Origin of the sequence: Streptomyces noursei ATCC 11455, assembly GCF_001704275.1 — a bacterium.
GTDB lineage: Bacteria > Actinomycetota > Actinomycetes > Streptomycetales > Streptomycetaceae > Streptomyces > Streptomyces noursei.
In genome coordinates this window covers 401,580-457,765 of sequence record NZ_CP011533.1, presented here as the reverse complement: position 1 = coordinate 457,765, position 56,186 = coordinate 401,580, and the positions used below count along the sequence as shown (strand labels likewise).

The 56,186-nt window shown below is 69.3% G+C and carries 52 protein-coding genes and 2 pseudogenes (2 of these 54 cut by a window edge); 30 read left to right on the top strand and 24 right to left on the bottom strand.

Annotated elements, in window-relative coordinates; all coding sequences use genetic code 11:
* Positions 1-417, bottom strand: partial view of a SpoIIAA family protein gene (locus SNOUR_RS01955; RefSeq protein ID WP_067343286.1) — the 5' portion only. Its footprint begins 351 nt before the window's first position; the window shows 417 of its 768 coding nt (coding positions 1-417); it begins with the start codon at positions 415-417; the stop codon falls past the left edge of the window.
* Between the two features lie 366 nt (positions 418-783).
* On the opposite strand from SNOUR_RS01955, the gene SNOUR_RS01950 reads away from it, so the two are divergent.
* The 3 genes from SNOUR_RS01950 to SNOUR_RS01940 all read left to right on the top strand — a co-directional run bounded on the left by SNOUR_RS01950 (position 784) and on the right by SNOUR_RS01940 (position 4,095).
* Complete coding sequence (locus tag SNOUR_RS01950; protein WP_067343284.1) at positions 784-1,575, top strand: slipin family protein; 792 nt, start codon at positions 784-786, stop codon at positions 1,573-1,575.
* A 166-nt stretch (positions 1,576-1,741) separates the two neighbouring features.
* On the top strand, positions 1,742-2,602 hold the full coding sequence (locus SNOUR_RS01945; RefSeq protein WP_067343282.1) for a universal stress protein: 861 nt from the start codon (positions 1,742-1,744) through the stop codon (positions 2,600-2,602).
* A 56-nt stretch (positions 2,603-2,658) separates the two neighbouring features.
* Complete coding sequence (locus SNOUR_RS01940; RefSeq protein WP_067343280.1) at positions 2,659-4,095, top strand: MBL fold metallo-hydrolase RNA specificity domain-containing protein; 1,437 nt, start codon at positions 2,659-2,661, stop codon at positions 4,093-4,095.
* 386 nt (positions 4,096-4,481) lie between these two features.
* Here the strand turns inward: SNOUR_RS01940 and SNOUR_RS01935 are convergent, their stop codons facing one another.
* Both SNOUR_RS01935 and SNOUR_RS01930 read right to left on the bottom strand, forming a co-directional pair.
* The gene (locus SNOUR_RS01935) at positions 4,482-6,053 is read right to left on the bottom strand and encodes a Na+/H+ antiporter (RefSeq protein WP_067343277.1); all 1,572 of its coding nucleotides are present in this window, start codon (positions 6,051-6,053) and stop codon (positions 4,482-4,484) included.
* Positions 6,054-6,634: 581 nt separating this feature from the next.
* Positions 6,635-6,910 (bottom strand): annotated as a pseudogene (locus tag SNOUR_RS01930) (NUDIX hydrolase); the annotation flags it as partial.
* 742 nt (positions 6,911-7,652) lie between these two features.
* Here SNOUR_RS01930 and SNOUR_RS01925 point away from each other — a divergent pair.
* The gene (locus tag SNOUR_RS01925) at positions 7,653-8,321 is read left to right on the top strand and encodes a protein kinase family protein (protein WP_312631696.1); all 669 of its coding nucleotides are present in this window, start codon (positions 7,653-7,655) and stop codon (positions 8,319-8,321) included.
* A gap of 77 nt (positions 8,322-8,398) precedes the next feature.
* Here SNOUR_RS01925 and SNOUR_RS49110 read toward each other — a convergent pair whose 3' ends face one another.
* A complete protein-coding gene (locus SNOUR_RS49110; RefSeq protein ID WP_067343275.1) occupies positions 8,399-9,148 on the bottom strand; it encodes a GbsR/MarR family transcriptional regulator in 750 nt (249 codons plus the stop codon).
* Positions 9,149-9,393: 245 nt separating this feature from the next.
* Between SNOUR_RS49110 and SNOUR_RS01915 the strand changes: the two genes are divergently transcribed.
* Positions 9,394-10,062 carry a DUF4097 family beta strand repeat-containing protein gene (locus tag SNOUR_RS01915; protein ID WP_067343273.1) on the top strand — a complete coding sequence of 223 codons (669 nt, stop codon included), beginning with the start codon at positions 9,394-9,396 and terminating at the stop codon, positions 10,060-10,062.
* 110 nt (positions 10,063-10,172) lie between these two features.
* Positions 10,173-10,976, top strand: coding sequence for an alpha/beta fold hydrolase (locus tag SNOUR_RS01910; protein WP_067343271.1), 804 nt, complete (start codon positions 10,173-10,175; stop codon positions 10,974-10,976).
* Between the two features lie 112 nt (positions 10,977-11,088).
* Here SNOUR_RS01910 and SNOUR_RS01905 read toward each other — a convergent pair whose 3' ends face one another.
* The 3 genes from SNOUR_RS01905 to SNOUR_RS47820 are packed head-to-tail and all read right to left on the bottom strand — an operon-like array spanning position 11,089 to position 13,137.
* Positions 11,089-12,495: a serine/threonine-protein kinase gene (locus tag SNOUR_RS01905; RefSeq protein ID WP_067343269.1), complete on the bottom strand. Its 1,407-nt coding sequence runs from the start codon at positions 12,493-12,495 to the stop codon at positions 11,089-11,091.
* 10 nt (positions 12,496-12,505) lie between these two features.
* Positions 12,506-12,991 carry a DUF7848 domain-containing protein gene (locus SNOUR_RS49555; RefSeq protein ID WP_446677939.1) on the bottom strand — a complete coding sequence of 162 codons (486 nt, stop codon included), beginning with the start codon at positions 12,989-12,991 and terminating at the stop codon, positions 12,506-12,508.
* Positions 12,988-13,137, bottom strand: coding sequence for a hypothetical protein (locus SNOUR_RS47820; protein WP_312631686.1), 150 nt, complete (start codon positions 13,135-13,137; stop codon positions 12,988-12,990). The genes SNOUR_RS49555 and SNOUR_RS47820 overlap by 4 nt, the downstream gene beginning before the upstream one ends.
* 756 nt (positions 13,138-13,893) lie before the next feature.
* Here SNOUR_RS47820 and SNOUR_RS42330 point away from each other — a divergent pair.
* The 3 genes from SNOUR_RS42330 (at position 13,894) to SNOUR_RS01890 (ending at position 16,497) form a co-directional block, all read left to right on the top strand.
* Complete coding sequence (locus SNOUR_RS42330; protein WP_099055640.1) at positions 13,894-14,220, top strand: helix-turn-helix domain-containing protein; 327 nt, start codon at positions 13,894-13,896, stop codon at positions 14,218-14,220.
* A gap of 107 nt (positions 14,221-14,327) precedes the next feature.
* The gene (locus tag SNOUR_RS01895) at positions 14,328-15,299 is read left to right on the top strand and encodes an NsdA family TPR-like regulatory protein (protein WP_512700978.1); all 972 of its coding nucleotides are present in this window, start codon (positions 14,328-14,330) and stop codon (positions 15,297-15,299) included.
* A 319-nt stretch (positions 15,300-15,618) separates the two neighbouring features.
* Positions 15,619-16,497 carry a universal stress protein gene (locus tag SNOUR_RS01890; RefSeq protein ID WP_067343265.1) on the top strand — a complete coding sequence of 293 codons (879 nt, stop codon included), beginning with the start codon at positions 15,619-15,621 and terminating at the stop codon, positions 16,495-16,497.
* Positions 16,498-16,704: 207 nt separating this feature from the next.
* On the opposite strand, the gene SNOUR_RS01885 is transcribed toward SNOUR_RS01890, so the two are convergent.
* Positions 16,705-17,433: a helix-turn-helix domain-containing protein gene (locus SNOUR_RS01885; protein ID WP_067357549.1), complete on the bottom strand. Its 729-nt coding sequence runs from the start codon at positions 17,431-17,433 to the stop codon at positions 16,705-16,707.
* A gap of 161 nt (positions 17,434-17,594) precedes the next feature.
* Between SNOUR_RS01885 and SNOUR_RS01880 the strand changes: the two genes are divergently transcribed.
* Entirely contained in the window at positions 17,595-18,791 is a 1,197-nt protein-coding gene (locus SNOUR_RS01880; RefSeq protein ID WP_312631679.1) for a cytochrome P450, read from the top strand.
* Between the two features lie 433 nt (positions 18,792-19,224).
* Positions 19,225-20,289 (top strand): NAD(+)/NADH kinase, encoded by a 1,065-nt coding sequence (locus tag SNOUR_RS01875; protein WP_067343262.1) that lies wholly within the window; start codon positions 19,225-19,227, stop codon positions 20,287-20,289.
* 83 nt (positions 20,290-20,372) lie between these two features.
* On the opposite strand, the gene SNOUR_RS45935 is transcribed toward SNOUR_RS01875, so the two are convergent.
* The 3 genes and pseudogenes from SNOUR_RS45935 to SNOUR_RS01865 all read right to left on the bottom strand — a co-directional run bounded on the left by SNOUR_RS45935 (position 20,373) and on the right by SNOUR_RS01865 (position 21,646).
* Positions 20,373-20,675, bottom strand: coding sequence for a hypothetical protein (locus SNOUR_RS45935; RefSeq protein ID WP_159425772.1), 303 nt, complete (start codon positions 20,673-20,675; stop codon positions 20,373-20,375).
* Positions 20,676-20,946: 271 nt separating this feature from the next.
* Positions 20,947-21,246, bottom strand: a pseudogene (locus SNOUR_RS47815) (hypothetical protein); the annotation flags it as partial.
* Positions 21,247-21,262: 16 nt separating this feature from the next.
* A complete protein-coding gene (locus SNOUR_RS01865; RefSeq protein WP_067343258.1) occupies positions 21,263-21,646 on the bottom strand; it encodes a hypothetical protein in 384 nt (127 codons plus the stop codon).
* A 158-nt stretch (positions 21,647-21,804) separates the two neighbouring features.
* Here SNOUR_RS01865 and SNOUR_RS01860 point away from each other — a divergent pair, with 158 nt between their 5' ends.
* Positions 21,805-22,215, top strand: a complete 411-nt coding sequence (locus tag SNOUR_RS01860; RefSeq protein WP_067343257.1) for a RidA family protein — start codon at positions 21,805-21,807, stop codon at positions 22,213-22,215.
* 262 nt (positions 22,216-22,477) lie between these two features.
* Here SNOUR_RS01860 and SNOUR_RS01855 read toward each other — a convergent pair whose 3' ends face one another.
* Together SNOUR_RS01855 and SNOUR_RS01850 are read right to left on the bottom strand one after the other, a co-directional pair.
* The gene (locus SNOUR_RS01855; protein WP_067343255.1) at positions 22,478-23,452 is read right to left on the bottom strand and encodes a hypothetical protein; all 975 of its coding nucleotides are present in this window, start codon (positions 23,450-23,452) and stop codon (positions 22,478-22,480) included.
* 163 nt (positions 23,453-23,615) lie between these two features.
* Entirely contained in the window at positions 23,616-24,485 is an 870-nt protein-coding gene (locus tag SNOUR_RS01850) for a helix-turn-helix transcriptional regulator (protein WP_067343253.1), read from the bottom strand.
* A gap of 131 nt (positions 24,486-24,616) precedes the next feature.
* Here SNOUR_RS01850 and SNOUR_RS01845 point away from each other — a divergent pair, with 131 nt between their 5' ends.
* Positions 24,617-25,645 (top strand): aldo/keto reductase, encoded by a 1,029-nt coding sequence (locus tag SNOUR_RS01845; RefSeq protein ID WP_067343252.1) that lies wholly within the window; start codon positions 24,617-24,619, stop codon positions 25,643-25,645.
* Between the two features lie 39 nt (positions 25,646-25,684).
* Here SNOUR_RS01845 and SNOUR_RS42320 read toward each other — a convergent pair whose 3' ends face one another.
* Positions 25,685-26,143 carry a TetR/AcrR family transcriptional regulator C-terminal domain-containing protein gene (locus tag SNOUR_RS42320; protein WP_079142064.1) on the bottom strand — a complete coding sequence of 153 codons (459 nt, stop codon included), beginning with the start codon at positions 26,141-26,143 and terminating at the stop codon, positions 25,685-25,687.
* Positions 26,144-26,523: 380 nt separating this feature from the next.
* Between SNOUR_RS42320 and SNOUR_RS42315 the strand changes: the two genes are divergently transcribed.
* A protein-coding gene (locus SNOUR_RS42315; RefSeq protein ID WP_162494992.1) for an IS5 family transposase occupies positions 26,524-27,341 on the top strand; the annotation gives its coding sequence in 2 pieces (ribosomal slippage) (positions 26,524-26,875 and positions 26,875-27,341; 819 coding nt in all).
* Positions 27,342-28,167: 826 nt separating this feature from the next.
* Here the strand turns inward: SNOUR_RS42315 and SNOUR_RS01825 are convergent.
* Together SNOUR_RS01825 and SNOUR_RS01820 are read right to left on the bottom strand one after the other, a co-directional pair.
* On the bottom strand, positions 28,168-28,518 hold the full coding sequence (locus SNOUR_RS01825; protein WP_067343247.1) for an antibiotic biosynthesis monooxygenase family protein: 351 nt from the start codon (positions 28,516-28,518) through the stop codon (positions 28,168-28,170).
* A gap of 623 nt (positions 28,519-29,141) precedes the next feature.
* Positions 29,142-29,873, bottom strand: a complete 732-nt coding sequence (locus SNOUR_RS01820) for an SDR family oxidoreductase (RefSeq protein WP_067343245.1) — start codon at positions 29,871-29,873, stop codon at positions 29,142-29,144.
* 299 nt (positions 29,874-30,172) lie between these two features.
* Between SNOUR_RS01820 and SNOUR_RS01815 the strand changes: the two genes are divergently transcribed.
* The 5 genes from SNOUR_RS01815 to SNOUR_RS47805 all read left to right on the top strand — a co-directional run bounded on the left by SNOUR_RS01815 (position 30,173) and on the right by SNOUR_RS47805 (position 35,522).
* The gene (locus SNOUR_RS01815) at positions 30,173-31,849 is read left to right on the top strand and encodes an NAD(P)/FAD-dependent oxidoreductase (protein ID WP_067343243.1); all 1,677 of its coding nucleotides are present in this window, start codon (positions 30,173-30,175) and stop codon (positions 31,847-31,849) included.
* A complete protein-coding gene (locus tag SNOUR_RS01810) occupies positions 31,846-33,321 on the top strand; it encodes an ATP-binding protein (RefSeq protein ID WP_067343241.1) in 1,476 nt (491 codons plus the stop codon). The genes SNOUR_RS01815 and SNOUR_RS01810 overlap by 4 nt, the downstream gene beginning before the upstream one ends.
* The gene (locus tag SNOUR_RS01805; RefSeq protein ID WP_067343239.1) at positions 33,318-33,671 is read left to right on the top strand and encodes a UBP-type zinc finger domain-containing protein; all 354 of its coding nucleotides are present in this window, start codon (positions 33,318-33,320) and stop codon (positions 33,669-33,671) included. Before SNOUR_RS01810 ends, SNOUR_RS01805 begins: the two co-directional genes overlap by 4 nt.
* A 162-nt stretch (positions 33,672-33,833) precedes the next feature.
* The gene (locus tag SNOUR_RS01800) at positions 33,834-34,802 is read left to right on the top strand and encodes an alpha/beta hydrolase (protein WP_067343237.1); all 969 of its coding nucleotides are present in this window, start codon (positions 33,834-33,836) and stop codon (positions 34,800-34,802) included.
* 591 nt (positions 34,803-35,393) lie between these two features.
* Positions 35,394-35,522: a hypothetical protein gene (locus SNOUR_RS47805; protein WP_312631657.1), complete on the top strand. Its 129-nt coding sequence runs from the start codon at positions 35,394-35,396 to the stop codon at positions 35,520-35,522.
* A 127-nt stretch (positions 35,523-35,649) separates the two neighbouring features.
* On the opposite strand, the gene SNOUR_RS01795 is transcribed toward SNOUR_RS47805, so the two are convergent.
* Entirely contained in the window at positions 35,650-36,192 is a 543-nt protein-coding gene (locus tag SNOUR_RS01795; protein ID WP_079142062.1) for a GNAT family N-acetyltransferase, read from the bottom strand.
* Positions 36,193-36,265: 73 nt separating this feature from the next.
* Here SNOUR_RS01795 and SNOUR_RS01790 point away from each other — a divergent pair, with 73 nt between their 5' ends.
* The 9 genes from SNOUR_RS01790 (at position 36,266) to SNOUR_RS01750 (ending at position 45,881) form a co-directional block, all read left to right on the top strand.
* Positions 36,266-36,400 (top strand): hypothetical protein, encoded by a 135-nt coding sequence (locus tag SNOUR_RS01790; protein WP_312631654.1) that lies wholly within the window; start codon positions 36,266-36,268, stop codon positions 36,398-36,400.
* 549 nt (positions 36,401-36,949) lie between these two features.
* Positions 36,950-38,326, top strand: coding sequence for a S53 family peptidase (locus SNOUR_RS01785; protein WP_067343231.1), 1,377 nt, complete (start codon positions 36,950-36,952; stop codon positions 38,324-38,326).
* A gap of 798 nt (positions 38,327-39,124) precedes the next feature.
* Positions 39,125-39,391 carry an acyl carrier protein gene (locus SNOUR_RS45930; protein WP_067343229.1) on the top strand — a complete coding sequence of 89 codons (267 nt, stop codon included), beginning with the start codon at positions 39,125-39,127 and terminating at the stop codon, positions 39,389-39,391.
* Between the two features lie 310 nt (positions 39,392-39,701).
* A complete protein-coding gene (locus SNOUR_RS01775) occupies positions 39,702-40,448 on the top strand; it encodes a transposase family protein (RefSeq protein ID WP_067342830.1) in 747 nt (248 codons plus the stop codon).
* Between the two features lie 57 nt (positions 40,449-40,505).
* Positions 40,506-41,912, top strand: coding sequence for an aldehyde dehydrogenase family protein (locus SNOUR_RS01770; RefSeq protein ID WP_079142058.1), 1,407 nt, complete (start codon positions 40,506-40,508; stop codon positions 41,910-41,912).
* A gap of 208 nt (positions 41,913-42,120) precedes the next feature.
* Positions 42,121-42,552 carry a helix-turn-helix domain-containing protein gene (locus tag SNOUR_RS01765; protein ID WP_067343224.1) on the top strand — a complete coding sequence of 144 codons (432 nt, stop codon included), beginning with the start codon at positions 42,121-42,123 and terminating at the stop codon, positions 42,550-42,552.
* A 77-nt stretch (positions 42,553-42,629) separates the two neighbouring features.
* Positions 42,630-43,604 (top strand): GlxA family transcriptional regulator, encoded by a 975-nt coding sequence (locus tag SNOUR_RS01760; protein ID WP_067357546.1) that lies wholly within the window; start codon positions 42,630-42,632, stop codon positions 43,602-43,604.
* Between the two features lie 31 nt (positions 43,605-43,635).
* Positions 43,636-44,685: an aspartate-semialdehyde dehydrogenase gene (locus tag SNOUR_RS01755; RefSeq protein WP_067343222.1), complete on the top strand. Its 1,050-nt coding sequence runs from the start codon at positions 43,636-43,638 to the stop codon at positions 44,683-44,685.
* Positions 44,682-45,881 carry an amino acid kinase family protein gene (locus SNOUR_RS01750; RefSeq protein ID WP_067343220.1) on the top strand — a complete coding sequence of 400 codons (1,200 nt, stop codon included), beginning with the start codon at positions 44,682-44,684 and terminating at the stop codon, positions 45,879-45,881. The genes SNOUR_RS01755 and SNOUR_RS01750 overlap by 4 nt, the downstream gene beginning before the upstream one ends.
* Before the next feature lie 102 nt (positions 45,882-45,983).
* Here the strand turns inward: SNOUR_RS01750 and SNOUR_RS01745 are convergent, their stop codons facing one another.
* The 4 genes from SNOUR_RS01745 to SNOUR_RS01730 form a co-directional block, all read right to left on the bottom strand.
* The gene (locus SNOUR_RS01745) at positions 45,984-46,670 is read right to left on the bottom strand and encodes a response regulator transcription factor (protein WP_067343218.1); all 687 of its coding nucleotides are present in this window, start codon (positions 46,668-46,670) and stop codon (positions 45,984-45,986) included.
* Positions 46,667-47,941, bottom strand: a complete 1,275-nt coding sequence (locus tag SNOUR_RS44430; protein ID WP_312631646.1) for a sensor histidine kinase — start codon at positions 47,939-47,941, stop codon at positions 46,667-46,669. Before SNOUR_RS44430 ends, SNOUR_RS01745 begins: the two co-directional genes overlap by 4 nt.
* Positions 47,938-48,933 carry a hypothetical protein gene (locus SNOUR_RS44425; protein ID WP_312631645.1) on the bottom strand — a complete coding sequence of 332 codons (996 nt, stop codon included), beginning with the start codon at positions 48,931-48,933 and terminating at the stop codon, positions 47,938-47,940. The genes SNOUR_RS44430 and SNOUR_RS44425 overlap by 4 nt, the downstream gene beginning before the upstream one ends.
* Positions 48,934-49,346: 413 nt before the next feature.
* Entirely contained in the window at positions 49,347-50,612 is a 1,266-nt protein-coding gene (locus SNOUR_RS01730) for an MFS transporter (protein WP_174717829.1), read from the bottom strand.
* Positions 50,613-50,708: 96 nt separating this feature from the next.
* Between SNOUR_RS01730 and SNOUR_RS01725 the strand changes: the two genes are divergently transcribed.
* Positions 50,709-51,161 carry a winged helix-turn-helix transcriptional regulator gene (locus SNOUR_RS01725; protein WP_067343213.1) on the top strand — a complete coding sequence of 151 codons (453 nt, stop codon included), beginning with the start codon at positions 50,709-50,711 and terminating at the stop codon, positions 51,159-51,161.
* Between the two features lie 249 nt (positions 51,162-51,410).
* Positions 51,411-51,824 (top strand): hypothetical protein, encoded by a 414-nt coding sequence (locus SNOUR_RS01720; RefSeq protein ID WP_067343211.1) that lies wholly within the window; start codon positions 51,411-51,413, stop codon positions 51,822-51,824.
* Positions 51,825-52,029: 205 nt separating this feature from the next.
* Here the strand turns inward: SNOUR_RS01720 and SNOUR_RS01715 are convergent, their stop codons facing one another.
* The 3 genes from SNOUR_RS01715 to SNOUR_RS01705 form a co-directional block, all read right to left on the bottom strand.
* Complete coding sequence (locus SNOUR_RS01715; RefSeq protein ID WP_067343209.1) at positions 52,030-54,141, bottom strand: alpha/beta hydrolase; 2,112 nt, start codon at positions 54,139-54,141, stop codon at positions 52,030-52,032.
* Positions 54,142-54,800: 659 nt separating this feature from the next.
* Positions 54,801-55,361 carry a cysteine hydrolase family protein gene (locus SNOUR_RS01710; protein ID WP_067343207.1) on the bottom strand — a complete coding sequence of 187 codons (561 nt, stop codon included), beginning with the start codon at positions 55,359-55,361 and terminating at the stop codon, positions 54,801-54,803.
* Positions 55,362-55,666: 305 nt separating this feature from the next.
* Positions 55,667-56,186, bottom strand: partial view of a hypothetical protein gene (locus tag SNOUR_RS01705; protein ID WP_067357541.1) — the 3' portion only. The gene runs 8 nt beyond the window's last position; only the last 520 of its 528 coding nucleotides appear in the window; its start codon lies beyond the right edge, outside the window; it ends in the stop codon at positions 55,667-55,669.

The window sequence follows — 56,186 nt, the reverse complement described above, 5'->3', positions numbered from 1 at the left end:
GACGAGTACGCGGGAGTCGGTCAGGAGCCGGTGGGAGATGCCGGGGCCTTCGGGCAGTGACGTCAGCCACTGCAGCGCCTCTTCGCGTTCCTGGGCGCCGAAGACGTGCACGGGGCAGGGCACCAGGAAGCGCAGCAAACGGGTCGTCTCGCGGATCCATCCGGCATCGGTGACAACGGCGCAGCCGTCGCACAGCCGCATGGCTCCGGGACCGACCTTGAGGTCCTCCCAGGCCGCAGCCGGGGTGAACGACCGGAACTCCGGCCCGATCTCACACAGGACGCGCAGGCGCCGTCCTGCCTGGCGGGCGTCCTCGACGAGTGGCACGACCACGCGCTCGTAGTCGCCCTTCGACACGGTGCCGACGGCCTTCACCACATCGACGCCTGCGGGTGTTTCCTTGGTTGCCTTCAGCATGAGGTCGCTCCCTCCACGTGAGGGGGACGGGCTTACGCGGACGCCGAGAGCGGTACCGTGCCGCCCGTTCGCGGACTCGCCCCTTCCAGTATTCCGCCTTCGCCCAAGGCCCTGTGCGCGAAACGGTCTGGGCGGGCGATCGGTCACCCGTCGTAGCCAGGCGTGCGGAGGCGCGGGTCGGCTGGGGCCTCTGGTCGGCAGGCATTGGCAAGCGGTGACGAATCGCGGACTCTCCCGCAGCACCGGGGCAGTCGGGTAGGGCTGGAATGTGGTCGGATCGACCCAGAGCGCAGGGCCGGAGGGCCCAAGCGCCGACGAACCGACATCGGCCACTGTGGAACAAACGCCTTCGAGGAGGTGGGTGGCATGGCGAATCTCGGTGTCGCGATCGTGCGTCAGTACCAACGTGGAGTGGTGTTCCGCTTCGGGAAACTACGCAACGTCCGGAATCCGGGTATTCGCTTCATGATCCCTTTGGCGGATCGGATGTGGAAGGTCACCCTGCGGACGGTGACCATGCCGATCCCCTCCCAACAGGTCATCACCCGCGACAATGTCTCCATCGGCGTCGCGGCCGTCGCATACTTCCGTCGTGTCGACCCCGTGAAGTCCATCGTGGAGATCGAGGACGTGTCGGCCGCCACCGATCAGATAGCCCAGACCACCGTGCGCAACGTCGTGGGCCGGTCCCTCCTCGACCAGGTCCTCACCGACACCGAAACGTTGAACACCCAGATCAAGGACATCCTCGACGGGCTGACCCAACGCTGGGGCATCTACGTCCTGCTGGTGGAGCTCAAGGACATCGAACTGCCGCCCACCATGCAGCGCGCGATGGCACGCCAGGCCGAGGCCGAGCGGGAGAAGCGCGCCAAGATCATCGCAGCCGAGGGAGAGGCACTGAGCGCGGACCGCCTCGCCGAGGCCGCCGACGTCATCAGCGCCCACCCCGTCGCCCTGCAGCTGCGGAACCTGCAGGTCCTCTCCGAGATCGCCGCAGAGAAGAACTCCACCATCGTCTTCCCCGCCCAGTTCCTGGAAAGCGCCCGCGCCCTGGCCCGATTCGTCGAGGACGAAACACAGCACATCACTGCCCCACCGCCGACCCGAAGTCCGCACCCAGAGCCGGTGCCCGTCGAGCAAGCCACTGTGGCATGAGCGCGCACGAGCGGCAGATGCATTCGCTCGCCGACGGCAGCGGGGCACGGCGGACACGGACCGGCCCGGCCGGACAGAAGCTCCTCCCGCCCCCGCGGCGGAACGGGCTGTGCTCGGGCATACCGGGCGCCGGTCCGGCGCCGACGTTTCGCACAAGGGAGTGGCCATGACTGGATCGATCGTCGTCGGGGTCGACGGTTCCGGACGCAGCTTGCGGGCCCTGATCTGGGCGGCCCACGAGGCCGCATCGCGAGGTCGTGCTCTGCGCATCGTGCACGTCCTGCCCCCGGCACACGCATACGCCACCACCCCGGAGGGACGTGCCTGGGAGGCAGGGCAACACGACAGGGGAGTGGTCGACGAGGCCATCACGGTCGTCAAGGACGCGCATCCGGGCCTGGAAGTCACTTCCGCGCTGCCCTCGGGTGCTCCACCTGCTGCGCTGCTGTCCGAGGCGGAGCACGCGCACACGCTTGTGCTCGGTGCCAAGGGCATGGGTGGGTTCGGGAGCCTGCTGCTGGGCTCGGTCGCGCTTCAGGTCGTCGGACATGCGGTGTGCCCCGTGGTCGTCGTCAACTACCTCACCACCGGTCACAACCGCATCGTGGTGGGCACGGACGGCTCGACCCACTCGGACGCCGCCCTGGCGTACGCCTTCGAGCAGGCATCCCTGCGTGGTATCCCCCTGCAGGCCGTGCACGCCTGGACCCGCCCGGGACTGCACGGTCTCACGACCGCCGGAGCACTGGACGAGGCGGCCCGAGCGCACCGGAAGGACCTGGAGGATTGGCTGGCCCCACTGACTCGCCAGCACCCCGAGGTGGAGGTGGTGAAGCATCTCCCCGAGGAAGACCCCATGCTCGCTCTGGCCCGCGCGTCCGACCGGGCGGACCTCCTGGTCGTCGGCTCCCGCGGCCGCGGCGGCTTCCGCGGACTGGCCATGGGGTCGGTCAGCCACCAACTCCTGCAGTTCTCCCAGTGCCCTGTGGCGGTCGTCCGACCACACCGCACACCCCATGCCGGCTGAAGCCTTCACAGGGCATGGAAAGTACGCGCCGATGCACGACCGGGAGGCGGAACTCCATGTCCACCGAACCTCAGCCGTCCACGGGCCCCGCGGCGCCCCGGCGGAGGCCGGCACTGCTGACCTTCATGGGCGGCGTCGGGACCGTGACCGGCAGCAAGTTCCTCGTCGAGAGCGACCACACGCGGATCCTCGTCGACTGCGGGCTCTTCCAAGGTCTCGGCGAGCTGCGCCGCCGCAACTGGCGGAGTCTTCCTCGCGACGCATCCGACATCGAGGCCGTCGTCGTCACCCACGCGCACCTGGACCACTGCGGCTATCTGCCCCGCCTCGTCCGCCAGGGCTTCCGGGGGCCGATCCTCGCCAGCACGTACACCGCGCGACTGGCCGGGATCGTGCTGCGTGACAGCGCCCACCTGCAGATGGAGGCGGCAGCGCACGCCAACGCGCACGGCTGGTCCAAACACCGGGTCGCCGAACCGCTCTACGACGACGCCGACGTCGACCGCACCCTGCAATATTTCGATCCGGTACCCGTGGACACCGCCATCGACGTCACCACCGGGACCACGCTGACCCTGCGACGCGCCGGACACATCCTCGGCTCGACGTGGGCCCACCTCACCCTGGAAGACGGACACACCCTCGCGGTGAGCGGCGACCTCGGACGCCCCGGGCATCCCCTGCTGCGCCCGGCCGAGCCGTTCTCGGGGGCGGACGTGTTGCTGGTGGAGTCGACGTACGGCAATCGCCGGCACGACGACGAGGCCGGTCGGGCACGATTCGGCCACGTGCTGGCCCGCACGCTGCGACGCGGAGGAATCGTGGTCGTTCCCGCCTTCGCCCTGGACCGCACGGAGGTCGTGTTGAACGAGCTGGCCGCCCTGCGAGCCCAGGGCGCACTGCCCAAGAAGGTCCCGGTGTACGTCGACAGCCCCATGGCCCTGAGGGCCCTGGACGTGTATCGGGACGCCATCCACTCCCGCGCCGCCGAACTGCTGCCCGAGATCACCTCCGCAGGGACGGCCGCGCTGAGCCCCGACCCGTTCACCGCCGCCCGCTCCGTTCAGGAGTCGATCGACATCAACCACACGCAGGGCCCGGCGGTCATCGTCTCGTCGGCGGGCATGGCGACCGGCGGACGCGTTCTGCATCACCTGCGGCGGCGCCTGCCCGACCCGCGCAACGCCGTGGTCATCGTGGGCTTCGCGGCGGTGGGCACCCGCGCCCGCGACCTGGTGGACGGGGCCGGCGCACTCAAGATGTTCGGCGAGTACGTCCCCGTGCGCGCCGAGGTGGCGAACGTTCCGCACTTCTCGGCCCACGCGGACGCGGCGCAGATCGTGGACTGGCTGCGTGCCGCCCCGCCTCCGCACACCACGTATCTGGTGCACGGTGAGCCGGACGCCTCCACGGCCCTACGGGACCGGATCGCGCGGGAACTGGGCTGGCACGCGGTCCTGCCACGCTCGGGAGAGAACGTCCTGGTGCGCTGAGCGCCGGACGGGCCTATGCGTCCCCCACACCCGGCCGGAGCCGTCAGCGGGCACCACGGCTCCAACCTCTGTCCCGGATGGGGCACGCGACCCGACCGCGGGTGGGTAGGCGGCAGCGCCGGACGCGATGTTCGACCTCGGGCACGGACGCGCTGCGCCCCTTGCATCGCCGACGTCGTGATCGGAAGGGTTCGGTCTGCGTCCTGTGGGTGCCACAGGCCAGTGCGGTACCGCGACGCCGGTCCCGGTCGGGGCGTCCGACCCCAGCCTCGCCAGTCTGCTCGAAGCTCTATCAGGCGGTGGGTGTCCGTGGCTCGTTTGGCCTCAGAAGCGGTGGCCGGGCGCGGGAGATTCCGATTGCGCTGTGACCGTGACGCGGTGCGTCGTCAGCCCGTGAGGCCGGCTTCTTCGAGGTCGAGTGCGCGTTGGAGTCGGCGTCGGGTCGTGTTGCTGATCTTGTTCTCCTCGTAGAGGCGTTGCAACTCGGCGGTTTCCACTGCGATCAGTGCCCGGCGTATCTCGCCGTAGGCATCGGCGGGGCGGGCTGCGAGGTCGTCGGTAGGTGCGTCGTTGCCCGCGTCGGCGTTCGCCTGACGAAGGTGGGCTTCGAGGTGGCGGCGGACCTGCTTCAGAACGGTCTCGGAGGCTGCGTCGGCTTCTTCGTACCGGTCCAGCTCGGTCAGGGCGGCGGTGGCCAGGTGACGGCGGGCCTGGGCTTCCTCGCGGGCGGTGTGTTGTGGTTCCAGTGCGATGCCGGAACGGCGGACGACGGGGGCGAGGGTGAAGCCCTGGACGACGAGAGTCAGTGCGATGGTGCCCGTGGTGAGGGTGAGGATCAGCGCCCGGTGTGGCAGTGGGGCGCCGGCGTGAGTGGTCAGGGGGATGGACAGGGCGGCGGCCAGGGGCATGACCCCGCGTGTGCCGGCCCAGGACAGGACGGCCGGCACACGCCAGGAGAGCCGTTCGGCGCCCCGCCGGTACTGCATCAGCGCGGAGAGCGGAAAGACCCACAGGAGTCGGATGGCCAGGACCGTGACGGCGACGACCGGGACCCACAGGGGCCAGCCGCGCTCGTCGGCGGCCAACTCGTGGACCAGGGTCGGTAGCTGGAGGCCGATGATGGCGAAGACGACGCTTTCCAAGAGAAAGACGACCGTGCCGTAGACGGCGTGGATCTGGAGGCGGATATGGGCGTTGGTGAGTTTGTGGCCGGTTGAGCCGAGGATGACCCCCGCGACCACGACGGCGGTCACGCCGGAGGTGTGCAGCTCCTCGGCCAGGACGTAGGACGCGTAGGGGGTGACCAGTGCGATGACGGTCTCCAACACGGGGTCCTCGGTACGTCTGCGGATGAGCGTCACCACTCCGGCGACTCCGGCGCCGATGAGGGCTCCGCCTCCGCCGAGCAGGACGAACTGCCCTGCGGCCGAGGGAATGGACACCGCCCCGGCGGCCACCGCGGTCCCCACGGCGACCTTGAAAAGCACCAGTGAGGTGGCGTCGTTGAACAGGCTCTCGGCCTGCACCATGGACTGAACCCTCGGCGGCAGCGCCAGGCGGCGTCCGAGCGCGGTGACTGCCACCGGGTCGGTGCTGGCCAGGACCGCACCCAGTACGAACGCCGTCGCCGTGGTGAGCGGGGTCAGGGCCGAGGCGATCATTCCCACGGCAACGGCCGAGGCCAGGACGAGCCCGAAGACGAGGATGGTCACCGGGCGCCACACTGCGCGCAACTCGCGCCCGGATATTTCCTCGGCCGAGGCGTACAGCAGCGGCGGCAGCACCAGGACACTGATCACTTGCGGTGCGACATGGATGTCCGGCACCCATGGCAACAGTCCGACGACCAGGCCGGCGATTACCAGGAGAGACGGGGCGGGCAGGCTCCAGTGGCGGGCGCCTGTGGCAACAGCGGTGGCCAGGACCACGAGGAGTAGCACGATGGTCAGGCCGGTCATGGAGGTCCCCTGTCGAAAGCGGCTTGTGATCTTTCTCCGCCGACCAGACTTCCCGGCACTCCTGCCAGGCACTTTATCGGACTTTAATGGCTCGCATGCGGGATTTTGTCATGCGCACACTATCCGGTCGGGTAAACGGTGCCCCGCTGGGCGGTGCCTTCGTCCTGGTCATCGCCCTCGCTCACGGAGAGCCCGGCTGCGTACCCAAGCCCTCCTCGGCACCGTGCTCCGGCCAATCGCTGATGCGCCGGGGACGTACGGGCCCAGCCCAGCGGGTGCCGGAAGCACGACGGCGGATCGGGTCGGTGGCCAGCCGTACTCCGGCCCGTTGCAGAGGATCAGGGGGCTGGTCATCCGGCAACAGTCTGGTCGCCGTGCGCAGTGACGAACCGCGCCCGCAGCCAGCACGGGTCATTGAGCGCCTTGAACCGGTCGGGCTCCCTGACCACGGCGCGGGCGAAGGCGCGAGCGGGTGAGGGAACATCTTCGGGAGCTCTTCGTGCAGCTTGCTTCTCGTCGCAGGGAGCGGTCGGTGAGCGAGTTCGAGTCCCGACTGCGGGAGACTTTCCCGGAGGCGGTCGGCGGATGGCTTCGTCCATGAGGACGTAGAGCAGGCCGACCAGCGAGCCGCTGCTGACGACTTCGCGGCGGTCGATCATGGCGCGGGCCTCGCTGAGCGGGACCCATTCGATCCTGTCGGACTCGTTCTTCTCCGTCGGCGGCCCCATGTACGTCGCGCCGTCGGCACGGAAGACGTAGTGCTGTGAGTCCGTGATTCCGTTCGCCGGTTCCGCGTAGATCAACGGTTTCATCGTGTCCGGGCGCCAGCCGGTTTCTTCTTCCACCTCGCGGGCCGCCACGCGCACGGCGACCCAGGTGGGCACCCGCTCGTGCAGCTTCTCGGCGGCCGACGCCTCAGGGGCATGTTGTGGGGCCGTCTCCCTGCGCCTCCAGGGCCCTGACTCCACATGGGAGTCACGTTCTGGAGTCTCCGCGCGCGCGTCCTTTCACGTTGACTAATCATCAGCCGTCCTGGGAGCGCGTGCGTGAACGCGACCGTCGGTGGCAGGGCCGCCGGCTGGTTCCTTCCCAACGCGAGGCGGGCGGCTGGCAATCATCCCCCACCCACCGCGAGCGAACCGAGGCGAGCCCGCGTCCGCCGAGGCAACTGCCCTGTGAGCGGCGCGCGTCACGAGGTCGAGGTCGGCGATCTCGTTGTCGCCGTGACAACCAGCAGGAAGTGGGTGTGCACAGACATCGCCCGTGCCAGGACCGGCCAACCGGTATGGCTACTGCGCCCCCTGTACGGCGCTGCCAGCAGGGAGCATCTGCGCGTCGACCGGAACGACATCACCTCAGCTGATCGCCAGTAGTCTGCTGGGCGGGCCGGCCCCGAACCCCACGGGCCGGCCCGCCGCCATGGAGAGGACACGCAATGCAACCCAGCGGCCCCTTCCAAATCCCTGAGAACGTACGGAACATGATCCGCCCACGGGAGGCTCGTCTCGTGGGCGACCGTCGTGGTTCAACTGTCTGGGACGTGCGTACCGACATCCGCCGGTACGCAGTAAAGCTCGGTTGCCCGACGGCCAAGCACCAGTGGACCGCGCAGGCTCCGGCCCGGGGGCCGCGATCCTCCATCAACTCGGTGTCGACGATGTGCACCATGGCGAGTGGGCGGAGGGCACCTGGAACGCCCAGCCGTGGCACCCGGGCGCCGGGCTCTTCGACCGGTGGCGGCCGGGACGACATCCGGTCGAGCCCGCGGAGCCGAGCCCGGCCGACGCTCTCGCCGGCGCCGTGGCGTTGGCCGCACCGCACGACGCCGGTTGGGCCCATGGCGACGTGCAGCCCAACCACCTCCTCGTTCACGACGGCCGGGCCGTCCTGATCGACCTCGCCCTGGCTCACGGCCGGGGGATTCCGCCGCACGTGGACTTCGCCTACCGCGGATGCCTGGTCCACTACGAGGCGCCGGAGATCTCACACGGCATCCTGACCAACAGCACTGCGGTTCCGACGAAGGCGGCCGACGTGTACGCCCTGGCCGCCTCATGGTTCATCTCGGCCACGGGTTGGAGACACGTCTCCTACCCGGACGACGCCGAGCGCGAGGAGCGACGACGCGCCATCGTCCAGAAGCCCCACCGACGCATCAACGTCCCGGGGCCGCTCGGTCGACTCATCGAGCAGATGATGGCGCGGAACCCCGCCGATCGGCCGACGAGGGGGGAGGTGTGCGCCGAACTCCGCACCTGGGCCCAGTGACGTAGAGGACTACCCACCGGAAGCGGCGGCTCTCCGCGGCGATCGAGGCCGCTGCCCGGCCGCGATCTGAATGTGGCTCAGGTGGTGCCGGTAGTGCGGGTCTTGGCAGCATTCGTTTCGGGCTTCGTGTGGAGGATTTCGCGAGCCTGTTCCGCGGCGCGGGAAATGCTCTCACCGATGAAGTCGACGAAGCGGGCAATGTTTTCCAGGCGGGTGGCGGCTGGCGTGCTGGGCCCGAGGACGCCGACGCCCTGTCGTGCGGCTTCGGCGAGGTCGGCGGTGCCGCGGGCGTCGGCGATCATCGCCTGGTACCAGATGTCGTCGTCGACGACGTAGCGCTCGCGACGGCGATCGTCGCGTTCCCGGCGCACCAGGCCCTGACCCTCAAGGAACGCGACCGCCTTGGAGATGGACGCCGGGCTGACCTGGAGGTGCCTGGCGAGTTCGGACGCGGTGAGGCTGCCCGCGTCGGTGGTGTAGAGACACACCAGCACCCGGGACATCATCTTGGGCATGCCCGTCCGCATAAGGACGGTGGTGAACATCTCCTCGTACGCGCGCACGGCCTCGTCGTCGCGTCCGTGGGCTTGTGGGGACACCTGCGGCTCTCGGCGCGCGGCCTGCCTGCGCCGGTGGGCGCGGCGTTCGGTGGCGCGGTGGGCCGAGTCGGCGCGGTAGTCGGTGGGGCCGCCATTGCGCATCACCTCGCGCGTGATGGTCGAGGTCGGGCGGTCGAGGCGTCTGGCGATCTCCGCATAGGCGAGGCCGTCGGCCAGTCCCAGTGCGATCTGCCGGCGTTCCTGCTGGGTGAGCCTGCCTCCCGGCATCGCGGTCTCCTCTGTGGTCTGCGGTGTCTCCGACGTAGCGTTCACTTCCAGCTCATTGCAACGGGCCGGATGAAGGTCGTTGCGTTAACCTCGAAGGCCGCTGCAATGATTTCCTGGATTCTACCTGTAGTTATGGTGATTCTGCATGGCGAATCTGTTGTTGGATCACCGAACGCAACGTAGCGTTTTCTTCATCGGAAACATTGCGCCTAAGGGGCGCGCCAGGCAGAAGTAAGGAGCGCACGATGCAGAAGTTCGACACTCCCACCCCGATCTCCGCCGTCCTCGACATCCCCGCGGGACACATCCGGTTCATCGCCGCGGACCGGGCCGACAGCACGGTCGAGGTTCTGCCCACGAACGCCTCGAAGAGCCGCGACGTGAAGGCGGCGGAGCAGACCGAGGTCGCCTATGACGACGGTGTCCTGCGGGTCGTGACCCCGGCGGCGACGAACCGGGTCCTCGGCAGCTCCGGTTCCCTTGAGGTGACCGTCCAACTGCCCGCAGGCTCCCGCATCGAGGCGAAGGCTGCCAGCGCCGATTTCCGGTGCGTCGGACGGCTCGGTGACGTCGCGTTCGAGGGCGCACAGGGCTCGATCAAGCTCGACGAGACCGAAAGTGCCAGCCTCGCCCTCCTCGCAGGCGACATCTCGGTCGGTCGTCTCGGCGGCCCCGCGGAAATCAGCACGGAGAAGGGCGACCTCAACATCGCCGAGGCCATGCACGGCACGGTCACGCTGCACACGCAGGCCGGCGACATCTCGGTCGGCGCCGCCCGAGGCGTCTCCGCCTCCCTGGACGCCGGCACCTCCTATGGCCGGGTCCACAACTCCCTCAAGAACACCGAGGGCGCCGCCGGGCTGAACATCCACGCGACCACCGCCTACGGCGACATCACCGCCCGCAGCCTTTGACGCCACCACCCGGCCCCAAGAGGCCGACGAGGCGTGAGGCCGCACCTCCTGCGGTGGCTTCACCACTCCTTGCTCCTGATCCACATTCGGCTCCTGAAGAAAGGCACCCGATGACCATCAAGCACCCCTCCTTCACCGGCATGGTGTCGGTCGACGACACCGCACTGGCAGTGACCGACACCGGCGGACCCGGCCGTCCCGTGGTCTACCTCAACGGCTCCTACGCCGACCAGTCGCACTGGCGGCGCGTCATCGCCGACCTCGGTATCGGCTACCGGCACATCACCTTCGACGAGCGTGCCCGCGGCAAGTCGGAGTGCTCGGCGGACTACTCGTTCGAGGCGTGCGTCCGTGACATCGACGCCGTCCTCACGGCGAGGGGCGTCGACCGGCCGATCCTGGTGGGCTGGTCCTACGGCGCCATGCTCGCGATCCACTGGGCCGCTCGGAATCCGGACCGAGCCCTGGGGGTGGTGTCCGTGGACGGCGCGTTGCCGCACGAGTGGCTCGACGACGCCGCCCGGGAACATCTCCGGAAGCTGTTCCGCCGGCTGAGCCCACTGTTCCCGATCGGCCGTCGGCTGGGCCTGGCCGCACGGATGAGCGCCGCGCAGCATGCTGAGATCAACATCGAGATCAACGAACTCTACGCGCACAGCGCCCTCGATCCGGTCTTCGACCGGGTGACCGTACCGACCCGGTACGTGCTCGCCACAGGTGGCAACTTGGGCGGTGACCCGAAGTTGATGGAACAGATACGTGCCAACCTCGCCCCGGTGCTCGCCCGCAACCCGAACATCCGCGTGAGCGCGAAGGTCGAGAGCAACCACTCGAAGATCCTGAGCAAGGACTTCCGAGCCGTCGCCGACGCGGTTCGTGAGCTCGCCGCCACCCGGGACCACAAGGTCGGCTGAGCCGAGACGCTCGTGTCGAGACGGCCGCGTCGCAATGAAAGGCGGCTGTCTGAGTGTCTGGAGCAGCCGGAGGAGCCTGAGCTGGCGGCGGGGCCGAGGTGAGTGTTGCCGGTCAGCGACTGTGCCTGTCCGGCACCACCCACCACAGGAACCAGCAACAGGTCCCCAGAAGCAGCGAGTTGAAGATGATCCCCATCCAGGCCCAGAGGGGGAAGATCACGGTCACGGCGAAGAACAGCACCAAGTTCATCGCGAAAAACGCCAGCCACACCAGGGCGGTCGGCCACCGGGGGCGGCGGATCGCCGTGTTCAGCAGGGCCGCCACTACGGCCACGCCGAAGACGAGCACCTCCCGTGGGGTGCCGTCCCGGTGCGAGAGCACGTCGTTCCACGGCAGGATGAGGGTGCCGATCCAGACGAGGGCGAAGCAGGCCACGCCGCGTACCAGCAGGGCCGGGGACGGCCGCCGCCGTCCGGCGGGTGCGGCCGATGCCACAGGCGCGGCGTGTGGTGCAGGTGCGGCGGGTGCCGAGCCCCATGCGGAAGCAGGGGCCGACGACGCGGCGCGCGCGGGCGGCGCGTTGAACGGTGCCGGCGCCGGACCGAACGCCGGCGGGATCGGCACCTGCCCGGGCGGCGCGACCTCCGTCGGCACGGGAGCCTGGGCCTGACCCGGTAAGGGAATCCCGGTGGCCCCGTGGCCGCGGGAGAAGGCGTCCAGCGCCGTCAGCGCCTGCTCGGCGGTGGCTCGTTGCGTCGGGTCCTTCGTCAGCAGTGCCGCCAGCACCGGAGCCAGTGCCCCGGCCCGCTCCGGCACCTGCGGATCCTGCGTGACGATGGCGATGCACAGCGCGGTGAACGTCTCGGCGGAGAACGGCGGCCGGCCCTCGACGGCGGTGTACAGGGTGGCGCCCAACGACCAGAGGTCGGTGGCGGGTGTCGGGGGCCTGCCTTCCAGTTGCTCCGGGGCCATGTAGGCAGGGGTGCCGATGATCGTCCCCGAGTGGGTAAGCGCCATGGTGGCGTCCGACATGTGCGCTATGCCGAAGTCCGTGATGATCACGCGGTCGTCCATCAGCAGGACGTTGTCGGGCTTGAGGTCACGGTGGACGATGCCCGCGGCGTGGGCCTGGCCGAGGGCCTTCAGCATCAGGACGCCGATCTCGGCGACCCGCCGCACCGGCAGGTGTCCGTCCCGCGCCACGGCGGCGGCGAGGGACGTGCCCCTCACGTACTCCATGACGATGACGGGCGCGCCCTCGTGCTCGACCACGTCGTGCACGGTGATGATCCCCGGGTGGTTGAGTCGCGCGGCGGCCCGCGCCTCACGCATGACGCGCCGGAGCAGGACATCTCGCTGTTCGTCGCTCACACCCTGTGGGAGCGTGACCTGCTTGACGGCGACCTCCCGGCCCAGCGTCTCGTCACGGCCCCGCCACACACGGCCCATACCGCCCTGGCCGATCTGCTCCAGGAGCCGGTAGCGGCCGCCGATTATTTCCCCGCTCGCCTCTGCCATGGCGCATACCCTAGCCCCGTACCACGTCGGCGAGTCGGCCATTCGTCCAGCACGGAGGGAAGCCGAAGTGCGGGAGTGAGCGCGGCGCCTCACTCCCAGTCACTTCCAGCCGACCGGCGGCCCGTAACCCGGCACAGGCAATGTCGAGAACAGGTTCCCCTGATGCGGGGTGATCCCGCCCTTCTGCGGTAGTCCGGCAAAGGGCGGGACATCTATGCGGGCGGGACGATCGGCCCGCCCCGGCCTTCGTCGGCGAAGTGCCGTTCATCGACGGAGGGTGTTCGGCCGAGATGGCGCTGATGTACTCAAAGGCTGCCAACTCGAAGTGGTCGTCGCCGGTGGCACGTGCGTGGCCGACACACCACTCTCGGGCTTCACCAGAGGAGGCAGTATCGACACAGAACTCCCCGCAGACAAGGCACTTCCCCACGTGCCGCACGCTCCAGTCCGGGTCGATCCGGAGCGCCCATTCCTGCGGCCTCCTACGCCCCGTCATGACGTGCTCTCGGGACGCTCCGGAGCCTCGACGGCCGCCGCCTGCAACGCGTCGATGCACGCAGCCAAACCACGCTGCATCTCGGTGAGTTCTTCCTCGGTCAGCTCATCTACCCACGCCGTACGAGCCTTCAGTGCATCCCGCACGGCGTCGAGCTGGCGGTACGACTCCCGATACCTGACGTGCCGGTTCCACGCCTCCCTCCCCGGTCGCGCCACTGCGTCCAGGATGTCATCGCGCCGCCTTTCGGTGCGAATGACGACGCATCTCGATGTTGCAGTCGATCACCTTCGACTCGTCCCCGGCAGCACGGGCCGCCGCCCGCTGCCTCGCCAGAGCGCCGCACACGTCGCACCCGGCCACGGGCTCAGGAAACGGCAACGGAAACGAGTACCTCAGATGTACCGACCCACTCAGACTCGGCATCAGCACCCCACCTCGACCCCATGAATCCAACGCGGCCCCGCATCAACGCCGTACGTCGAGAACCACAACGCCCGGCGCCCCCCACGCTGTAACCGCCGCTCCGGGCGCTCCTGAGGCGTCAGGACGTACGGACAGAGGAAAGCCACGTCCTCTCCCCGCAGCATCCGCTGTTCGACGGGGACACGGGGGATCGTGAGGGTGGGGTGTCGGGGTGCCCGGGGGTGGGCGGTGCGTCGGCGGAACCATGCCGGCCCCGGGCGGGGAACAGCAGATCCAGCACCACTGCGATGATCCACGCGCTATGTTTGCGCATGTCGTCAACCTCCTAGCGGTTGGTGGCCACGCCCCCGGACGTCGCCGCGTCGCGGGGGTCTGCCTATGACGGAAACCTCATCCAACCGTTGGGGTTGATCTGAGAGAGGAGCCTCACGGGGGGCCAGGGAGGAGCCACACTGGAGTGGAGAGGGGGCCAGCACGTGAGTAATGACCGGCGACAGTGGTTCGGCGCGTACTTGGCACGGCTACGAAAGGATGCGCACAAGAGTCAACGGCAGTTGGCTGCGATGCTGTGCGATGTCTCCGGCACGCAGTCCCTCACGCGGAACGAGGTATCCCGCTGGGAGCGTGGAGGGCGCATCCCTGATTCCTGGCTCCAGTTCGTTGCGGAAGTCCTGGGTGTTCCCCTTGGGGAACTAGAGCGAGCGGCCAGCTACGCCCGAGGCGAATCGGACGGACCACCGTTCGGGGCCGCCGTGATCCTTGCTGAGCTGATCCCGCCAGGCGACTCACTAGGGCGCTTCTGATGGATCTCCGTGGAAGAAGGAGCGGCGCCTGGTGCGTGCGATCGCAAGGCGCCGGGATGTCTTCATAGCGGAGCTATGGGGGCATTTCGGCAACGCCGCGAGCGTGCGTGGCAGGCGCCGCGACGCCGCGGAGATCCATCAGAAGCGCCCTAGCGCCGCTCGGCACAAGGTCAGGCCGCCGCATCGGCCGGGAGGACGTAGCGACCCTTGCCGCCCGGGTACACGGCTTTCGGCTCGCCGATGACGTGCTGACCGGGGGAGACCTGATGACGCCTGTGTTCCGCGAGCTCAATGCCGCGATGCGGCAGTATCGCGAGAGCACCCACACAGAGGCGGTAGGCAGCGCTCTCCTGTCCCAGATTGGTGAACTGGCCCAAATCGCCGGTTGGATCGCCAGCGACGCCGGACAGCACGCCCAGGCTGAACGCGTTTACCGCATCGGTATCGACGCGGCACGACAGGCGGACAACGGCCCCTTGGTCGCGAACCTTGCGGGCAGTCTCGCCTACCAGTTCAGCAACACCGGACAAGAACGTGCGGGTCTTGATCTCTCCCGTGCCGCACTTGACGAAGCTGGGGCCGACGCTCCGGCCAAGACACGTGCACTGTTCTTCGACCGGATTGCGTGGGCTCACACACGCGTCGGAGAGGCGCAACCTGCCATGCAGGCTCTCGGGCAGGCACACGACGCACTAGCAGATGTCGACGTGGGAGCACCCACGTGGGCCTACTGGGTGAGCCGGGAAGAGCTTGAGGTGATGGACGCCCGGGTTTTCACCGAGCTACACCGTCCGTTGCGAGCCGTCCCGTTGCTGACCCATGTCCTCAGCCGCTATGACGCCACGCACGCCCGGGAAGTCGCCCTCTACCGGTCGTGGCTCGCCGTCGCTCTCGCTGACGCCAACGAACCCGAACAGGCGGCGGAGGAAGCCCGACGCGTTGTGATTGCTTCCACGGACATGGCCAGCGACCGCATCACGTCACGTGCTCGTGTTGTGCTCCACCGGCTCGAAGAGTTCAAGCAAGTCTCCGAAGTCGGCGACTTGCTTCATGACCACGGGCATCTGCTGTGCACATAGCTGTATACGCCAGCGTGGAACTCACGGCCTGACACAGCCCAACGGCCACCCTCCAACGTGACCGAGGGTGGCCGTTCGCATGCCCCGGACCGCAGGAATGGTTGATGGATGCAACCATGTCTCGGAATCTGGGGACTCTCTCTACTCCCGCACCGGCGAGGGGGGCGACGGCCTGATTTCCTGGTCCTGGGTGAGGGGGCCTCCGGGCCCCGTGCGGTGCCACCCGGCCCTATCGGTGTCGGTGCCGCGCGCGTCAAGCTGGGACCACAGGGTTCCTGTCGGGCCTCTCCGGCGGTCCGTCTCCGGAGGGAGATGAAGCATGAGCAGCAACGATCCGGGCAACCCGGTGATGGTCGGAGTCTCCCGTTCGTCGACGGCCGCGAGTGCGGTGGCCTGGGCGGCGGACGCCGCGGCGCGACGTGGCCGGGAGCTGTGCCTTGTGCATGCCCAGGAATGGCCCGCCGGAGCCGCGCCGAAGCATCGGCATGACGCGCCGGATCAGGTGTGGGCCTCGCATTTCCGGGCCGCGGGACGGGATCTTCTGCGGAACCACATGGACAGCGCGGCAGAGCAGGTGCCCGGCCTGCGGATCAGCACGCGTCTGGAGGACGGCGATCCGCCCGCCGTGCTGCGGGAGGCGGCGGAGGGCGCCGTCCTGCTGGTGATCGGTTCCCGTCAGGTGTCCGGCCCGGGGGAGGCGGTCACCTTCACCACGGTCGGCCGGTCCCTCGTCGGGCACCCTCCGTGCCCGGTGGTGCTGGTCGTCGGCGACACCGCGCGCTACGACCGGCTCGGCCCGGTGATGGTCGGCGTGGACGGTTCGCCGGCATCGGCGCCGGCGGTGGCCTTCGCCTTCGAGGAGGCGGCGTCGAGCGAGGCGGACCTGCTCGCGGTGCAGGTGCGACGGCCGCGCCGCGGCGACTGGCCGGAGGCCGTCGAGGAGTCCTTCGTCGACGTGTCGGAGGCACTCGCCGGGTGGCGCGAGAAGTACCCGCAAGTCGTGGTGCGGGAGAAGGTCGTGATGGGGCAGCCGGCGGTGCAATTGGCCCAGGAGGCCACCGCGGCACGCTGCCTGGTGGTCGGGTCCCGTGGCCTGGGCGGTTTCCGCGGGATGGTGCTCGGCTCCACCAGCCGCAGCTTGGCGCACTTCGCGCCGGGTCCGTTGGCGGTGGTGCCTCAGGGGGCCGGTACGGGCTGAGGGACGGGCCGGGGTCGCTTGTGCGTGTTGTGGTCGTCGGGTGGTGGTGTCAGCCGCCGGCGACCGAACCGGGTACCGTCCATGCGCGTTGAGACGTCCCTGGGGGCTTGTGCGTGACTATCTGCTGGTGCTGACCGTCACCGCCGCCGTCGATTTCGTGCCGACAGGGCCGGTACGGACGACAGCCCTCACGGTGGGCGCGGCCGCTCACACGCACCGGCAAGCTGGCCGGGGCGACGGCCCCGCTGAGAGCGTCTGCCGCCAGTGCTCGGCCGCCCGGGTCATGTCATGGGTGAGGTGCCGGAAGAACTCGCTCGTTGTGTGCAGCCGGGCCCCGACCGGCGTGGTGCTGCCGAACAGTTCGGCTCCCCGTTGGGTGAGTTCCGCCCACCTGACCATCGATTGGGTGCTGGCCTGCCACGCCTGGTACCCGGGGGAGTCGTCGATGAGGTACCGCTGTCGCCGGCCGTCGCGTTCGCGCCTGACCAGCCCCCGCTGTTCCAGCCAGCCGACGGCCTTGGAGACGGAGGCCGGGCTGACCTGTAGCCGGGCGACGAGCTCGGCGGAGCCGATGCTGCCGGTGTCGCTGGTGAACAGGCACGTCAGGACCCTGGCCATCATCGCCGGGACCCCGGTCTGGATCATCATCTCGACGAGCCCGTCCTCGAACTCGCGCTGTGCCTGTGGATCGCACCCGTCGATGCCCGTAGCGGGCGGCGTGCCGGGGTGCGGATCGCGGCGGCGGGCCCGCCACTTGGCGGCCTGCTGCGCCTGGTTCGCCCGATAGCCGCGAGCCCCACCGTTACGCGCGACCTCGCGGCTGATGGTCGACCCGGGCCGTCCCAGCCGGCGAGCTATCTCGGCGCAGCTGAGCCCTGCTGCCAGCCCGGCCGCGACATGCTGTCGCTCCTCGTACGTCAGACGACCTCCAGGCATCCTGCCCTCCCGTTCCACCGCCTCGTGACGATGCACGAACCGATGCGTTCAGCTGCATGTCATTGCATCGAACTTCTCGCTTCTACCTGCATTGATACAGGAGTTGGCTGGTGTCCATGCGAAATGCGGCCCTAGCTTTTCGCGTATCGCAAACGAAGCATGTGGAAGGAGCAGCCCGTTATGACCGCAGTACTGCCGACCCAGCGGCCGACCGGCCGTTCGACCCGCCCGAGGGACTGGCCGAGCTGCGCGCGCAGCGTCCACTCAGCCGGCTGAACTACCCGGACGGGCATGTGGGGTGGCTGGTGACCAGCCACGCCCTGGTCCGCGCGGTGCTGGCCGATGCGCGGTTCAGCGCCAGGGCCGAGCTGCGGCATCTGCCGTTTCCCGGCGCACCCGCCGGCAACCGGCCCTCACCACCGGGAATGTTCACCGCCATGGACGCCCCGGAGCACACCCGCTACCGCCGCCTGCTCACCGGCCAGTTCACCGTCCGCCGCATGCGCCAGCTCACGGATCACATCGAGGCCGTCACCGCCGAACACCTCGACGTGATGGAGGGGCACGGCGGCCCGGTGGACCTGGTGGACGCCTTGGCGCAGCCGATCCCGGCGCAGGTGATCTGCGAACTGCTCGGCGTGCCCTACGCGGACCGGGCCCGCTTCCAGGGGCATGCGCTGGACCTGTTCCGCCTGGACGCCGCGCCGGAGCGGATGGCGTCCGCGTACGCGGCGGTGCAGGAGTTCCTCGGCGAACTGGTGGCGGCCAAACGCGCCGAGCCCACCGAGGACCTGCTCAGCGGCCTGACCACCACCGACCTCAGTGACGAGGAACTGGTCAACATCGGCTTCGTGCTGCTCGGCGCCGGCCTGGACACGACCGCCAACATGATCGCGCTGGGCACCTTCGCCCTGCTGACCCGCCCCGACCAACTCTCCGCCCTGCGCACGGACCCGGGCATCGCCGCCCAGGCGGTCGAGGAACTGCTCCGCTACCTGAGCATCATCCCCGGCACGGTACGCACGGCGCTGGAGGACGTCGAACTGCACGGCCGGCTCATCAAAGCCGGCGAGTCGGTCACCGTCTCGATCCCCGCAGCCAACCGCGACCCCCAACGCTTCCCCGATCCCGACACCCTCGACCTGCACCGACCGGCCAGCGGACATGTGGCCTTCGGCCACGGCGTCCACCAGTGCCTGGGCCAGCAACTCGCACGCGTGGAGATGCAGGTGGTGCTCCCCGCACTGCTCACCAGATTTCCTACGCTGCGCCTGGCACTCCCGGCCCAGGACGTTCCCATGCGCACCGACATGCTCATCCACGGCGTGCATGAGCTGCCCGTCGCCTGGCAGATGTAGACGCGAGGGCAGCGACGCTGTGCCTGGTCACCGGAGCGTCATCGGGGATCGGCCGATCCATCGGGTGGTCGTCACCGTCCTTTGGGACGCGGCCCACCGCACCACCGCACCACCGCACCACCGGCCCCCAGTACCCGGGCTCGACGATGCGCTCCGCCTTCCACACCTTCCAGGGCTGGACCGCGCTGTCCGACATGGACGACGACCAGGGCAGGCCAGACCGCCATCGAGCCGGCTCAGAAGATTCCGGTACTGCCTGGGCGCGGTCCCGCGAAGGGAAAGGACATGGACACCCCACCGGCTCGGCCGGGGCGAGCGGCATGTCGGTGGGCCGATCGCGCGCCGAGGCCCCAGGATTGACCGGGTGAGAACGGGCAGCCCCCGCACCCCGGCGGGCAGACCCGTGGAACGAGGAAACCAGACGAGGTCCGCCATGCCCGTACACCGCGTCGGACTGGTCGTCCACCAGGGCCGGGACGCCTCCCGGGAAGCAGCCGACGTCGTGCACGCCTGGTGCGAGGCGCACGAGGTCCCCTGCACCGAGATCGACGTCTGGTCGGCGGATCAACACCGCCGTTCCGCGCGCGAGGAGGCCCGCGCGGCCGGCGACCCCGACCTGGTCGTCACCCTGGGAGGCGACGGGACTTTCCTGCGCGGCGCCCGGATCGCCGTGAAGACCGGTGCCACCGTGCTCGGTGTCGACCTGGGCAAGGTCGGCTTCCTCACCGAAGTGCCGGCCAGCGACATCACCACTGCCCTCGACGCCGTCCACGCCGGCCACGCCCCGGTCGAGGAGCGCATGACACTGACCGTGCGCGCCTCCCGCCTCCCGGATCTGCCCGCCGAACTGGAGGCACTCCTCTGCTACGGACGCGGCCCAGCCCTGCCGCCACCGCAGGCGCGACCGGAGAGCGCCGCGGGCGACGGCTGGGGTCTGCCGCTGGACGTCAACGCCCTGAACGACGTGGTGGTGGAGAAGCTCGCCCGGGACCACCAGGTCAGCGTCGGCGTCTACATTTCCGGCAGGCTGCTGGCCGCCTACTCCGCCGACGGCCTCGTGGTCGCCACGCCCACCGGTTCGACCGCCTACAGCTTCGCTGCCGGCGGCCCCGTGCTCTCCCCGCACATGGACGCCGTCGTCTTCACCCCGATCGCTGCCCACATGACCTTCAACCGCACCGTCGTCGCAGCCCCCGACGAACCGGTCGCGCTGCGCATTCTGCCGCACTCCGGCCGCGCCGCGGTCAGCATCGACGGCCAACTCCGGGGCGTCCTCGATCCGGGCGACTGGATCGGCGTCTACCGCGCCCCGCAACGCGTACGGCTCGTCCGCCTCCAGCCCACCGACTTCTACGGACGTCTGCGGGACCGCTTCCGGCTCACCGACGCGCCCGCCACCGCGGCCGACGGAGAGTCCGCCCCGTTCTTCCGCCCCGACTCCTGCGTCCCCCCGGACCTGGCGGGCCTGCGCCTGCCCCCTCCCACCGCAGCCCGCTGAACCTCTCCCCGCCGGGTAAAGGCGGCTTCATGATGCTGCACTCGGACATCGGAACCCTCGGAATGCCTGCCTGATCCCCTGTGTCATTGATGGTTGACGCGTTGCTGCTGAAGGCTGCTGATCAGTAGGTTTGCGCCATCATGAGGACGCGAATTCTGAGGTTCGGCTTGTATGCGGACGAGCAGGGGCTGGCCTGGGTCAGGGAACTCGTCGATCGGACCGTAGGTTCCCGGAGTGCCCGGATCATCACGGCGGATGTTGCACGCACCTATCCCGACAGCGACCTGACGACCGCTGAGATGTACGACTTTCTGGCGGAACAGTGGGCCTTTGAACATCCTGGTCAGAACAGTGGCGAGCGGGAAGCGGTCGAGCTGCGCGTCCACCTGGCGTGTTCCCTGCGGACATGGCGAGTGATCCGCAAGGCAGTGATCAAGACCTTGTGCCCGGAGGGAACAGCGCCCCACACTTGCCGTGTTCCATGGTGCGCCTGAGCGGGTGCACGGTTTTCGGCGAAGGACTGAAGCACCACAATGCCCCGCCGCCTTCGGTGGCACATCCCGTGAGCTGTTCCTCCGGCTGATCTCGGCTGCCTAGGCGCCCCAGTCTCCGGCAGCGGACCGCTGCCACTTGACGGCGACGGCGCCGTGAATGATCTACGGCACCGTGTTGACCTGCCCATTCTCCCTTGCGGTCGTTGCGTTTGCCGGGCACCGGCCGGCCCACTACGACGACCAGTCGGGCGTCGGCGTCGATGACCACCTGGTGGTTGGTGGAGTACCTGCGACGACCAGCAGGACCCGGTCCTCCAGTGGCAGGCCGCCTGGGGCGGCCCTTGCAGACCGGGTCCGCTCCTTCACGCCGCAGCGCGATGATCGGCTTGCTGAACTCCCGCGGGTTCAGACCGGTGAACGGGACCATCCACGACGGCTCCGGCGTCGTGAGAACACCAGCCACCCAAGATCATCTCACCTCAACGCAGCGATTCTTCAAGAGCATCGAGGCGACGTGCGAAGGCGTCGGGTGCCGCCGCGACAGTGCCCTTGCTGATGAGGTTCCCAGCCTCGTACTGCTCCTGCGCAACGTTGACCACCGTGTACGAGACCCTCGCACCCCGAGGCGCATCAGTCACTCGATATTCCCCCCGGTACCACCAGTCGCCCTGCATGACAGCTGTGAGGCAATGTGGGTAGACAGCGAACTTCGTGTGTCCGTCGTCGGGCGCAAGCTGGGGAACCAGGAGGTCGAAGACCTCGGCGGGATCGGCGGCCACCTCCCGCTCAAGTTCCAGCGGCACCGTGTGCAGTTCCGGCCTGGCGAGCGGGGCGCCACTCGCGTCAGCCACCTGATCGGTCATGCGGGCACCATAGCCATGCCGATCCACCCATGCACCAGCCTCACACGCAGTCGCGGGACAGCCCCTGAACTTGTTCTTTAACCTGATGCCGTGACGGCTGGTCGTGCCGTGGGGCAAATCGTGATGCGTTTCTGCGGCAGGCTCGTCAGACTCGTGGCATGACTGCGAAGATCACCCGCTTCAACCCCGACCGGTTACATGAGACGCCGGGCTATCACCACATCACCGTTGTGGAGGCCGGCCGAACGGCTTACCTGGCGGGGCAGTGCCCGCTCGATCCGTGTGGCTCCCTCGTTGGTCCGGGTGCCCTCGAGATGCAAGTCGACCAGGTCGTCGCGAACGCGCTCGCCGCCCTCGCGGCGGTGAATGCCCAGCCACAGCACGTGGTGCGTTCAGTGATCTACGTGCGGAGCGACGACAGGGAGGACCTGGGCATCGCCTGGGGCCGGCTTACCGCTTCCGTCCTCGGACCGGCGTTCACGTCCGCCAGCACGCTCTTGGGGGTTGCGCAGTTGGGCTTCGCTGGGCAGCTGGTCGAGGTGGACCTCACCGCCGCGCTGCCCGACTGAGCGGCGCCTGGTGCCTCGAACAAGGTCTCGAACTGCTTCGCCCGGATGGTCATGTGCCGGACGCCGGGGCGGCCTTCGCCTGATCACGGACTCGTCGTCCACACGGCTGACCGACAGCGCATGGCATTCGACGTCGAGGTTGCACTTGGCCTCAAGACCTCCGGAGCCGTCGAGAACGACCCGTGCCTTCGGTGAAGGAGTCATTGTCGCTTCCTGCGGATCGGTCGGCGTGACTGAGGGCATCCGTTGGCGGGCTTCGCCATCAGTATCGACCCGGCCCTGATGCGTGCAGGGACGTTGGGCTGGTGCCGGCAGGGGTGCGTGGACGCGAGCCGACAAGTGATCTCAGCATGCCGACTCCCGCCACGACCGCAGCCAGGTGAAGCACCGCAGCGACGGCGGGGTCTTCCGGCAAGGGGACGTCGTGCGGGTGGGCCAGTGCCACGAAGAGCGTGATGGGCAGTTTCCAGCTGCTCCACGCGAAGAGCGAGCCTGACCCGAGCCAACCGAGCATCAGCAGGCGCCGGTGGGGCCCTCGCGTAGGGTCTTGCTGGGCGAGCATCCAGACGGCGGCGGATCCGGCAAGGGCCCAGAGCGCACCCACGCCCGTCAGCAGGTACCCATTGGTGTCCCTCTGCGCCGGATGCGCGACTCCGAGGCTGCCACCAACTGCCCAATATGCCCAGACAAGACCGACGACGGCTGCGACGGCAGCGGCCCATGGCGCAGCCCTACCGCTGTCGTCCCCGACTCGCGCGGTGAAGGCTTCCGGCCAGCGCCGCCGCGGGTAGGCGGGGAGCGCAAGGGCCAGACCCAGCCCCATCCCGACAAAGCTGAACTGGATCAGTGCGCCTTCCCAGCCAGGCATGGCAGCGTCGTCGCCCCCGCTGTTCGGTGCGCCGCCGTGACCCGCATCCAGCACCGCACTGAGCACGGCGTAGGGCAAGATCGACACGAGGAACCCTGCTCCCGTCCAGGCACAGAAGGCCACCAGCCGCCCCGGTATCCGCATGCCCCAGGGCTGCACCAGGGCGAGCGACAGGGCGATGCCGATCCCCGCCATGCCGATGGTCACGGTGTTGAGGAGGAACCACTCGGTCAGGTTGAAACCCTGTCCGATCGGCGCCAGTCCCAGAAGTGAACCGACGACCCATGACACCTTGATCAACAAGTAGGGCGACATCGCCAGCGCCGCCCCGTATCCCGCGCATCGTCCAACCCGTTCCCAGCGTTCCACCCGGATACCCCTTCCTCGGCAGGACCTCCAGCCTCGGGCATCACCTTGCTCGTACACGTCCGCCACTGGGAGCGTCCACCTCCGCCGGACGGCGGAGCCCGACCTAGACCTCCGGGTGGACCGGGCACGCGAGCTGTCCTCACAAGCGCCCGGGGCCCAAAACCTAACCAACAGCGTCTGCATGAGGTGTGGCTCTTCCCGACAGCGCAAGCAGTGCTGCTCGGGACGGCGAATCGGGCTCTGCCGCGTACAGCAGCATCGTCAGTTCCTGGTCCGGTGGGGGCAGTCGCGTTGCCTGGAAGTGCAGTTCCAGCGGCCCGTACTCCGGGTGCTGGATGCGCTTGACGCCGTATCCCTTCCCCTCGACCTCCTGTGACTCCCACAGTCGGGCGAACTCCGGGCTTTGTTCTCGCAGTTCGCCGACCACCTCGCACAGCCGATCGCTGTCCGGGGTACGGCCGGCCTGGGCGCGCAGCTCGGCGACGACTTCGCGGCGGATCTGCGCCGCCTCCGGGTGCCTGGCCGCCACGTCCGGGTGGAGGAACATCAGCCTGGCGATGTTGCGTTCCTCCGGTGACTGCCGCGCGAAACCGTACAGCAGTTGCCCACCCAGCCGGTTGTACGCCAGCACGTCCATGGCGCGGCCGTAGATCAGGGCCGCGACGCCGTCCATCGCGTCGAGCACCGCGTGCAGGCCGGGCCGCACGACCTGGGGTGCCTCCCGGACCGGGCGGCACGCGGTCCCGCCGCGCGCTGCCCGGTGCACCACGTTCCGCAGGTATTCGTGCTCGGCCGCGGTCAACCGCAGCCCGCGGGTGAGGGCGTCCAGCACCTCCGGTGAGACGTTCCCGCCGCGGCCCTGCTCGATGCGTGTGTAGTACTCCACGCTGATGCCCGCCAGCCGGGCGGCCTCCTCGCGGCGCAGCCCGCGCACCCTGCGCCGTGTCCCGCCGGGCGGCAGGCCGACGTCGGTCGGGTCGAGGGTCGCCCGGCGGGCCTTCAGGAACGCGTTGATCTCCGGCTCAGCATGCATCGGACCATTTTCCGGCATGTCGGGTCCAGCCTGGCCCTGCGGGTACCAGGGTCGGCCGGGCCTGGCTGGTGTGGGCGCCGGCGGGCAGGGTGGATTCCGACACCAGGTACACGAAGGGCATGGGAGCAGGTATGAACCGCAGGATCCTCGGCGGCACCGGCATATCCGTCAGCGAGTACACCCTCGGCGCGATGATGCTCGGCGCATGGGGCACCAAGGATCACGACGAGGCCGTCCGCATCGTGCACACTGCCCTCGACGCCGGCATCAACACCATCGACACCGCCGACATGTACTCCGACGGCGAGTCCGAGGTGATCGTCGGGAAGGCCCTGAAAGGCCGCCGGGACGACGTCGTCCTCGCCACCAAGTTCCACAACCCGATGGGGCCGGACGCCAACCAGCGTGGCAACTCCCGGCGTTGGATCGTCCGTGCGGTCGAGGACAGCCTGCGCCGCCTCGGAACCGACTGGATCGACCTCTACCAGGTACACCGCCCCGATCCGAACACCGACATCGACGAGACCCTGTCGGCGCTGTCCGACCTGGTGCGCTCCGGCAAGGTCCGGGCGATCGGCTCGTCCACCTTCCCCACCGGGGAGATCGTCGAGGCCCAGTGGGTCGCCGAGAAGCGCGGTCATGTCCGCTTCCGCAGCGAGCAGCCGCCGTACTCGATGCTGGCCCGCCCCATCGAGCGGGACGTGCTGCCCGCCGTGCAGAAGTACGGAATGGGCGCGCTCACCTGGAGCCCTCTCGCGGGCGGTTGGCTGTCGGGCAAGTACGGCGGTCCCGACGGCGCAGCACCGAGCGCGGCCACCCGCTCAAGTTTCCTGCCACAGCTGTTCGACACGAGCCTGCCGGGCAACGCCGCCAAGCTCACCGCGGTCACCGAGCTGAGGAAGGTGGCCGCCGACGCGGGACTGACTCTGCCCGCACTCGCCACCGGGTTCGTCCTCTCGCACCCCGCGATCACCTCCGTGATCATCGGCCCCCGCACCCACGACCAGCTCACCTCGCTGCTGGACACCGCAGGAACGGTGCTCAGTGGCGACATCCTCGACCGCGTCGACGAGATCGTGCCACCCGGCACCGACCTCAACCACGACGTCACCCACTACGATCCGCCCGCGCTCACGGACAAGGCGCTGCGCCGCCGCTGACCGGGGCTGCCGGCACCCGCGTGGTGCGGCTCGACAGAGTCATGAGTGTGAGTGGGTCCACGCGGCCGTGCGGTGTGAGTGGCCGGCCGCCAGCAGGGTGGCGATCACGGTGTCGGCGTAGCGCAGCGTGTGGGGCTCGGCGACGCACACGCCCGCGACCATTCTGGCGGCGTCGCGGTGGGAGAGCAGCGCCGCGCGGGAGCGGCGGCTCAGTTCCTTGAGCCGGTCGGGGAACGCCTCGGGAAGCGGCTCGCCGAGACTGCGCGAGGAGTTCGTCGGAGGCCGTTTCGAGCAGGCGGTGCTGATGTCATCCAACGGCCCCGCGACCCGGGGGGAGTTCGTCCTCAGGAGGGAATGCGCGACCAGTGCGAGTACGCCGCCATCGATCCTGCTGGCGGTCTGCGCGCACGCCACCTGGCACGAGATCGCCGTGAGGAGAGGAAAGAGCTTGCGGTGCGACTCGCGCTTTCCTTCTGCTGGTTTTCCGGAGTCTGGCATGAGTCCGTCGTGTCGGTGGACGGAGCTGGTGTCGCCGTAGGAGTGGGCGCCGGCAGGGATTCCCCCAACGTCAGTGTGTTCGCCTCCAACTTGGCTTTCATTCGAAACGGTGTGCAGCCGTAATCCCCCGCAATCGTCCCGTCGTCACGGAACTCCATCCACGGATGGGCGAACCCGGGCCCCTCCACCTCTTGTCCGTCCACCGTGAGCGTGAAGCTGTCAAAGGTCCAGATCCCACCGAACAACCTGCCTCCGGGGGGCCTCCTGGCCCCTGCTTCGTGGGCGAAGCGGATGCCGTGGCACTCCACAACACGTCTTAGAGGTCCTAACAGAAGTGGTTGATCATGTGACTGTTGGTCTATCCGGTCGTTGGTCTGGTCGTGGGGAAACGTCAGTCGCGGCCGTGGATCGTGTCGGATGAACTGTGGGCCCTGATCGAGCCGTTGCTGCCCAAGCCGGGGCCGAAGCTGGTCGAGGGGCGGCCGAGGGTGCCGGACCGGCAGGCGTTGTGCGGGATCCTTTTCGTGCTGCACACCGGCATCCAGTGGGAGTTCCTGCCGCAGGAGCTGGGCTTCGGTTCGGGCATGACCTGCTGGCGGCGGCTGGCCGCGTGGAACGAGGCCGGGGTGTGGGATCAGCTGCATGTGCTGCTGTTGAAGAAGCTGCGGTCGGCGAAGAAGCTGGACTGGTCGCGGGCGGTGATCGACTCCTCCCATGTGCGGGCGGCCCGCAGGGGCCCAAAAGCGGTCCCAGCCCGGTCGATCGCGCACGGCCGGGCAGCAAGCACCACGTCGTCACCGATGCCCAGGGCATCCCGCTCGCGGTGTCGCTGACTGGCGGCAACCGCAACGACGTCACCCAGCTCCTGCCCCTGCTCGACAAGATCCCCGCCGTCGCCGGGGTTGTCGGCCGGCCCCGGCACCGGCCCGACGCGCTGTTCGCCGACCGCGGCTACGACCACGACAAGTACCGGCGCCTGCTGTGGCAGCGCGGAATCCGTCCCGTGATCGCGAGACGAGGCGAGCCACACGGCTCCGGCCTGGGCATCTTCCGGTATGTCGTCGAACGAACGATCGCCTGGCTGCACGGCTTCCGTCGCCTGCGCATCCGGTGGGAGCGACGGGACGACATCCATGAAGCCTTCCTCGGGCTCGCCACATGTCTCATCACCTACAGACATGTCCGACGCCTTTGTTAGGACCTCTTAGAGAGATGCGCATGCCCACCTAAACGTCATCCGTGGAGATCCAGTTCCACCGTCTTCCGTTGCAGCAACCCGGTTGTGCACAGTGGTAGATGACGGGTTCGCTCCGCCGCGGAGGACAGGTCAAACCGGGGAGCCGATCCGCGCTCCCCCCGGCGCCCCGGGGCGGAATGCATCGTGTGCATGTTTGCTGCCTCTGGCGCAACACGGCTTGTCCGGCTTCGCCCTCCGACGCGCCGCCCTCGGTCAGTTCCTACCCGTGCACAACCATGATGCGATCCGCGGGGATGGTGTGTATCAGGGTGTACGGAGTTGGCAAGCAGTGGAGGGTGTTGCTCGCGCGGGTCGGACTGGATGCCGACGAGGTCCATCGGGTAGCTCCGCGTAGGCGGCCGCTGGAGATTTCGCCCAGGTCGCTGCCAACCGGTATCCGAGCGAGTGTCTGGCCACGCTGAACGAGTTGGAGGACGAAGACGTCCGATCCGGCCCATCGTCGGTACGGTCAGTCGGCCCGGCCCGGCCCTCTCGGGTGCGGGACCGGGCACACCGATTCCCGGTGCCCGTGGCGGTGGTTCCGAATGCCGCGCTGCGGCGCAAATAGCCTTCCAGCCACCGGCGTTCCTCGCCTGGTCCCGCCTCTCGGCCCGCGTCTCGCATCCAACGGGCAGGCAGTCCGCGGACCCGCCCGAGGCCGGTCCGCGCTGCCAAGGCATACGTCTTCAGGCGTCGTCTTCGGGCATGCCGGCGGAGAGAAGTCGGCAGCTGTCGAAGTTCATCCCCCCCACAGGCAAGGCGGTCGGCGGCAGCGTCCGCTGCCGTGTCATACGTCGATCCGCTCGAAGATGTGCGGGTACGACACGATGTCGTCGGGAAACTCGGCGGCCATGCGCTGGAACTCCGGGCTGCCGAACGCCGTGGCGAGTGCCTCGGTCGACTCCCAGACCGCGACATTCATCAGGAGTTGGCTGTCCGCCGTTCCCTTGTGCATCTGCAGGGAGACGCATCCCGGCTGAGCCTTCATGAACGCCGCCTGCCTTCGAAAGAGGGTCAGGAATGCTTCGGCCCTCTCCTTTGGGACGAAGAAGGTGTTGGCCAGGACGATGGGTCCGGTCTTCTCCTTGAACTGCGCGAACATCGGTGTGTTCGGGTCCAGGCTCTGCAGCTTGGCCATCTTCGGTACGTCCTCTCGCTGTCGGTTGTCCCACGGCGTCGAGACCGGACACCGCCGTGTTGGATCCGGCGACGCTCACGACGCTCGCTTGTCCGTAGGGGTACGGCCTCCTGGGGACCGTTCCATCGTCCCGGCGTGAGCAGGCCGTGAAGTCAGCCGCAGTTCCCGTTCCGATGGGCGACTTCGGTCGGACCGCGCGAAGCCGTGTCAGACCTGGGGATGACACCGGATGCCGAGGGTGCGGGCTCGCGGCCAACGCGGGGGTGGTGACGTTCCGTCAATCTGTGGGAACCCAGCCGCAGATCGTCGGGCCGGTACCCCAGACGGGCATCAGCCCCGCAAGCTGCGATGGTCTTGGACCACGACCAGATGCGCGCCCCCTGAAGTGTGTTGCAGAAGGTGGTGAGGCGGGCATTTTCTTCGTATGGGTGGGGTGTTGAGGGCTCAGTCATCGTGGGTGGAGACGTTCACCGGGCTGCGGATCCGGAACGAACGGCGGTTTCGCCGACTGCAGCACGGTGAGCGCCGTCTTGCACGCTTCCGAGCGTGGCCGGCTCCCGGCGCCGCCCGCCGTCGGTTCGTCGTTCGCCATGGGGGAGACCTCCTGCGGTTGGCGGGCCGGGTCAGGAGAGCCAGTCCGTGTAGTGCGTGGGGGCGATACGGGCGTCGCCCTTGGTGGTGAGAACGTCGCCGTTGACGGCCGCGAACATGCCGGCGGTGCCGTCGGTGACGACGCGGCGACCGTCGGGGCGGGCGTTCAGGGTGATCCGTCCGAGGTCGTCGAGGGGGAAGACGTCGGGCCCACCGACGTTGAGAGTGCCGTTCAGGGGGGTGCCCGCGGCGACTTCGGCGACGGCGTCGGAGACGTCCTGGGCGGCGATCGGCTGGATCGGGGTGGTGGGCAGACGGACGACGTCACCCTCGGTGGTCCACGACAGGACCGCGGCGACGAACTCCATGAACTGGGTGGCGCGCACGATCGAGTACGGGACCGGCCCGGCCTTGAGGATGTCCTCCTGGAGGGTCTTGGCCCGGTAGTAGGCGAGGTCGGGTACCTGGTCCGTGCCGACGATCGAGAGGATGACGGCGTGCCCGACCCCGCCCTTCTGGCCGGCGGCCAACAGGTTCTCCATCGAGGTCCGGAAGAAGGCGAGGGAGGCGTCGTCGAACGTCGGGGAATTCGTCAGATTGACGATGACGTCGGCGCAGGCCACCGCCTCCTCCACACCCTGCCCAGTGATCACGTCGACGCCCGTGGACATGGCGTGCGGCACGGCCTCGTGCCCTGCCGCATTCAGCTTCTTCACGACCTGCGATCCGATCAGGCCCGTACCGCCGATCACTGCGAACTTCATCGGTCACCTCTCGTCGCGTACCGCTGGGTCATGCCCCAGCCTGCGACGGCGTGGTGTGTGGCGCACGCGGGCTGCGCCCGGGCAGCCGGCGCCCCCGTGACGTATACCCGGGCTGCTGAGCTCCGAGGCGGCACACCAGGTGGTGCTCCGGCTCGGCAGCGATCTGCCACCGTCAGGTCACCCAGGCCGCACGGACCGTAGCAGCCGAAGCGGTCCGGCTCGATCGAACATACGATGGTCGGGAGCGGGCTCGGGCAGCTCGTCGTGCCGGCCGTCGGGAGTACGCAGGGCGGAGGCGTATGGCACAGGCCACCGACGCAACGCGGACCGTCATCCTGACGGTGGACGACGACCCGGGAGTCTCCCGCGCCATCGCCCGCGACCTGCGGCGCCGCTACGGCGACGGCTACCGGATCGTACGCGCCGAGTCCGGCGGATCCGCCTTGGAGGCGCTGCGCGAGCTGAAGCTCCGCGGCGACCTGGTGGCCGTGATCCTCGCCGACTACCGGATGCCGCAGATGAACGGCATCGAGTTCCTCGAACAGGCCCTCGGTGTGTACCCGGGGGCGCGGCGCGTGCTGCTGACCGCCTACGCCGATACCGACGCTGCCATCGACGCGATCAACGTCGTCGACCTCGACCACTATCTCCTCAAGCCTTGGGACCCGCCCGAGGAGAAGCTCTACCCCGTCCTGGACGATCTCCTCACGGCCTGGCGGTCCAGCGACTACCGGCCGGTACCCGCGACCAAGGTGGTCGGGCACCGCTGGTCCGCCCCCTCCTCGCGGGCGCGCGAGTTCCTGGCCCGCAACCAGGTGCCGTACCGCTGGTACTCCTCCGACGAACCGGAGGGACAGCGGCTGCTGGCGGCGGCCGGGGCCGACGGCCTACGGCTTCCCCTGGTGATCACGCCGGACGGTACCGCGCTGATCGAGCCGGAGTCGACCGAACTGGCCGCCCACGTGGGGCTCGCGACCACGCCGACCGCCGCGTTCTACGACCTCGTCATCATCGGCGGCGGCCCGGCCGGACTCGGCTCGGCGGTGTACGGGGCCTCCGAGGGGCTGCGGACCGTACTGGTCGAGCGGTCGGCGACCGGCGGACAGGCCGGCCAGAGTTCCCGCATCGAGAACTACCTCGGCTTCCCGGACGGCGTGTCCGGTGCGCAGCTGACCGCTCGTGCCCGCCGCCAGGCGAGCCGCTTCGGTGCCGAGATCCTCACCGCTCGCGAGGTCACGGGGCTGGAGGTGAACGGTCCGGCGCGCGTCGTGCGCTTCTCCGACGGCTCAGCGGTCGCCGCGCACAGCGTCATCCTGGCGACCGGTGTGTCGTACCGGCAGCTGGAGGCGCCGGGATGCGACGAGCTGACCGGCTGCGGGGTGTACTACGGCTCGTCCCTCACCGAGACGTCGTCCTGCGAGGGCCAGGACGTGTACGTCGTCGGCGGCGCGAATTCCGCCGGGCAGGCGGCGGTGTACCTGGCACGGGGCGCGAAGTCGGTGACCATGCTGGTGCGCGGGGAGTCCCTGACAGCGTCGATGTCGTACTACCTGATCCAGCAGATCGACGAGGCCCCGAACATCACCGTGCGGCCCCGGACCGTCGTCGAGGAGGCGCACGGCGAGGAGCACCTGGAACGGCTGACCCTGCGGGATACCGTGACCGGCGCCACCGAAGTCGTCGATGCCCAGTGGATGTTCGTCTTCATCGGTGCCGCCCCGCTGACCGACTGGCTCGGCGGGACCGTGCTGCGCGACGAGAACGGCTTCATCCTCGCCGGACCGGATCTGACGCCGGACGGGCGCCCCCCTGCCGAATGGGCACTGGACCGGCCGCCCTACCACCTGGAGACCAGCGTCCCGGGTGTGTTCGTGGCGGGCGACGCGCGAGCCCGGTCCGCGAAGCGCGTCGCGTCCGCCGTGGGAGAGGGTGCCATGGCCGTGATGCTCGTCCACCGCTTCCTGGAGCAGTCATGAGCGCACAGGTCATGGCCTGCGACCCGCACGAGATCGGCTCGCTGTTCCTCTTCGAGAAGCTCTCCCCGGAGCAGCTCGGACGGCTGTGCTCCGAGGGACGGATGGAACGGTTCGAACCCGGCCCGGTGTACACCGAGGGCGACCCGGCGACCTGCTTCTACGTGATGGTCGAGGGAACCGTCGTACTGTCCCGCCGGGTCGGCGGCGACGATGTGGAGGTCAGCCGGACCTCGCAGCGCGGCGTGTACGCGGGGGCCATGCAGGCGTATCTGGGCGACCAGGTCCCGCAGACGTACATCAACTCCATGCGGGTGACCGAACCCACCCGGTTCTTCGTGCTGCCCGCCCGGTCGTTCGCGGACGTCATGCGGGAGTGGTTCCCGATGCCGACGCACCTGCTGGAGGGGCTCTTCTTCGGCTCCAAGAACACCCAGCGGGCCGTCGGCCAGCGGGAACGCCTGCTGGCGCTCGGATCGTTGTCCGCCGGACTCACCCACGAGCTCAACAATCCGGCCGCGGCCGCCGTCCGGGCCACCGCGGCGCTGCGTGAGCGGGTCGGCAGGATGCGGAACAAACTGGCGGTCATCGCCCAGGGCCGCTACTCCCGAGAGGCCCTGGTCGAGCTCATCGAGCTCCAGGAACGCACCGCCGAACGCGTCGCCAAGGCACCGGTGTTGACCCCTCTGGAGGCGTCCGACCGGGAGGACGAGCTCGCCGACTGGTTGGAGGAGCACGGCATCCCGGAGAGTTGGCGGATCGCGCCGGTCTTCGTCCAGGCCGGGCTGGACACGGACTGGCTGGACCAGGTCGCGGCGACCGTGGGCGAAGACGTCCTGCCGGGGGCGGTCGGCTGGCTCAGCTACACGGTCGAGACCGAGCTGCTGATGGACGAGATCGACGACTCCACCACCCGCATCTCCCACTTGGTGGACGCGGCCAAGCAGTACGCGCAGCTCGACCGCGCCCCTCACCGGGACGTCGACGTACACGAACTCCTCGACAGCACACTACTGATGCTGTCCGGCAAGATCGGCCCCCGGGTGAGGGTGGTCAAGGACTACGACCGCTCCCTCCCCGAAGTACCCGCCTACCCGGCGGAACTCAACCAGGTGTGGACCAACCTCATCGACAACGCGGTGGCCGCCATCGGCAGCACGGGCCACGACGGCACCCTGACGGTCCGCACGGCCAGGGAAGGCGACCGACTCCTCGTGGAGTTCCGCGACACCGGCCCCGGCGTCCCCGAGGACATCCGCAGCCGCATCTTCGACCCCTTCTTCACCACCAAGCCCGTCGGGGAGGGCACCGGCCTCGGCCTCGACATCTGCTGGCGGATCGTCGTCAACAAGCACCACGGCAGCCTCCAGGTCGAGTCCGTACCGGGCGACACGCGATTCCAGGTGCTGCTGCCGCTGACCGCCCCCGAGGCCGAGGCCGAGGCCGAAACCACGACCACCGAGGAGTCCGTATGACCGACATCGACGGCATCGCGGCGGGCGTCCCGCCCAGCAGTACCGGCTGCGCGGACTGCGACGCAGCGGGGGGCTGGTGGTTCCATCTCCGACGCTGCGCGCAGTGCGGCCACATCGGCTGCTGCGACTCGTCACCGGCCCAACACGCCACCGCCCACTGGAAGTCCTCTGGGCATCCCGTGGTGCAGAGCTTCGAGCCGGGTGAGGAGTGGTACTGGAACTACGCCACCGACGTGCTGTACGAGTCCGGGCCCGAACTGGCCCCGCCGACCAGCCACCCGGCCGCCCAACCGACCCCGGGACCGGCCGACCGTGTCCCGCAGAACTGGCCGGACCTGCTCCACCCCTGAGAACCGGCGGCGGGATGACTGGAATGGACATACACACGCCCATCTGTGGCTTGAACAAGGGTGCAGGCTCTGCCGGTCACCCAACAGCCCGACCGCAGCGCGCCGCTCTCCAGCCGGCTGTGCTCGTCACCATGCGTCACTCGGACCCCAGGGAGCATTCCCATGGCTGCTCAGACCGCATCAATCGTCCTTGAACCCGAGGCACAGGACATCGCCGACGCGACCTCGCAACACCCGTTCCTGTACGAGCTGGAACCCGCCGCGGCGCGCAAGGTCCTCGACGACCTCCAGGCCGCACCGGTCGACAAGCTGCCAGCCGACGAGGAGTGGGTCACCGTTCCCGCCGCCGTGGGAGACGTCCGGGTTCGCATCGTCAAACCGCGGGGTGCCACGGGAACGCTGCCCGTGGTGCTGTACATGCACGGCGGTGGCTGGGTACTCGGCAATGCCGGCACGCACGACCGCCTGGTGCGCGAGTTGGCGGTCGGCGCCCGTGCGGCGCTGGCGTTCGTGGAGTACACACCGTCGCCCGAGGCGCACTACCCCGTGGCCATCGAGCAGGGCTACGCCACCGCGCAGTGGATCGTCCGCGAGGGTGCGTCCAAGGGGCTGGATGCCCAGCGCATGGCAGTGGCCGGGGAATCGGTCGGCGGAAACATGACGGCCGCACTCGCCCTGATGGCCAAGGAACGCGGTGACGTCACGTTCGTGCAGCAGTCGATGTACTACCCCGTCACGGACGCGGCCATGAACACCGATTCCTACGACCAGTTCGCCACTGGCTACTACCTGAGCCGCAAGCTGATGGAGTGGTTCTGGGACGCGTACACGGCCGACCCGGACCAGCGCGCGGAGATCACCGCATCTCCCAACCGCGCCGCCGTCGACCAGCTCACCGGCCTGCCGCCCGCCCTGCTGATCGTCGACGAGGCCGACGTGCTCCGCGACGAGGGCGAGGCATACGCCGCCAAGCTCCGAGCGGCCGGCGTGCCGGTAACCACCGTGCGCTACGACGGCACGGTCCACGACTTCATGATGCTCAACTCGCTGAGCCGGTCCAAAGCCGCCCGCGGAGCCATCGACCAGGCCACGGCGTTCCTGCGCAACGCCCTCGGAACAGCCCAGGGCTAGGCGGTGGTGCTGCGTCAGGTCCTGGTTCTGCATGTCGGCAGGGGGCGGCCTTTGCCGGGCTCGTACACGGGCGCTGGGGCCCGGCAGGAGACGGCGTGCGGCACGCTGTGGCTGGTCCTTTGGTCGGCGATGAAGTCCGCAACCGTCACTTCGCCGCCTCTTCTACCCATAGGACCACCGATCGCTTGAGGACATCACGTTCCATCCGCAGCTCGTGAATCTCCCGGCGCAGCCGAGCAAGCTCGGCCCGCTCGTCCGGATCCAGGCCAGCGCGGGTGGTCTCCTTGTCCCGGGAGATCCACGTGGCCAGCGTGCCCTCGTTGATCCCCAGGCCCTCGCGACCTGGGCTACCGGCTTCCCCGTCTCACGAACGATCCGGACCGCCCCAGCTTGGAACTCCGCGTCGTACTTCTTGGACATCTCCGCCATCAAACTTCCTCATAGCGGACGTATCCACACTACGAGGGGAGGGGCATCGGTCCGGCTCCCCTTCCGGACGCTGGCCGGGAGCAGGCGAACCTCTTCGGCTATATCGCTGCCGGCTATCTCCTGCGCACACATTCCCTTCGGATCTTCCCGACGGCGAGCGCCGTGAACACCCTGCGCTTCGAACCGTCGATCCACCTCACCGACACCGAGATCGACCACGTCGCCACCGCCCTACGCGACCTGTGCACCGTCCTCCGAGCCCAGGACGGCATGCGCCTGCTCGGCGCCTGAGGAACCACCTCGCCCGGCCGCGGGAACGCATCCACCACCGCGAGAGAGCCCGTCTCAGCGGGCCGGCAAGCGGCAGGACGCGTTCCCGCGCCGGTACCTTGCGAGGCTGCCGTCCTCGTTGCCGCCGTCAACGAGCGGTTGTGACGTACTGGTCCGACGACAACTCGAACACCCGGACTCGTCGGCCGCCGGTGGGATTGAAGGTCTCACGGACCGGATGCATCCCCAGTTTGGTCATGATCCGTTCGGAGGCGTCGTTGCCCACTTGAGTGATGCTGACGATCCGCTCCAGCCCTCGCTCTTCGAACCCGAACCGGACAGCGGCCGCAGCGGCCTCGGTGGCCAAGCCCTGCCCCCAGTGGGAACGTCCCAGCCGCCAGCCGACCTCAACCGCCGGCAGTATCTCCGGCAAGTAGCCGGGCACCGAAAGACCGGTGAACCCGGCCAGCTCGCCAGTGGACCGGATCTCCACGGCGAACAGGCCGAAGCCCTGTGACTCCCACTCGCGCTCCCATGCCTGGATCCCTCCGCGAGTCTGCTGTTCGTCACGAACGCTGCCGTCACGGATCCACCGCATGACCTCGGGATCGGCATTGATGGCGGCCATGGGCGCAACGTCTTCCTCGCGCCAGCGACGCAGGATCAAACGGGGAGTCTCAAGCGTGACCATCCAATCATTCTGGATCACCAAATGGGCTCACCGCCATCCTCACCACAGCCTCGGCCGTGAAGTGTTCGGGTGGATGGTTGATGTTGTCGAGGTCGGTATCAGGACCTTCAGCGGCGTGGAGAGGCTGGGCAGCAAGGCCGTCCAGAACCAGGGGCCATGGCGCCAGGCGGAGCGGATCGTGGACCTGGAGGCCCAGACGCCGAGTTGACCTCGCCCCAGTCCGCCGCCTCGGCATGAAGCCACAGCTTGTCCTGTATCTCGTGGGGCGCGTGTGGAACCGCGCCCCCGGCCACCGGGTGCTCATCGAGCAACCGCCGCTGGTTGCGGCAAGTCACCAGGCCAGCAAGGCAGTTGACGTCTCAGGCGCACCGGATGTCTGACACTGTGCTCCGGCGAACGGAGAGCGATTTTCGCAGCCGACGCGGCGGGCACACGGCATGGACGGCGCGCCCGCGGATGATGCGGTGTTCTCATGCTGAAACGACCCGGCTCGCCTGGTCGGCACACCGGCAGGTGTTCGCTGCGGCGGAGCCCCCCCCACGCCTGGTCCGGTGCGGTTCCTGCCGGGAGGAGCCGCTCCTGCTGACGCTCCCCGCCACGGCGGGCGCCCGCTCCGTGCCGCTTCCCCCAGCGCCCAACCATCGCATTTCGGCAAAGCGTTCGATATGGGCATGTAAATGCCTTGTCCTGAGCATGACTTAACCGATGGGATCAAGACAGCCGCTTTGTGCGGCTCAGGCCCACTCAGGGAGAATTCATGCGCATAGCCCGCCCACGTGGACGCGCCGCGGCCACGACGGCCGCAACCGCCGCCCTCACCGTCGTCGCTCTGGCGACCACCCCGCTCGCCGGTACCGGTACCGCCGCAGTGCCGCACACCAAGGCCGTCCCGGCCGTCGCCGGGCACCAGTTGGTGCACGGCGTGGGCAGCCCGCTGTCCATCGCGGAGTGCCGGGCCAAGTTCAAGCTCGCCTGCTACAACCCCCTCCAGTACCGCACGGCGTACAACCTCAACGCGCTGTACAGGAAGGGAATCACGGGCAAGGGCCGCACGATCGTCATCGTGGACTCCTTCGGCTCCCCGACCGTCCAGCACGATCTGGACGTCTACAGCAAGCAGTTCGGCATCCCCAGCACCATGGTGAACGTGGTCAAGTGGGGCAACGTCCCTGCCTTCGACCCCAAGAACCCCGACATGACCGGCTGGGCCGGCGAGACCACCCTCGACGTCGAGATGGCACACGCCGTGGCGCCCGACGCGAAGATCGTCCTGGTGGAGACGGCGGTCTCCGAGACCGAGGGCACCACCGGTCTGCCGGAGATGATGGACGCCGAGAGAGCCATGATCAAACGTGGCGTCGGCGATGTGATCAGCCAGAGCTTCGGCGCCACCGAGAACACGTTCCCCGGCTTCGACAAGGGTGACTTCTCGAGTATCAAGAACCTGCGGTACGCCTTCAAGGAGGCCGCCAAGAAGCACGTCACCGTCCTCGCCTCCTCCGGTGACGGGGGTGCCACCGACAACACCGCCGACGGGAAGGGCTTCTACAAGGAGCGCGTCAACTCCTGGCCGTCCTCGGACCCGTTGGTCACCTCGGTCGGTGGCACCCAGCTGCACCTGAACGACCAGGGTCAGCGCATCAAGCCGGACAGCGTCTACAACGACCACGGCGCGGGCGGTGGCGGCCAGTCGCACGTCTTCACCCGCCCGGCCTTCCAGAACGCGGTGAAGAGCACCGTGGGCGACCGCCGCGGCACCCCGGACATCTCGATGACCGCCGCCGTCGACGGCGGCGCCTGGATCTACTCCAGCTACGACCCGACCGCCACCGGCTGGGGCATCACCGGCGGCACCAGCGAGTCGGCTCCGCTCTTCTCCGGCATCGTCGCCCTCGCCGACCAGGCCGCCGGCCGCCGCCTCGGCAACATCAACGACGCGCTGTACACGCTCTACAAGCGCTCCGCCCACGACAAGAGCACCGGCATCGTCGACGTCAACGACGGTACGAACAACAGCTACGAAGGCGTCACCGGCTACACCGCCGTCAACGGCTACGACATGGCCACCGGCGTCGGCACCGTGGACGCCGCCCGCTTCGTCCCGGCCCTCGCTCGGGCAAGCCACCGCGGCTGACGCGCACACCGCCTCTCGCGGTCCGGGCCTCGCTGGGCCCGGACCGCACCGCTGTGCGGGATTCCTCGCGAGTCGCCACACCCGCGCCAGACGGCTCCACCAGTCGCCCAGCCCCTGGCCGCAATGCGCCCCTGCACCAGCCGGATGACATCGACGAGCCATGAGTCTGATGCGATGGCGCCCGGCGTACACGCCGGTCACGGGCCGGAGAACGAGGCCCCGGTCGCCGGGACCGCCACACTACGGACTCAGCTCATAGGCACCCGCGCACCGCCGCGGGTTCGCCACCAAGCCGCAGCTCGCCCGGCAGGTGGACCGAGCGCCTGCGCTGGTCCACCTGGCGCCGACGCCACCAAGCCCGCGCCCGACGGAGCCACCGCCGACGCCAAGCCGCCCTTCAATCATGAAGATCCACATCTGCGGCTGGAGTACCAGGAGGTGGTGGTTCCGTGTGGAAGTCGCCCGGCGCGGAGCATGATTTTGCGCCCAAGAAACTCGACAAGGCCAGTTGAGGGACTATCCCGTTTGGCGGATCGGGCGGGCGGCCACCGCCTTCCGGGTGCAGAATCAATAAGGCGGCTGGTCGGAGCCAGTCGCGGACAGGAAGTGTCGGCGTGCGCGAGCGTATTACTCCCCGCGCAGAATTCAAGCAGGAAAGCTGACGTGCCACCTGAACCTCAACGGCGCCGCGCAAACGCAAGGGCCGCGGTGGCAGACTCCACTGAACTTCCGGAGTCCATGGTAAGTCCGTGGTCTGTGTTGCCCGAGAAGACATCGGTACGAGAAGGGTGTTCCCTAATGTACGAGACACTCTCCCGCCTGTTGGTCCAGGAGTTCGGTATATCGTCAGACCTGGTCCATCCCCAATCAACGGCCCGAGCACTCGAAATGGACTCGCTGTCGTTGGCGGAGCTGACAGTGATGATCACGGAAAGGACGGGGCTACGGTTCGATGAGAGTGGTGTGACGCTCGACAGTACGCTCGAAGAGATTGCCACGCACTTCGTCCCGTCCGGCGAAGGTGCCGCTCCGCGCGGGGATTCCAAGCCTTCCGTCCTGGATTAGGTGCGGCTGGGTGCCGCTGCGGCACCCTGAATACCCGGTCATTTGGGAACGTTTGGGGAGCGCCGCGGCCAGCTGATCGGGCAGGACACTCTCAGTCCTCCGGACGCCGAACCGAACGTGAGCGGCTGGCCCGACAGTCGCGGGGCAGGTATTGTCGGTATGTGTGAGTGAACCTCTTTCATCCTGTTCCGTGGGGGTGAAGTGGCCTGGTCAGCGGGGTGGTGGGTGACATGGCAGAGCCCCTTGTCGTTGGGGTGTTGATCTCACTCGACACCGGCGCCAAGGGGCTCTGTTGGTTCCGTATCCTGCCATGCTCGATGTCCCGTACGAGCTCGTTGAGCACGTCTCGTGGCTGATCCACGCCCGTCGGCGCGAGCTGAAGTCGCCCTGGCGGAGGCTGGGGTGCTTCAAGCAGGCCCTGCTGGTGCTGGTGCATCTCCGGAAGAACGAGACGTTCGCCCAGGTCGGAGCAGGTTTTGGAGTCTCGGAGTCCACGGCCTGGCGATACGTCGACGAAACCCTCGAGATCCTCGCTGCCTGGGCCCCAGGCCTGCGCGAGGCCCTGGTCGGGCTGGGTGAGGGCGACTTCGTCATCGTTGACGGCACGCTCATCCCCACCGACCGCATCAAGGCGGACGAGCCATACTACTCCCAGAAACACAAGCGGCACGGCATGAATGTCCAGGTCGTCGCGGCACCGGACGGGACCCCGCTGTGGTTTTCCCGCGCGCTGCCGGGGCGGGCGCACGATCTGACCGCTGCCCGGGCCCACGGCATCGTCCAGGCCTGCCTGACCAGGGAAGTCCTGGTCCTGGCCGACCGGGCCTACCAGGGGGCCGGCGCCACCGTGCGCACTCCGTACTACAGACACCGCGAACTCCCCGAGCACTACCAGCAGTTCAACCGCGTCCACACGCGACTCCGAGCGCCGGGCGAACGGGCCTTCGCCCGGCTGAAGTCCTGGCGGATCCTCCGCCGGGCCCGATGCTCCACCAACCGCATCAGCCGCACCGTACAGGCCATCCACACCCTTCTCACCTGCAGCTATTCAGGATGAAAGAGGTTCAGTGAAGCAGGATTACCTGAGCACGCGGCTGTCATCGCGGGGAAGAGAGTGCCCACCCGACGGTGGATCGACGTCCTCGATCCGTCGAACGCCCGCCCCTTCGCACGTGTCGCCCGGTGCGGTCCAGTCGAGGTCCAGTCGGCTGTGGACGCCGCCAGGCACGCATACGAGTCGGTGTGGCGGTTCACGACACCGGTGGAGCGCTCCCAGGTCTGCCGGCGCATCGCCGACGCCCTGCGCAGCGAACGCGAGGAACTGGCCCGGTTGGAGACCCTCGACACCGGCAAGCCGATCAGTCAGTCGCGCACGGACGTCGACGTCGCCGCGCGGTACTTCGACTTCTACGCCAACGCGATCGAGTCCCTCGGTGGCGAAACGATCCAGCAGCGGCCGGACCGACTGGCCTTCACGCTGCGCGAACCGTACGGCGTGTGCGGGCACATCATCCCGTGGAACTACCCGCTGCAGATCGCCGCCAGGACCCTGGCCCCGGCCCTCGCCGCCGGCAACTGCTGTGTCCTCAAGCCCGCCGAGGACGCGCCGTTGACCTCGCTCCGCCTGGCCGACCTCGTCGAAGGGGCGGGACTCCCGGCGGGCGTCCTCAACGTCGTACCGGGCTACGGAGCGGAAGCGGGAGCCGCGCTCGCCGCGCACCCCGACGTGGACCGCATCGCGTTCACCGGCTCGCGGGAGGTCGGCGAGGCCGTCATGGCCGCGGCCGCGCGGAACATCGTGCCCGTCACCCTCGAACTGGGGGGAAAATCACCGCAGTTGGTGCTCCCCGACTACGACGCCGCGCGGGCGGTGCCGCAGATCGTGGAGGCGATCACGGAGCACGCCGGGCAGAACTGCAGCGCCGGAAGCCGTCTGCTCGTCCACCGTTCCGTGCACGACGAACTGGTGGCCGCGCTGGCGGAGAGGTTCCGCGCCCTGCGCATCGGCCCGGGCATCGACGATTCCGACATGGGACCGCTCATCTCCGCGAAACAGCGCGAGCGGGTCCTCGCCCACCTGGCCGAGGGACGCCGGGACGCCGAGGTCGTCGTCGGCGGCGGAGTGCCCGAAGGAGAGGCGTACGCCGAGGGCTTCTACGTGGAGCCCACCCTCCTCGACCGGGTGACGCCCCGGCACCGCGTCTTCAACGAGGAGATCTTCGGCCCGGTCCTGTGCGTGTCGGTCTTCGACACACTGGACGAGGCGGTCGCACTGGCGGAACACACCACGTACGGGCTGGCCGCCGGAATCTGGACGTCCGACGTGACCACGGCACACTGGCTCGCCGGGCGGTTGAGGGTGGGCCAGGTGTTCGTGAACGACTACAGCGCGGCCGGGGGAGTCGAGTTGCCGTTCGGCGGCTACCGGCGCTCTGGAATCGGCGTGGAGAAGGGTCTGGAGGCGCTGCGCGAATACACGCGGTGCAAGACGGTGGCGATCCACACGCGGATTCCCGTCTGACCCGTTCCCTCGACCCACACGCACCGTCCCCCGAGCCCCGCGGAGAGGCCCGATCTTTGCGGTGGAACCCGAGCATTACGGAGAAGCGCGATTCGATCCATCCATATCGGCGGAGGGAGTTCTTCGAATGTCACGTGTTGCGCGAGGGCCCGTTGCGGAATTGAGAGAACAGCGGTGCTGCGAGTTCTGCGGTGCACCGTCGCGGCCCGTGGCGGCCCTGACCGCAGCGGTCGCCGACATGTACAAGGCGCTCGGTGAGGCACAGGACGCGCTCGAAGCCCAGGAGCAGCTGATAAAGGGCTTACGGGCGGCCGCGGGGCCGTCCCCCTCCGCGGGGGTCCTCGCGGCCCGGGCGGCGCTCGACCTCTTGACGGCCCGTGAGCGCCAGATTCTGGTGCTCATCTCCCAGGGGAATTCCAATCGCCGCGTCGCCAGGGCGCTCGGAATTTCCGAAAAGACGGTGAAGAACCACTTGTCCGCCGTCTTCACGAAGGCCGGCGTATCCGACCGCACGCAAGCTGTCGTATTGGGAATCCGGGGCGGGATCGTCTCCCTCGACGGGGCCTTCAACGATGCCTCACCACCCACGAGACCCACGAGTTCGAGTGCGGGAATCCCCACCGATTCAGGTCCATGCTGAGATTATGAGGGCCGATCCGGCCATGGAACAGCGTGAGGACTGTCAGAACCCCACGCATTACTGCCACATTGGGTCCCATGCTGAAGAACGTAGCCGCCGTCCTGCTCGAGAACGTTCATCCATTCGAGCTGGGTGTCATATGCGAAGTGTTCGGGATCGATCGACGGGAGGAGGGGCTGCCCGCGTACGACTTCGCGCTCGTCGCCGCGGAGTCCTCGTCGGTGCGGGCGGTGCCCGGGTTCACCATCAGCACGCCCTACGGTCTGGACCGGCTGGAGGACGCCGACCTCATCGCCATCCCGGTCGGGGACAACTTCCACACCAGGGACTTCCCGCCCGCCCTGCTGGAGGCCCTGCGCCAGGCGGTGGCCCGCGGGGTCCGGGTGGTGAGCGTCTGCGTCGGCGCCTTCGTCCTGGGCGCCGCCGGGCTGCTCGACGGACGACGCTGCACCACGCACTGGCGGTACGCCCAGGCACTCGCCGAGCGCTACCCCAAGGCCCAGGTCGAACCGGGAGTGCTCTACGTGGACGAGGACCCGATCCTCACCTCGGCCGGCACGTCGGCGGGCATCGATGCCTGCCTCCATCTGGTGCGCAAGCTCCAGGGCAGCGACGTCGCCAACGCCATCGCCCGGCGCATGGTGGTGCCCCCGCACCGGGAAGGCGGCCAGGCCCAGTACATCGAGCGACCGGTCGCCCACTACGGGGAGGACGGCGTACGCGAGGTGATGGTCTGGGCCGAGAAGCACCTGGACCAGGAGATCAGCGTCGAGCAACTCTCGGCACGGGCCTGCATGTCGCCGCGCACCTTCGCCCGCCGCTTCCGGACGGAGACGGGGACCACCCCCTACCGCTGGCTGCTGGCACAGCGGTTGCTCAACGCCCAGCGGCTGCTGGAGAACACCGACGAGACGATGGAGGTGATCGCGGCCCGTACGGGATTCGCCAACGCGGCGGCCCTGCGGTACCAGTTCGTGCGGTCCCTCAACACCACCCCCAACGCCTACCGGCGTGCCTTCCGGGGGCGGTTGTCCGACATCACCAGACAATGAGCCCCGCGCGGGGCCGGACAGGAGGACGTGCATGCTGCGCATCGCGGTAGTGGGTGCCACCGGAGCGGTGGGCCGGGAGTGCCTGGCCCTGCTCGACGGCGGGATCGTGCCGGTGGAACAGGTGGTGCCCGTCGGCTCGGCGCGCAGCCTCGGCCGGGACCTGGGCAACGAACTGGGGCTGTCGCTGCCCATGGCGGAGCTGGTGACGCTCGACGACCTGGACCCCGCCGGCCTGGACGTCGCCGTCTTCTCCGCGGGCGCGGAGATCAGCGCCCGCGAGGCGGAGCGGTTGGCTTCGGCCGGGGTGCTGGTCGTCGACAACAGCTCCGCCTTCCGGATGCGCCCCGACGTGCCCCTCGTCGTACCGCAGGTCAACCCCGGCGCGCTCGACGACCGGCCGGGACCGAACCTCGTGGCCAACCCCAACTGCTCGACGATCCAGTTGGTGCGCGCCCTGAAGCCGCTGCACGAACTGGCCGGCCTGGAGGACGTCGTGGTGGCCACCTACCAGGCGGCGTCCGGCGGCGGAGTGCGCGGCCTGCGGGAACTCGCCGAGGGGTCCAGGGCGATCCTGGACGACCCCCGCGCGCAAGGCACCCCCGGCGGGCGCTTCGGACAGCCGCTGTCCTTCAACCTCGTGCCCGAGATAGGACTTCAGGACGACACCGGGCTCACGCACGAGGAGCGCAAGCTCGTCCGCGAACCGCGCAAGATCCTCGGCCTGCCGGACCTGCGGGTGAGCGCCACCGCGGTGCGGGTGCCGGTCTTCGACTGCCACTCCGAGGCAGTGCACGTCAGACTGCGGGAGCCGGTCACGACCGAGTCCGTCGAGGCGGCCCTGGCCGCGACACCCGGGTTACGGGCCTACGGCCGGTCGCAGAGCCCCTCGTACCCCATGCCCCGCACCGTCTTCGCGCGACCCGAGGACCGCGCCCTGGTCCACGTCGGGCGGATCCGCGTCGAGCCGGAGGACGACCGGGCGGCGGCGCTCTGGGTGGTCGCCGACAACCTGTGGGTGGGGGCGGCGCTCAACGCGCTGCAGATCGTCGAACTCGGCCTGAAGAACGGGTGGCTCGGATGACGACCCGCCGCACCCCCGACGGGCGTCCGCTGGTGCTGAAGTTCGGCGGTTCGGCCTTCGCCGACCTCGACGGCTATCACCGGGTGGCCCGGTACGCGGTCCGCCGTGTCACCGAGGAGAAGCGCCCACTGGTCGTGGTGGCGAGCGCCATGTCCGGGACGACGGGCAGACTCCAGCAGACCCTGGACGCCCTGGTCGAGGACCCGCCCGCGGACGCCGCCGCGATGCTGCTGACCACCGGCGAGACCGTGAGCGTCGCCCTGCTGGCCGCCGCGCTCGACGCCGAGGGCGTGACGGCCCGTCCCCTCCCGGCGGCCGACACCGGGCTCCTCGCCGAGGGGCCGGGCGACCGGGCGAGACTCGTCTCGGCCACCGCCGGGACGCTGGCCGCGGCCCTGGCCGACTGTCCGGTCGTGGTCGTCCCCGGCGGCCAGGCGGTCGACGCGGACGGACGGACGGTGATGCTGGGCCGCAACAGCTCGGACCTCTCGGCGGTGGCGGCGGCCGCCGCGCTGGGCGCCGACACCTGCGAACTCTTCTCCGACGTGCCCGGCGTGTGCACCGCCGACCCCCACCTGGTCCCGGAGGCCCGCACCCTGTCCCGGATCAGCTACGAGGGAGTGCGCCGGATGTCCCGGCACGGGGCCAAGGTCGTCCACGAGGGCGCCGTGGACTGGGCGGAGCGCGGCGGAGTGCGACTGCTGTGCCGCCCCTTTCCCTGGTACGAGGGCCCGGACGGCGGGACCGCCGTGGGCACGGGCCCGGAGGCGGCCGCCGTCGTCGTACACAAGAACAGCGACGTGTGGTGCTTCAGGTCCGCGCGGGAACGCCGGGCGGCGGGGGAGTGCCTGTGGGCCGACGGCCTGGCCGTGGTGGAGTTCGACACCGCGGGCGAGGCATGTCTGACGGTGCCGACCGCCGTGCGGGGCGTGGCCCGGCACCTGCGGGCCGCGCGCCGTCTCGACGACCTGTGCCTGGTCACCACGCTGTGGCCGGACGGCAGCACGGAGCACACCGTGGTCCCGCGCCCCGAGGCCGCGGCCGAAGCCCGCCGGCGCCACGCCCTGCTCTACCCGGACCCCGGGAACACCCCTGGACCGGCCGTCCCCCCACCGGCCAAGGCCCGCTCCCCGCACAGCGACGTCCTGGTCGGCCCGACCCGGCCGCTGCCCACCGAGAACAGCCCATTGACCTGAGCTGACCTGACGTGGCCTGACCCCGGCCGGGAGAGCACGGCACGCCACCGGACGCCACGATGATCTGCGCGGACCCTGCGACCCACCCGTTCCCGCCTCCGATCAGCCTGGTGACACGAATCCGCACTCGTAGGCGGCTATCACCGCCTGGGTGCGGTCCCGGACACCCAACTTGGCCAGCACCCCGGCCACATGTGTCTTGACCGTGGCTGCCCCCACCGTCATCCGCTGGGCGATTTCGGTGTTCGACAGGCCCTGCGCCATCAGGTGCAGCACCTCCACCTCGCGCGCGGAGAGGCGCTCGCGCAGCCGCTCCGCCTCTGCGCGCGAGCCCTGCCGATCGGTGTGCGTACGCGCCAGGGCGCGGATGGCTGTGGGGAACAGCAGCGTGTCGGTGCGGGCCACCAGACGTACGGCCTGGACGAGTTCGTCCGCATGCGCGCGTTTGAGGAGGAAGCCGGAGGCGCCCGCGCGGAGTGCGTCGTACACGTAACTGTCGTTCTCGAAGGTGGTGAGGACGATGATGCGTGGCGGGTTGTCGGTGCCTGCCAGGATGCACTCGGTGGCGCGGATGCCGTCGATCTGGGGCATGCGCACGTCCATCAACACGATGTCCGGGCGCAGTTCGCGGACGAGGGGGACTGCTTCGGCGCCGGTGGCGGCCTCGCCGACGACTTCGATGTCCGGTTCGGTGCCGAGGATGGCGCGCAGGGCGGTGCGGACCATCTGCTCGTCGTCGGCCAGGACGATCCGGATCGGCGGTGTGTCCGGCCGGGTCGGGGCGGTCACTGGGCGCTGCCGCTCAGGGGGAGGCGTACGGCCAGTCGCCACACACCCTCGTGCTCGCCGAAGACGGCTTCGCCGCGCAGCAGTCGGGCCCGTTCGGCGATGCCGGGCAGCCCCCGGCCCCCGCCGCGACGGCGGGGCGCGGGCCCGGTGGTGGGTTCGATCGGGTTTTCCACATCGATCTCCAATGCGTCGTCGTGCACTGCGATACGCAGGCGGATGCGTGCCTGGTTCGCATGGCGCAGGGCGTTGCCCAGTCCTTCCTGGACGATCCGGTACGCCTCGCGGGAGACGACCGGTGGTATCCGGTCCAGGGCCGTGGGTGCGTCGAGGGTGAGGGCGGCGCCTGCCGCGCGGGTGCGGTCGAGCAGCGCGTCCAGGCCGCTGAGGGTCGGTGCCGGTGCGGTGTCGGTCGGGCCCTCCTCGCGCAGGAGCCCCAGTACGGTGTCGAGTTCGCCGACCGCTTCCCGGGTCGTGGTCTCGATCGCAGCCAGTGCCTGCCGGACGAACTCCGGGTCGACGTCGAGGACTCTGCGCGCCGCGACTGCCTGGAGCGTCACCGCGCTGAGCGCATGCCCGACGGAGTCGTGCAGTTCCCGCGCCAGTCGGTTGCGCAGCGCCAACTGCATCGCGTGCCGCTCGGCCGCCGCCAGTCGGTCGGCGGCCGTCGGCCCCAGCAGGACGGGCGCGCAGCGCGCCAGCAGCGCGCCCGCCGCCCAGGACAGGGCCACGACCCCGGCCAGCAGCCCGATGCCGGCCAGCGGTGCCAGCAGCCACCACGACGCTCCCGAGCGCCCCAGGCCCCACGGCATCCGCACGCCGCCCAGCATCCCGGTGACCGGCACGGCGATCAGCATCAGGGCCAGGGGTGGCACGGTCAGGGATACTCCGCTGACGAGGCCGCCGGTCAGCAGGTGCAGTGTGTACCACAGTGCCGTCCGCCCCCTGGCCGCCCAGGAGTTGCTCGGCCCCGTCTCCAGCCCGGCTCCCGGCACCCCGCACAGTGCCCGCGCCGCCCCGCTCACAAGGGGCCGCACCAGCGGGTGGAGTGCGGTGGCGGCGCCGGGTACCAGCGCGAGCGCGAAGATGGCGAACTGCCAGCCCAGGGAGGTGGAGAGGAAGCCGCCGGAATCCGGCCGGACGACCGCCACCAGGACGTTCGTCACGAGGTAGTACGGCATCAACAGCGCCCCGCCCAGGAGCAGATGCACCCAGCGCAGCCGTGCGCGGCGGCCCAGGGCGGCGGCCACCAGGCCCCGTACGGGGCGTGTCACGAGGTACGCGGGGCGCCGGCCCGCCCGTTGAGGAAGCGGGCACCGGCCGTGAGTACGAGCAGTCCGACGAACATCTGCACAGCGTAAGTGAGGAGCATGAGCGGAGTGGCGGCCCGATCACCGTGCGAGGGCCCGGTCACCGCCGCGAGCAGCAGCCAACCACCCCAGCAGCCGGTCGCCGCCGAACCCACCCCCGCAAGCAGCAGCGGTACACGCAAGGCCAGCGCCGCCCCCGCCCGCCGGGCGAGCAGCAGCACCAGGCCCGCCACGGTGGCACCCGTGTACAGCACATAGGCCGCGTCCTGCACCGCGGAATCGGCGTCGTACTGCGCGGCCAAGGCATCCGACAACCCGGTGTGCACACCGCACGCCCACAGCAGGTGCACCGCCATGGGCAGTACCACCAGACCAGCCGCCACCAGCGCCGCCAGCCGCTGCCCCCGCCCGACCGGCCGGGCATCCACGTCGCCGAGCCGCCCCCGCCACATGTGTCCCCAGCGCTCGCAGGCATACAGCACGAACAGGGTGCCCAGGGCCAACCCCTGGAGGATGAACCCGCCGTACACGAGGTCGAAGACCCAACCCTCCAAGAACGCACCGCTGTCCCCGGATGATCCCGAACCGGTGCCACCGAGCACCCCGACCAGCAACTGGGCCGGGAATCCCACCATGATGGGCGTCAGCAGCCCAACCGCGCCCCACATCGGCAGGGCCAACAGCCACGACGGGACGCGCCTGCCCCAGGGCTTGGTGAGGACCAGGGCCAGGACGACGACGGACACGTCCATCAGCACCGTGGCCGCATTGATCAGCTTGAGCGACGTCCCATCGCCGAGCAGCGCGCTGCCCGCGGGGATGCCGACGGTACTGCCCGCGATCCAGGCGATCTTGAGCGAGAGATAGGGCACGCAGGCGGCGATGGCCACCCAGCGCAGGATCCGACGCACGGCGGCCGGGCCGGTACGGGGAACGGTCTGTGTCATTCGGCTCATGCGCCCAGCCTTCCGCGCCGCCGCACCGTGCGCCTCGACTCGCGGGACCAACCCGCTCCGCCGCACGGCGGAAGGCCCCTCATCCCCACGGCCGACGAATCGCCCACCGACAGACGACAGTTGACCGCTGCGACGCCGGGCGCGCTCAGCCGCTGCACCTGAAAAGCAAGTCCCGCCCCGACCAGCACGCCACGTCCGAGATGCCATCGCCCCGGCGACGAAGGACTCCTGGCCGCCGGGCGGCTCACGAGCGCCCGACGCGACCAGGAGATCTCTTCACGACACGCGCCCCGCCGCACACTCCGACGACGTCCCGGACACCCCGCCGACCCACGTGTTCCTGGCCTCCGAACCAGGGCCGCACGGTCTTGTGATCCACGGCGTGCCCGTCACCCGACGTTCGGCGCGACCGCTCAGGCTTCGCCGCGTGAGGCCGTCTCGGCGTCGCGCTGCGGAACGCTGCGTCGCGTGAACGCCCACAGCACGAGCCCCAGGCAGCTGAAGGCGGCCCCCAGTACGCAGACGGCGCCCCAGCCGGCCGCCGTGTAGAGGGAGGTCGCGGCGATGGCGCCGGTGGCGCTGCCGATCGAGTAGAAGACCATGTATCCGCCGATCAGTCGGCTGCCCGCCTCCGGGTGCAGCGCGTAGATCAGAGTCTGGTTGGTGACATGGACCGCCTGCACGGCGAGGTCGAGGAGGATCACCCCGACGACCAGGGCCCACAGCGAGCTGCGGGTGAAGGCCAGGGGCAACCACGAGGCGGCGAGCAGCGCCAGGGCGATGCCGGTGGTCCGCCGGGAGAGTCCGCGGTCGTTCAGGCGGCCCGCCACGGTCGCGGCCAGGGCGCCGGCGACACCGATCAGCCCCAACGCCCCAATCGCACTGTGCGGCAGGAAATACGGGGCCTCGCTGAGCGGCAGTGCGATGCTGCTCCACAGGGTGCTGAAGGCGGCGAAGACCAGCAGACCGAACAGGGCCCGGAGCCGCAGCAGTCGTTCCCGCGCGAACAGGGTGAGCGTGGAGCGCAGGAGCTGCCCGTAGCGCAGGGTTGTCGGCGAAGCGTCACTGCGGCGCGGCAGCACCCGGTACAGGACCAGGGCGAGCACGGCGGTGAGCGACGCTGAAACGAGATAGACGGAGCGCCAGCCCGCGAGATCGGCCAAGAGGCCGGATACGGTGCGGGCGAGCAGGATTCCGATGACCACGCCACTGGTGACCAGACCGACGACCCGTCCGCGCCCGGCCGGCGGGGCCAGTGACGCCGCGAAGGCCACCAACGTCTGAGTGACGACCGCGAGAAGCCCCGTCGCGGCCATGCCCGCGAGAAGTATCGCCGCAGTGTGGGCGGCGGCCACCACGGCCAGCGCCACCACCAGGAGCAGTAACTGGGCCACGATGAGCCGTCTGCGGTCGGTCACGTCGCCCAGCGGCACCAGGAAGAAGAGCCCCAGCCCGTATCCGACCTGCGTGAGGGTGACCACGCTGCCGACCAGCGCCGGGCTCATGGCCAGGTCGTGGCCCATGGTGACCAGCAGCGGCTGGGAGAAGTAGACGTTGGCCACCGCGGCCCCGCAGGCGACGGCGAACAGTACGACGACGCCACGGGACAGGACGAATGAGGAACGTCCCCCGCTCGGAGCCTCGGTCTGTCGTGTCACGACCTCACCATTGCCAGGCATCAGCACTCCTTCGCATATTCGGTTTCAACTTGCTACCAGTGTAGACGGTAGCTTTCTTGGTAGCATGTTGCAACCAACGTGAGAGTGAGGGACGCCATGGTGACCAGGACGCGCTTCGACGACAGCGAATGCCCCGTCGCCCGGTCGGTGGACGCGATCGGCGACTGGTGGTCCCTGCTGATCGTGCGGGACGCCTTCGACGGAAGCCGGCGCTTCGGGGAGTTCCAACGCAGCCTCGGAGTGGCGAAGAACATCCTCACCGCGCGTCTGCGCACCCTGGTCGCCGGCGGCGTCCTCGAATCCGTCCCCGCCTCCGACGGAAGCGCCTACCGCGAGTACGTACTGACCCCGAAGGGCCAGGCGCTCTTCCCCGTCATCGTGGCACTGCGACAGTGGGGCGAACAGCACTTCTTCGCCCCCGACGAACCACACTCACAGCTGCTCGACCGCCGCCAGGGGCATCGCCTCCGCCCACTGGAAGTGCTGTCTGCGGACGGGCGACGACTGAACCCCGACGACACCACCGTCCACAAGATCTCCACCCACTGATCCGAGCCGAACACCCGACGCCGACAGTCCGCCCCACCGACAGCTCGGACGCCGGGAGCACCGCTACCCCCGCCTGATCGAGACCCGCCAAAAAATGACGCGACGCGGGGCAACGGCGCTCCCTTATTCGCCCTCTGACAGGGTGCATCGGCGAGTTGATACGGCGCCTGCGGACCGAGGAACGGCTTCGCCTCCTTGCGCCGTTCGCTGCCGCCGAGCGCAAGACCATCCGAAGGGGGAGACGTGGCGATGGCGATGGGCGTTCTCAAGCGGCGTGCCGCGCGTGCGGCCGTCGTCGCGGCAGTGGGCATCTCCGCACTCGGGCTGAGTGCGGTGACGGCTTCCGCGAAGATCAGTTATGAGTTCAAGGCGAGCCCGCACACCGTGAAGGCCGGCGCGCGCGTCCACGTGAAGGGGTACGCCTCGAACGATGACGACCTCTTCCAGAAGTTCTGTGTGCAGCAGCGACAGGCCACCGGGTCCTGGCACACGGTGAAGTGCGCTCACGGCGCGGTCTTCGACGGCGGCGCGGTCGACACATGGGTCCGGGCGAACCACCGTGGCACGCTGCAGTTCCGCGGCGCGCTCTACGAGACGGACTGGAACTCGAACAAGCTCCACCTGCAGATGGTCACGCCCACCGAGACCGTCAAGGTGCGCTGACCGAGCCTTCGTCGAGAACGCTCGACCTTCGGCGCGAGGGTCCAGTGGCGTGGTGTGGTCACTGTTCACAGAGCCGTGTAGTCGTGGCCTGTCCTCGCGCTTTCAAATCCACAGCCGGGACTATGCCGCTGGCTTCCTCGGTGCTCGGTGCTCAGGAAGGCTTCGGGGTTGTCGGCGCAGACCAGGACCAGCGATCCGAACCTGCTCACGGTGTGGGGAGGGTGCCGCGCAGCGGGGTGTCTCCCGCTGTGCCTGTCACGGACGCCGGGGTGCGGGGCGTGAGGGTGTTCCAGGTCACGTCGACGGCGACGCCGGAGTCGGAGTCGGAGCCGGAGTCAGGGGTGATTTTGAGGTGTGCGGTGACGGTGCCGTTGGTGCGGTCCCATGTTGCGGTGCCGTTGACGGTGGCGTCGGTCACCCAGCGGATGTCGGTGAGGGTGAGGTGCGCTTGAGGGGTGCCGGTGACGGTCAAGGTGCCGCCGTGTAGTCCGGTGTCGCGCTCGTGGGTCAGGTAGCCGCTTCGGACGATCGAGTCGCCGACGGCCGATGCGCCGACGGAGGCCGCGCGCAGAGCGTCCGGGAGGGCCTGGTTGCCGGGCGCGGGTGTGGCGGGCGTGGTGTCGGCGAGGCGGGTGGGGTAGTCGGCGAGGGTGGGGATGGCGGGGGTGTGCCGGGTGCAGGAGACGTCCAGGTGCCTCAGGGCGGCCGGGTTGCGCAGGAATTGGCGGTAGAGGGACTGTCCGCACGCTTCCGGTCCCGGCCGGGTCCGTTCGGGCATGGCGGTGATGTGGGTGACGTTGGGCACGGTGATGAACCGGGCGGAGCGCCCGAGTTGGGCCGCGGCGCGTCGGCCGCCGGCGGTGGGGGTGAGGGAGTCGAGATCGCCGCCGAGGACGAGGGCCGGCAGGGTCGGGGGCACCAGGGGCGGGTGGCTCGTGATGGGGGTGTGAGTACGTTGGGGGGCCGGCCAGTTGAGGCAGCCGTCGTAGGCGTTGGTGTAGGCGTTGACGGTCGTCCACTCGGCAGCGGTGAAGGGAGCGAAGGTGCCGGCGGGTTGGGCGGCGATCCGGCTTCGAAGTTGGCGGGCACGCTCGGTGCTCGGGCTGGTCATGGTGAACAACTGCGGATAGTCGGTGCAGGCCACGGCGAAGTACAGGGCGCTGGAGAAGTCCGGGGGCGGCGCGTTGGTGCCGTCGTGGGCGGAGGTCTGTTCAGCCAGGCGGAGCAGCGGGGCACTGTCGCCGCTGGTAAGGAGTGCGTGGGCCGCGGCTTGCAGGCTCCGGTAGATCTCCGGGTCGGAGCCCGCGTCGTTGACCAGGTCGACCAGGGTGGTCACGGTGACGGTTACGGCGGTGGGCTCTCCGTCCAGGCCGGTGGTGGTGCCGGTCAGCGGTGCGGTGCGCAGGCGGGCGGATAGGGCGGAGACGAGGGTCCACGCGTCGGTGGAGGTGTGGGCGGCGCACCGCGGTGAACGTCGGCAAACAGCGGCGAAGGCGTCGCGGGCGGAGGTGACGCTGCTGGTGTACCAGGGGTCCAGGCCGAGGACTTCGTAGGTGGCGTCCAGGGTGAGTGAACGGAGCAGGGACGGGTGCCGTGCGGCGAAGACCTGGGCGAACCAACTGCCGTAGGAGTCGCCGTAGAGGTCGACGCCGGAAATACTGAGCCGGGTGAGGACATCGGCGAGGTCCTGGGCGGAGTCGGCGGTCCCGAAGAGCTCGGAGGCGTGGATCCAACTGCCGTCGGGGCGCTTCCAGGTGTGATCGAGCCGGTCGCCGCAGGCGCCGACGGTCCGCGCGAAGTCGGGCCCTGAGGGCTGCTCCGCGTAGTGCTCCAGGTCGGGGCAGGTGAGGGCCTGTGAGCGGCCCGTTCCGCGCAGGTCGAACAGCAGCAGGTTTCGGCTGTCCCGGAGCGGTCCGAGCATCTCCAGGTAGGCACTGCGGGAGTGGCGCGTCGCCCAGCCGGGGCCGCCGTCGACCACGACCGCGGTGCCCTGCGGCCGTCCGGTGGCCGGTACCCACTCGAAGCCGATGTCGATCGTCGGGCTGTCGGGAGCCCGGCGGTCCAGCGGGACTGCGGCGGTTCCGCACCAGCCGGTCGGGGGCTCTTCGCACGGGGTGAGTTGGAGGGAGCCGAGTCGGAGTCCGGGGCTCGTGCCACCGGCAGCGGCATGAGACGGCGGGGCGAGCATCGCTCCGAGGAGGACGAGGGCGGCCGCCAGGACGGCGACGGCGAGGAGACCGTGGTGGGGCGGTGTCCGGCGGATGACCGTGGAACGCTGGTGGGGAGGGCGGTTGGTGGCATCGGCGGCAACGGTCATGTGGGTCCTCTGGGGCGGCCTCGGTACGGCTACGAGTCGGCGCTGCGCGCAGTGCCGGCTGGTCGAGCACATCCCCCGGCTCATCTATGCCCGACGCGGCGGCATCAACTCGCGCTGGAGGAAGCCGGTGCGAGGAGCGGCGGAATGTCGACCGTGCGCCCGCCGGGTTCGGACGATCGTGCCCCGCAGTTTCCGAAGTAGCCGACCAGTGAGGCTCGTTGAGAGAATTCGCTCCGGCGGCACGCGCCTGCTACCCACGACTCCCTTCCGTCGAGCCAGGGAGCGGGGGCCCGGCACCGAGGCGGGGGAGCGGCCTTGAACTGGAGCGCGGCCGCTTCTCGCGCGCCGGACGGTTGCCGCACCTCGGCCGGAACCCCCGTCCTGACGTGCCCGGTGCCGGACGCGTGCGGAGGCGAGCGGTCCTGTGACACCGGGCCCTCACCCGGCCGTTGAACGTGCGACGGGACCTGAGCGTGTCCGGGAGGTGGTGCGTTTCCTACTGCCGATTCGACCTCGCGGCGGCGGTGGACGGAGTGGGGTGGCCGGTTGGTGCGTGCCTGGGCGTCACGACGGTGCCCCGTCCGGCCCCCGCGAGGCCAGGGAAGGCCGGCAGGCCCGCTGGAGCTGATGGTCGAAGTGGCTGTGCGTTTGGCTTGTTGCTATTGGGGTGTGATGGTGGTGAGCCAGTTGTCGATGGTGGTGACGTCCGCCCATTGTGGGAATAGTTGCTCGATGAGCATGCGGTGTATGTGCGGGTCCAGGTCGAGGCAGCCGTCGGAGAGGACGGTGAGGTCGAAGTCGAGGTCGTTGGCTTGACACAGGGTGTAGAGCACTACCGCGCTGGTGGCGATGCCGGTGAGTACGAGGCTGTCGATTCCGCGTGCTCTGAGGACCATGTCGAGGTCGCTGCCTGAGAAGGCACTCGCTCGTCTCTTGGTGACCACGATGTCGCCGGGCTGGGGTGCTACCTCGGGGTGGATCTCGGTGCCTGGGGCGCCTTCGATGTAGAGGCCGGCCTGTGCGATGGCGGCGAGGGCTCTGTTGTGCGTGCCGACTTCAGGGAAGCCGGGGCGCAAGGCGATGACCACGTAGATCACGGGGATGTTCGCGGCCCGGGCTCCGTCGATTGCCCTGCGCAGGCGTGGCAGATAGCCGGAGCCGTCGTCGGCGATGTCGACGACGGCCTGTTGGACGTCCATCACGAGAAGGGCGGTGCTCATGTCGTCTCCAGAACGAAGTTGATTGGGCGTTGGAACGGATGAGGTGTCTTCCGCGTTCGGTGCTGCCTGCCTGCCTGCCTGCCTGCCTGCCTGCCTGCCTGCCTGCCTGCCTGCCTGCCTGCCTGCCCGGCCTCGGGCGCGGCGGTGGTGTGTCCGTCCGGCACGGTGAGACGGATACGGATACTCATCCGGAAGTTGGTGCGTCGCATGGTGAATGGTGCTGCCCGGTAGGGCCTGTGGGAGAGCCTGGGGCACCGACTGGCGGCATCCCCAGGCCATCGGTCGCCCGATCCCGGCGGAGCCGCCTACGACGTCGGCAGGCTCCATTCCCCCGAATGGCCGGGCGGGAGCGCGAGGTCGCGCCGAACAGCCGCGTAATACCCCTCTCGTGCGGCGCGCTGCTGCGCAAGCATGGCCGACCAGGTCTCGGGGCTGTGGGTCCGGTCTCGCAGGAACCCTTCCATGTCCATGACCGTGACGACCCAATCCCGTGCCTTCGCCACCACGTCGGGGCTGCCGAGCATGAGTAGCGCCTCTCCAGCGGGATCCCGGGCATCGGTTGCGTCGGTCAGATGAGGAGCGGCCTCCTCGGGCGACAAGGGGTGCGGATGCGGATCGTTGCCCAGGTGGGCCGCAACCCGATATGTCAGGGTGACGGTCTGCTTGAGCACCTTCGCGTATTCAGCGTAGACCGCCAGCCGGCGTTCCTCCCAACGAGCTGTCTGCTCACGCCGGAAGCGGGCTTGATCGCCGCGAGTGACTGCCAAGTATGAGCCGATGGCACCGATGATGACCCCGACCAGTGCGGGAAGCTGTTGTATGAAC

What these genes read in the sequence shown, in the direction of transcription:
- SNOUR_RS01910 (WP_067343271.1), top strand. Translation starts at nt 10,173, where the DNA reads ATGACCATCAAGCACCCCTCCTTCACCGGCATGGTGTCGGTCGACGAC.
- SNOUR_RS42320 (WP_079142064.1), bottom strand. Translation starts at nt 26,143, where the DNA reads ATGCCAGACTCCGGAAAACCAGCAGAAGGAAAGCGCGAGTCGCACCGC.
- SNOUR_RS01850 (WP_067343253.1), bottom strand. Translation starts at nt 24,485, where the DNA reads ATGCATGCTGAGCCGGAGATCAACGCGTTCCTGAAGGCCCGCCGGGCG.
- SNOUR_RS01950 (WP_067343284.1), top strand. Translation starts at nt 784, where the DNA reads ATGGCGAATCTCGGTGTCGCGATCGTGCGTCAGTACCAACGTGGAGTG.
- SNOUR_RS01875 (WP_067343262.1), top strand. Translation starts at nt 19,225, where the DNA reads ATGCCCGTACACCGCGTCGGACTGGTCGTCCACCAGGGCCGGGACGCC.
- SNOUR_RS01865 (WP_067343258.1), bottom strand. Translation starts at nt 21,646, where the DNA reads ATGACCGATCAGGTGGCTGACGCGAGTGGCGCCCCGCTCGCCAGGCCG.
- SNOUR_RS01915 (WP_067343273.1), top strand. Translation starts at nt 9,394, where the DNA reads ATGCAGAAGTTCGACACTCCCACCCCGATCTCCGCCGTCCTCGACATC.
- SNOUR_RS01940 (WP_067343280.1), top strand. Translation starts at nt 2,659, where the DNA reads ATGTCCACCGAACCTCAGCCGTCCACGGGCCCCGCGGCGCCCCGGCGG.
- SNOUR_RS01750 (WP_067343220.1), top strand. Translation starts at nt 44,682, where the DNA reads ATGACGACCCGCCGCACCCCCGACGGGCGTCCGCTGGTGCTGAAGTTC.
- SNOUR_RS01720 (WP_067343211.1), top strand. Translation starts at nt 51,411, where the DNA reads ATGGCGATGGGCGTTCTCAAGCGGCGTGCCGCGCGTGCGGCCGTCGTC.
- SNOUR_RS01935 (WP_067343277.1), bottom strand. Translation starts at nt 6,053, where the DNA reads ATGACCGGCCTGACCATCGTGCTACTCCTCGTGGTCCTGGCCACCGCT.
- SNOUR_RS01800 (WP_067343237.1), top strand. Translation starts at nt 33,834, where the DNA reads ATGGCTGCTCAGACCGCATCAATCGTCCTTGAACCCGAGGCACAGGAC.
- SNOUR_RS01890 (WP_067343265.1), top strand. Translation starts at nt 15,619, where the DNA reads ATGAGCAGCAACGATCCGGGCAACCCGGTGATGGTCGGAGTCTCCCGT.
- SNOUR_RS45930 (WP_067343229.1), top strand. Translation starts at nt 39,125, where the DNA reads ATGTACGAGACACTCTCCCGCCTGTTGGTCCAGGAGTTCGGTATATCG.
- SNOUR_RS01725 (WP_067343213.1), top strand. Translation starts at nt 50,709, where the DNA reads ATGGTGACCAGGACGCGCTTCGACGACAGCGAATGCCCCGTCGCCCGG.
- SNOUR_RS01845 (WP_067343252.1), top strand. Translation starts at nt 24,617, where the DNA reads ATGAACCGCAGGATCCTCGGCGGCACCGGCATATCCGTCAGCGAGTAC.
- SNOUR_RS01945 (WP_067343282.1), top strand. Translation starts at nt 1,742, where the DNA reads ATGACTGGATCGATCGTCGTCGGGGTCGACGGTTCCGGACGCAGCTTG.
- SNOUR_RS01905 (WP_067343269.1), bottom strand. Translation starts at nt 12,495, where the DNA reads ATGGCAGAGGCGAGCGGGGAAATAATCGGCGGCCGCTACCGGCTCCTG.
- SNOUR_RS01775 (WP_067342830.1), top strand. Translation starts at nt 39,702, where the DNA reads ATGCTCGATGTCCCGTACGAGCTCGTTGAGCACGTCTCGTGGCTGATC.
- SNOUR_RS49555 (WP_446677939.1), bottom strand. Translation starts at nt 12,991, where the DNA reads ATGACGGGGCGTAGGAGGCCGCAGGAATGGGCGCTCCGGATCGACCCG.
- SNOUR_RS01860 (WP_067343257.1), top strand. Translation starts at nt 21,805, where the DNA reads ATGACTGCGAAGATCACCCGCTTCAACCCCGACCGGTTACATGAGACG.
- SNOUR_RS01730 (WP_174717829.1), bottom strand. Translation starts at nt 50,612, where the DNA reads ATGCCTGGCAATGGTGAGGTCGTGACACGACAGACCGAGGCTCCGAGC.
- SNOUR_RS01790 (WP_312631654.1), top strand. Translation starts at nt 36,266, where the DNA reads ATGGTTGATGTTGTCGAGGTCGGTATCAGGACCTTCAGCGGCGTGGAG.
- SNOUR_RS01755 (WP_067343222.1), top strand. Translation starts at nt 43,636, where the DNA reads ATGCTGCGCATCGCGGTAGTGGGTGCCACCGGAGCGGTGGGCCGGGAG.
- SNOUR_RS01785 (WP_067343231.1), top strand. Translation starts at nt 36,950, where the DNA reads ATGCGCATAGCCCGCCCACGTGGACGCGCCGCGGCCACGACGGCCGCA.
- SNOUR_RS01815 (WP_067343243.1), top strand. Translation starts at nt 30,173, where the DNA reads ATGGCACAGGCCACCGACGCAACGCGGACCGTCATCCTGACGGTGGAC.
- SNOUR_RS01810 (WP_067343241.1), top strand. Translation starts at nt 31,846, where the DNA reads ATGAGCGCACAGGTCATGGCCTGCGACCCGCACGAGATCGGCTCGCTG.
- SNOUR_RS49110 (WP_067343275.1), bottom strand. Translation starts at nt 9,148, where the DNA reads ATGCCGGGAGGCAGGCTCACCCAGCAGGAACGCCGGCAGATCGCACTG.
- SNOUR_RS01885 (WP_067357549.1), bottom strand. Translation starts at nt 17,433, where the DNA reads ATGCCTGGAGGTCGTCTGACGTACGAGGAGCGACAGCATGTCGCGGCC.
- SNOUR_RS01805 (WP_067343239.1), top strand. Translation starts at nt 33,318, where the DNA reads ATGACCGACATCGACGGCATCGCGGCGGGCGTCCCGCCCAGCAGTACC.
- SNOUR_RS01710 (WP_067343207.1), bottom strand. Translation starts at nt 55,361, where the DNA reads ATGAGCACCGCCCTTCTCGTGATGGACGTCCAACAGGCCGTCGTCGAC.
- SNOUR_RS01825 (WP_067343247.1), bottom strand. Translation starts at nt 28,518, where the DNA reads ATGGCCAAGCTGCAGAGCCTGGACCCGAACACACCGATGTTCGCGCAG.
- SNOUR_RS01715 (WP_067343209.1), bottom strand. Translation starts at nt 54,141, where the DNA reads ATGACCGTTGCCGCCGATGCCACCAACCGCCCTCCCCACCAGCGTTCC.
- SNOUR_RS01760 (WP_067357546.1), top strand. Translation starts at nt 42,630, where the DNA reads ATGCTGAAGAACGTAGCCGCCGTCCTGCTCGAGAACGTTCATCCATTC.
- SNOUR_RS01820 (WP_067343245.1), bottom strand. Translation starts at nt 29,873, where the DNA reads ATGAAGTTCGCAGTGATCGGCGGTACGGGCCTGATCGGATCGCAGGTC.
- SNOUR_RS01795 (WP_079142062.1), bottom strand. Translation starts at nt 36,192, where the DNA reads ATGGTCACGCTTGAGACTCCCCGTTTGATCCTGCGTCGCTGGCGCGAG.
- SNOUR_RS44425 (WP_312631645.1), bottom strand. Translation starts at nt 48,933, where the DNA reads ATGAGCCGAATGACACAGACCGTTCCCCGTACCGGCCCGGCCGCCGTG.